The following is a 56,256-nucleotide window of genomic DNA, read 5'->3' on the forward strand; positions in this document are numbered from 1 at the left end:
CAGCGTCGGTGATCTGCTCGCCGACATCCAGGACGCTCGCTCGACGACGCACACGCGGCTCGGCCAGCCCGGCCGACCACAGGCACGCCTCGCGGACCGAACCGCCGTACGACGTCACCTCGATTTCACCGTCGAAGCCGGCACGCCGCAGGTATTCGAAATCTATTCCGGGACTGCACTTTACGATGAGGTCGCGGCCGCTGTAGGCGTCGAGCAACTGGCCCAGGCCCGGTTGATAGTCGGCCGGGCGCCAACGCCGCCGCCCGCCCACCCTGCGCGCCGGATCGACGAGCACGACGGCGTCGCGGGTGACCGGACGCAGCGCGTCGGCCCGGCACAAGGCAGCGCCGGGGCCCAGGTTGTGGCGCGCCATCGCCAGGCGCACCGGGTCGATGTCGCTGCCCACCGCGTCGGTCCCCGCCGCGCCCAGTGCGGCCACCTCGGTGCCGATCGAACAGGTCGCGTCGTGAACCAATGGGCTCCCGGCCTTTGCGAACCGCTTCGCCCGGTGCAGGGCCACCGGCGCCGCGGTCGCCTGCTGCAGGGCCTCGTCGGTGAACAGCCAAGCGGACACGTCACCGAGCTGGCCGAGCTTGTCCGCGGCGCGGCGGCGCAGCAACGTCGTCTCCACCAGAATCGGCGTCCGGGCCCCGAAGCGGGCACGCACGGAGGCGACGTCGGCGATGCGGGTGCGGTCCGTCAGCGGCAGGTCGGCGACGGCGGCAAGCGCCGCCGTGCCCGCTTCCGACCGCAGATATTCGACGTCGGCGGTGCCGAAGCGCAGGCCGCCGACGCTCAGGACGGTTTGACCCCGGTGATCATCACGTTGTAGAACCAGCCCTTCGGCACCACATGCCGCATCACGTTGGCGTCCACCCAGCTGAGGGTCTTCCAGCTGGTGAATGCGAATTTCGCCCAGCCCCAGCCCAGCCGCCCCGGCGGCACCGCGCACTCGAAGGTCCGCAGGGGCCAGCCCAGCATCGCGGCGGTGAACTCGACGGTGGAGGTCGCGACGTCGACGGCTCCGGCGCTGGTGGCCATCCGCTCCAGGTCTTCCGGCGCGAAGGTGTGCAGGTCGACGAGCGCCTCGAGCGCCGCGGCGCGCGACGACTCGTCCAGCTCGGCCTGCGGTCGCCGCCACCCGGTCAGTCCGGGCAACTTGGTGGCGTTGGTGACGATCCGCCAGGTCAGTGTCGAGAGCGCGCGCGCATAGACCTCGCCGGCATTGCTCGGTTCCCCGGCGAAGACGAACCGGCCGCCCGGGCGCAGCACCCGGACCACCTCGCGCAGCGACAGCTCGACGTCGGGAATGTGATGCAGGACGGCGTGCCCGACCACCAGATCGAAGGTGTCGTCGTCATACGGGATGCCCTCGGCGTCGGCCACCCGGCCGTCGATGTCGAGCCCCAGCGATTGTCCGTTGCGGGTGGCGACCTTGACCATGCCGGGCGAGAGATCGGTGACAGAACCGCGGCGGGCAACGCCGGACTGGATCAGGTTCAGCAGGAAAAACCCTGTCCCGCAACCCACTTCGAGGGCCCGGTCGTAGGGCAGTTCGCGCAGGACGTGCTCGGGCGCGATGGCGTCGAAGCAGTCCCGGGCGTAATCGATGCAGCGCTGGTCATACGAGATCGACCATTTCTCGTCGTACGTCTCGGCTTCCCAGTCGTGGTAGAGCACCTGCGCGAGCTTGCTGTCGTGGCGGGCGGCTTCGACCTGCTCGGCGGTGGCACGCGGGTTGGGGACGGCGTCAGTCGAACTCCTCGTCATGCAGGGCAGCCTAACCGGCGCCCGGAGCCGGGTCGAAGACGGCGTTGATGCCGGCCTTGGCGGCGGCCAGCGCGCGCGACGGCCCGTCGAGGAAGCGGCGGGCCCACCCCGCGGCGGCGTCGTAGACGTCGTCGGGAGCCACCATCTCGTCGATCAGGCCCAGCGCCAGGGCCTCCTCGGCGTCGAAGAAGCGCCCGCTGAACACCAGGTCCTTGGCCCGGCTCGCCCCGGCCACGCGGGCCAGGCGAGCCATTGCGCCGCCGCCGGGGACCAGGCCCGCCAGTATCTCCGTCGCCCCGAACTTGACGTTGTCGCCGCTGACCCGCCAGTCGGCGGCCAGGGCCAGGGTGAGGCCGGCGCCCAGCGCATATCCGGTGATCGCTGCCACGGTCGGCTTGGGGATCGCCGCGACGGCGTCGACGGCCTCCCGGCGCACCCGGGCCGCGGTGTCGGCCTCGCTCGGGCTCAGCGTCCGCAGCTCGGGCATGTCGTCGCCGGCGGAGAAGATTTCGTGGCCACCGAACAGGATGACGGCGCCGACGTCGTCGCGGCGCCCCAGCTCGTCGGCCGCGGCCGCGATCTCGCGGTAGACCTGCCGGGTCATCGCGTTCGTGGGTGGCCGCGACAGCAGCAACATGGCCAGGCCCGCATCCCGCGAGCCGTCACTGACCACCACGCTGACGAACTCGCTCAATGCCGCCACCCCATTCCCCCGGCCTCGCGCGCCTGGTGGTAGCGGTCGGAGTCGAAGAACTCGAAAATCCAGTTGTCGCCCTGGATTTCGAGATGCGGCTGCACGGGCACGATCTGCCGTTCGACCGCCAGCACGTCGGCCACCGTGTGGCCGGCGAGCGAGTCCAGCTGCGTCCACGTCGGCGGCAGCAAGAAGCAACGGCCGGCGGCGAAGTCGTCGATGGCGGCCTGCGGCGTGGTCCACCCGGCGCGGTCGGATTCGGTGTTCTCACCGTCGGCACGCTGACCCCGCGGCAGCGCGGCCACAAAGAAATAGGTGTCGTATCGGCGGGTCCGTTCGGCCTCCGGGGTGACCCAATTGGCCCACGGCCGAAGCAGGTCGGCCCGCAGCTCCAGGTTTTCCCGGCGCAGGAAGTCCGCGAAGGACAGCGTGCCGGCGGCCAGCGCGCGGCGGGCGTCGCCGTATACCGAGGCGTCGCCGACGAGACTGTCCGGTGCCGAACCGGCCTGGCCCGCCGGCCCCGCGAAAAGCACCCCCGACTCCTCGAAGGTCTCGCGGGCCGCGGCGCAAACCAGGGCCTCGGCCAGTTCGGGTTCGATGCCGAAGCGCTGCGCCCACCACTGCGGAGGCGGCCCCGCCCACGCGATGTCGGCGTTGCGGTCGCGGTCGTCGACGCCGCCGCCCGGGAACACCATCGTGCCCGCCGCGAATTCCATCCGCGAGTGCCGGCGCATCAGGAACACGCTCAGGCCGGGCCCTGCGTCGCGGATCAGCATCACGGTCGCGGCCGGCCGCGGAACCAGTGGAGCCTCGTCGTGCGGTGCGGTCATAGCAGCCTCCGGTGGGCCGCGCGGCTGCGGACGCGCCGCGCGAAATAGCGCCCGTCGACCATCTCGAGGGCGATCGACTGGCCGAACGCCGCCGACAGGTTCTCGGCGGTGAGCACGTCGGCCAGCAGCCCCGCCGCGACCACCCGACCCTCCGACAGCAGCATGCAGTGGCTGAAGCCGGGGGGAACTTCCTCGACGTGATGGGTGACCAGCACCAGCGCGGGCGCGTCGGGGTCGGCGGCCAGATCGGCCAGCCTGGCCACCAACTCCTCCCGGCCGCCCAGGTCCAGGCCGGCGGCGGGCTCGTCGAGCAGCAGCAACTCCGGGTCGGTCATCAGGGCGCGGGCGATCTGCACCCGTTTGCGTTCGCCTTCCGACAGCGTGCCGTAGCTGCGCTCCGCGAGATGCTCGGCGCCCAGGCTCTCCAGCATGTCGATCGCGCGCCGGTAGTCGATGTCTTCGTAGCGCTCCCGCCATCGGCCGAGCACCGCGTAGCCGGCCGAGACGACGAGATCGCGCACCACTTCGTCGTCGGGCACGCGCTGCGCGAGCGCCGAGGATGACAGGCCGATGCGGGCGCGCAACTCCGTGACGTCGACGCGGCCCAGCCGCTCGCCGAGCACGTGGGCGACGCCCGACGATGGGTGCTCGGCCGCCGCGGCGATCCGCAGCAGCGACGTCTTGCCGGCGCCGTTGGGGCCGACGATCACCCACCGCTCGTCGAGTTCGACCGCCCAGTCCACCGGCCCGACCAAGGTGCGCCCGCCGCGGCGCAACGACACACCCCGCAAGTCGATCAGCAGATCGGGATCGGATGCGGTGTCGCCGGTTTCGGGCACCCGATCATCGTGCCGTACCGCGCCGCCGCCTAGGCCGCCGGGTGCTTGCCCGTGGCGCCACTAATCCGAAGGGATCTCCACACGTCGTACTCCAAGATCGCCGGCGTCGGCGGCCTCGATCTCGCCGCGGGTGACGCCGAGCAGGAACAGCACGGTGTCCAGGTACGGGTGGCTCAACGACGCGTCGGCGACCTCACGCAGCGCCGGCTTGGCGTTGAACGCCACGCCCAGGCCCGCCGCGGAGAGCATGTCGATGTCGTTGGCGCCGTCGCCGACGGCGACGGTCTGCGCCATCGGCACCCCTGCCTGCTGCGCGAAGTCGCGAAGCGCCTTGGCCTTTCCGGGCCGGTCGATGATCGGGCCGACGACCCGGCCGGTCAGCGTGCCGTCGACGATCTCGAGGTCGTTGGCGGCGACGAAGTCCAGCATCAGCTCGTGCGCCAGCGGTTCGATGATCCGTCGGAAACCCCCGGAGACCACGCCGCAGTGAAAACCCAAGCGCCGCAACGTCCGCAGCGTGGTGCGGGCCCCGGGCATCAGTTCCAGCTGGGCGGCGACCTCGTCGATCACGGTCGCGGGCAGGCCCGCCAGGGTCGCCACCCGCTGCTGCAGCGACTGCGCGAAGTCCAGCTCGCCGCGCATCGCGGCCTCGGTGATCGCGGCGACGGCTCCCTCGGCGCCCGCGCGCGCGGCCAGCATCTCGATGACCTCGCCCTGCACCAGCGTCGAGTCGACGTCGAACACGATGAGCCGTTTGGTGCGCCGGGCCAGGCCGTAGTCCTCGACCGCGATGTCGACGTGCTCCTCGGAGGACACCCGGTTCAGGGCGGTCCGCAGGAGGCCGTCGGCCCCCGGCGGCACCGAGACCCGCAGCTCCAGCCCGGTCACCGGATAGTCGGAAACCCCGCGAATGACATCGAAGTTGACGCCCAGCGCCGCGGCCTCGCGGGCCACCGCGCCGAACGCGCCGGCGGTAATCGGCCGGCCCAGCACGAAGATGGTGTGGGTCGACGGTTGCCGGATGATCGGCACGTCGTCGCTGCGCTCGATGCTGACATCGAGCCCGACCCCGTGGATCGCGGTCTCGACGTCGGCGCGCAGCGATGGGCTTTCCGCGACCTCCGCCGAGCAGGACACCAGCACACCCAGCGTCAGCCGCCCCCGGATCACCACCTGTTCGACGTTGAGCAGCTCGACTCCGTGCCGCGACAGCGCGTCGAAGAGCGCCGACGTCACACCCGGATGATCCGCGCCGGTGACGGTGATCAGCACCGACACCCTGTATGGAGTGTTCACCCCTGACTTAGCCTCGCTTAGGGCCGCCGCCGCCCGTCAGCTGCGAACGCTGACGTCGTCGGCTCTGGTGACGTCGCCGCTCGCCGGCCCATGGGCTCGGCCCACGTGCGCCTCGGCGCGCAGCCGCTCGACCATGTGCGGGTAGTGCAGCTCGAATGCCGGTCGCTCCGAACGGATTCGGGGCAGCTCGGTGAAGTTGTGCCGCGGCGGTGGGCAACTGGTCGCCCACTCCAGCGAGTTGCCGTAGCCCCACGGGTCGTCGACCGTGACGACCTCGCCGTAGCGCCAGCTCTTGAAGACGTTCCAGACGAACGGGAACATCGACGCGCCCAGGATGAACGCCCCGATAGTCGAGACGATGTTCAGGGGCTGGAAGCCGTCGGTGGGCAGGTAGTCCGCGTAGCGGCGCGGCATACCCTGATCGCCCAGCCAGTGCTGCACCAGGAACGTGGTGTGAAAGCCGATGAACGTCAACCAGAAGTGCAGCTTGCCCAGCCGCTCGTCGAGCAGCCGGCCGGTCATCTTCGGGAACCAGAAGTAGATACCGGCGAAGGTGGAGAACACGATGGTGCCGAACAGGACGTAGTGGAAGTGCGCCACAACGAAATAGGTGTCGGTCACGTGGAAGTCCAGCGGCGGGCTGGCCAGCAGGATGCCGGTCAGACCGCCCAGCAGGAAGGTCACCAGGAAGCCCACCGAGAACAGCATTGGCGTCTCAAAGGTCAACTGGCCCTTCCACATTGTGAAGGTCCAGTTGAAGAACTTGATCCCGGTCGGCACCGCGATCAGATACGTCATGAACGAAAAGAACGGCAGCAGAACGGCTCCCGTGGCGAACATGTGGTGCGCCCACACCGCCACCGACAGCGCGGCGATCGACAGGGTCGCGTAGACCAGCGTGGTGTAACCGAAGACCGGCTTGCGGGAGAACACCGGGATCACCTCGGTGATGATCCCGAAGAACGGCAGCGCGATGATGTACACCTCGGGATGGCCGAAGAACCAGAACAGGTGCTGCCACAACAGAACTCCGCCGTTGGCCGCGTCGTAGACGTGGGCGCCGAGGTGCCGGTCGGCGGCCAGGCCGAACAGCGCCGCGGTGAGCAACGGGAACGCGATCAGCACCAGGATGGACGTCACCAGGATGTTCCAGGTGAAGATCGGCATCCGGAACATCGTCATCCCCGGTGCGCGCATGCAGACGACCGTGGTGATCATGTTGACCGCGCCCAGGATGGTGCCCAGACCCGCGACGATCAGACCCATGATCCACAGGTCTCCGCCCGCGCCGGGTGAGTGGATGGCGTCGGACAGCGGGGTGTAGGCCGTCCAGCCGAAGTCCGCGGCCCCGCCCGGAACGACGAAACCGGCCATACCCATGGTGGCGCCGAACAAGAACAACCAGAACGAGAAGGCGTTGAGCCGCGGGAAGGCGACGTCGGGCGCGCCGATTTGCAGCGGCAGGACCAGGTTGGCGAAACCGAACACGATCGGCGTCGCGTAGAACAGCAGCATGATCGTGCCGTGCATGGTGAACAGCTGGTTGAACTGCTCGTTCGACAGGAACTGCAGACCCGGCGCGGCCAACTCGGTGCGCATCAACAGCGCCAGCAGCCCGCCGATGAAGAAGAAGATGAAGCAGGCGACGCAGTACATGATGCCGATCAGCTTGTGATCGGTGGTCGTGATCAGTTTGTAGATGAGGTTCCCTTTGGGACCGGTTCTGGCCGGATACGGGCGGACGGCCTCGAGTTCTCCCAAGGGGGGCGCTTCAGCTGTCAACAGCTCCTCCAAACATTCTCGGACCGGGGCCCAGAACCAATGGTTCGAATCTTAGCCTTCGATCAGGTCGGTGGCGGGCCTGGTCCTACAAACTGTCGTAATCGGCTCCGAAGTCGCCGGATGTTAGCGTCGGACGCGTGCAAATCGGCGGGAGGCGATCGATTCCGGGCGCCGCCGCAGCGGTGACGGTGGCCGCAGCACTGGTCGTGGCGTGCGGCGGTTGCGGGTCCGGATCCGGCTCCAAACCGTCGGCCCGATCGCTGGTCACGCCCACCACCCAGATCGCCGGGGCCGGGGTGCTGGGAAACGACCGCCAGCCCGACGAGTCGTGCGTGCGGGACGCGGCCGCGGCCGACCCGGGGCCGCCGACGCGGCAGGCCCACAATGCCGCCGGGGTCACCCCCGACGTCGCTACCGTTCCCGCCGAGGCGCAGCGCATCGTGGCGCTCTCGGGTGATCAGCTCGACGCCCTGTGCGCGCTCGGCCTGCAATCCCGCGTCGTGGCCGCCGCCCTGCCGGACGGCTCGCCGAGTCAGCCGTCCTATCTGGGCAAGGCGGTCCACGGCTTGCCCGGCGTCGGAACGCGCAGCAATCCCGACCTGAAAGCGATCGCGGCGGCCCACCCGGATTTGATCCTGGGCTCGCAGGGGTTGACGCCGAAGTTGTACCCGCAGCTGGCGGCGATCGCCCCGACGGTGTTCACCGCGGCCCCGGGCGCCGCCTGGCAGGACAACCTGCGCGGCGTCGGCGCGGCCACGGCCCGTGGCGGCGCGGTCGACGGACTGATCGGCGGCTTCACCCAGCGGGCCACGCAGATCGGCGCCAGCCACGACGCGGCCCACTTCCAGGCGTCAGTCGTGCAGCTGACCACCACCAGCATCCGGATCTACGGGTCGAACAACTTTCCGGCCAGCGTGCTCACCGCGGTCGGCGTGGACCGGCCGGCCGCGCAGCGGTTCACCGACAAGCCCTACATCGAGGTCGCCGCCACCGATGCCGACCTCGCGAAGGTGCCGAATCTGTCCGCCGCCGATGCCGACGTGATCTACGTGTCGTGCGCCACCCCCGCCGCCGCGGACCGCGCCGCCACTGTCCTGGACAGCGACTCGTGGCGCAAGCTGTCCGCCTATCACGACAACCGGGTTTACGTGGTCAACGATGAGATATGGCAGACCGGCGAGGGCGTGATCGCCGCCCGCGGCATCGTGGACGATCTTCGCTTGCTCAACGCCCCGATCAACTAATGAACCGGCCGATTGGCCTAAAAACCTTACCTTAGCTAAGCTTTTCTAGGACGCAACGAAATCGAAGAGGGATCTGCCATGAGCACTGTTTCGGCGTATGCCGCGACATCGGCGACCGCGCCGCTGACCAAGACCACCATCACCCGCCGCGACCCCGGTCCGCACGACGTAGCGATCGACATCAAGTTCGCCGGGATCTGCCACTCCGACATCCACACCGTCAAAGCCGAATGGGGCCAACCGAATTACCCGGTGGTCCCCGGCCACGAGATCGCCGGCGTGGTGTCCGAGGTCGGTTCGGAGGTCACCAAGTACAAGGTCGGCGACCACGTCGGCGTGGGCTGCATGGTCAACTCGTGTGGCGAGTGCAGTAGCTGCAAGGCCGGACTGGAGCAGTACTGCAAACCGGGCGCGACCTTCACCTACAACTCGATCGACAAGGACGGAACGTCCACGCAGGGCGGTTACAGCGAGGCGATCGTCGTCGACGAGAACTTCGTCGTGCGCATCCCCGACTCGCTGCCGCTGGACAAGGCGGCGCCCCTGCTGTGCGCGGGCATCACGCTGTTCTCGCCGCTGCGGCACTGGAACGCCGGGGCGGACACCCGCCTGGCGATCATCGGCCTGGGCGGCCTGGGGCACATGGGCGTCAAGCTGGGCGCCGCGATGGGCGCCGAGATAACGGTGCTGTCGCAGTCGCTGAAGAAGATGGAGGACGGGCTGCGCCTGGGCGCGAGCCACTACTACGCGACGGCCGACCCCGACACCTTCAAGAAGCTGCGCAGCAACTTCGACCTGATCCTCAACACGGTGTCGGCGAACCTGAAGCTCAACGACTACCTCGGCCTGCTCGACGTCGACGGGACGCTGGTCGAGCTCGGCATTCCCGAGCATCCGATGGAGGTCGGCGCGTTCCCGCTGGCGCTGGCGCGGCGCAGCCTGTCCGGCTCGAACATCGGCGGGATCGCCGAGACCCAGGAAATGCTGGATTTCTGCGCCGAGCACGACGTGACGCCCGAAATCGAGCTCATCGAGCCGGACTACGTCAACGAAGCTTACGAGCGCGTGCTCGCCAGCGACGTGCGCTACCGCTTCGTCATCGACATCTCACGCCTGTGAGGCGCCCTCGGCCACACTGCGCCCGCACGCGATCTCTTCAGCGGCCTCGCCATCTTCGTCACCGGGGATAACCTCGCTGACGTCGATGCCGGCCAGCGGCCATCCGGCGGCGGCCAGGGTGGCGGCGACGCGGCGGACGTTCTCCGGGCCGGGGTCGCGATGCGTCAGCTCGGAGATGGTCTCGGCGATCTCGTTGCCGTCGATCACGCCGTCGGTAATCGCGGGCGATCCTTTCGCGGTCAGGTTGCTCACGACCTCCTTGAGCTGATCGGCAGTCAGCGGCGTGCTGCGCAGCAGCGCCATCAGCGGCACCCGGTCGGGACCGGGCACGCCATCGGGGTAGCCGACTTGCAGCCAGCGGATTACCGACCGCAGGAAGTGGGGGTGATTGCGCGAAGAACCGGATGTGGTCACCCCATCAGTGTCATGGCTTCGCGGTCGCCCGCGCCACCGGGGCATCGCCCCGTCCCGACAATTCATGCCCCGTTCACCGCCCGTACCGTCGGCCGGCAGAATCCCCAGCCGCTGGTCAAAAACGGTTTTGGCGCTTTCTCGTTCGCCGCGCGGAGTACAGTCGAGCCATGACCCGACCCAGCCCGAAGCTTCCCAAGCCAATCGCTTACGTGCATCTCAATAACCCGGGCGATCTGAAACCGGTCCGGGCGTTGCAGCGCGGCTTGGCGGCGCGCCTACGGGACATGGGCCTGGCCGTGCAAACCGAGAGCCTGCGGGAAATGCGCGTCCAGATGGGCCTGGACATGCAGGTCGTGTACGTCAACGTCCGCATGCCGATCCGCGACGGGGTGACGCTGCGCTTACCTGTGATGGCGACGATCGCGCCGAGGTTTTACTCGCCCACCCAGGCCCAACACCTCGACGGTGTCGACGGCCACAACTGATCGACGACCGCCGGCGCGGGTTTCAGAAGTCCCAGTCCTCGTCCTCGGTGACGACGGCCTTGCCGATCACGTACGACGAGCCGGAGCCGGAGAAGAAGTCGTGGTTCTCGTCGGCGTTGGGTGAGAGCGCGGACAGGATCGCCGGGTTCACGTCGGTCTCGTCGCGGGGGAACAACGCCTCGTAGCCGAGGTTCATCAGCGCCTTGTTGGCGTTGTAGCGCAGGAACTTCTTCACGTCCTCGGTCAGCCCGACCTCGTCGTAGAGGTCCTGGGTGTACTCCACCTCGTTGTCGTACAGCTCGAAGAGCAGTTCGTAGGTGTAGTCCTTGAGCTCACCGCGCTTGACCTCGTCGACCAATGCCAGGCCACGCTGGAACTTGTAGCCGATGTAGTAGCCGTGCACGGCCTCGTCGCGGATGATCAGCCGGATCATGTCGGCGGTATTGGTCAGCTTGGCCCGGCTCGACCAGTACATCGGCAGATAAAACCCGGAGTAGAAGAGGAAACTCTCCAGCAGCGTGGAGGCCACCTTGCGCTTGAGCGGCTCGTCGCCCTTGTAGTACTGCATGACGATCTCGGCTTTGCGCTGCAGGTTGGGGTTCTCCTCCGACCAGCGGAACGCGTCGTCGATCTCGGCGGTCGAGCACAACGTCGAGAAGATGTTGCTGTAGCTGCGGGCGTGCACCGACTCCATGAACGCGATGTTCGTGTACACCGCTTCCTCGTGCGGCGTCAGCGCGTCCGGGATCAGGCTGACGGCCCCGACCGTGCCCTGGATGGTGTCCAGCAGCGTCAGGCCAGTGAACACCCGCATGGTCATCTGCTTTTCGTGAGCCGTCAGCGTGCCCCAGGACGGGATGTCGTTGGACACCGGCACCTTCTCGGGCAGCCAGAAATTGCCGGTCAGCCGATCCCAGACCTCGGCGTCTTTTTCGTCCTGCAGCCGGTTCCAGTTGATCGCCGAGACGCGGTCAATCAGCTTCAATTTTTCGCTCACCAGAACCCCACTTCACCAGACCGTTTGCCTGCGGTACTCAGGCTTCAAACACTACCCCTGGGGTGCGACAACCCGCGGCAACACAAGACGTTGTGCTTGCGTGTCGCGAACTTCGCTTCACCGAGCGTGTACTCATTGCGAAAAACGGACCGAAATCTCGCAGTGAGTGCACGTTCGGCGCGGAGGCAGCGCGGCTTAGTCCAGTCCCACCTTGCGCAACGTGTGGGTGAGCCCATCCTCCAGTGCGCTCAGCGCCATGTCGGTCAGCCGGCCCAGGTCGTCGATGTCGTGCTCGTCTTTGGCCATCCACGCCTCCAGCGCGACGAACACCGCGGTCGCCAGGCTGTGCGCCGCGATGTCGGCGATCATGGCCCCGTCGGCGGTCGGCGCCGATCGTTCGTGGATGAAGCGCGCGATCTCGTCGGCGACCTGATCGCGCATCCGTCGAATGTGCGTGGTGATGATGTCCTGATCCAGGTCGCGAGATCGGATGGTGGCGGCCTCACGGACCATCGCGAAGTCAAAAGGGAAGGCGTCCACGGCTTTTCGCACCGACGCCGTGATGGGCTCGCCGTGCGGGCGCAGCGCCAACGCGCGGGCGAACCATTCGAAGCCGATGTCGTAGTCGGCGAATATCACCGCGTGCTTGGACGGGAAGTGCCGATAGAAGGTCCGCTCGGTCACCCCGACGTCGCCGGCGATGTCGGCGACGCTGGTTTGGTGCACGCCGTCGGCGACGAAACGCTTCATCGCCGCGTGCAGCAACGCCTGACGCGTGCGCTGCCTACGCGATTCCACGTCTGCCAGCATGCCACAAAATGTCACCATTGACGCAAATATGTCATATGTGACATTGTGCGTTTCAGACGCGCTCACACTCGAGGAGTCACCATGGCGGACTACGACGCGATCGTCATCGGGGCCGGTCACAACGGTCTGGTTGCGGCGAACGTGCTGGCTAAGGGCGGCGCGAAAGTGCTTGTGCTGGAACGGGCGCACTTCCTCGGCGGGATGGCCGCGACCCGGGAACTCTTCGACGGCTACAAGCACAGCGTCGGCGCGTGGGCGGTGCTGATCTGGCGCCAGGAGATGACCGAGCGCCTGGAGCTGACCAAGTGGGGCTTCGAGCTGATGGACCAATGGACGTCCACGTGCACCTTCGGCGATCCCGCGGACACCCCGTTCGTGATGTACAACGACCTCGAACGAATGGCCCGCCACCTGCTCGACGATCATGGCGCCGACACAGCGGCGGCGCTGGGCGGCTTGTTCGCCCACATCGGCCGATTCGCACCGTATTTCGTCGATTCGGCTTTCGGTCCCCCGCTGGACATCATCGAGGTGATCGCCGCCCAGCCCACGCCCGAGGACCGCCACGACTTCGCCCAGATGTGGTACGGCAGCACGATGGACACGGTCCGCCGCTTCCTGGCGCCGGACCAGGCCCGTTGCATCCAGGGCTCGCTGGCGGCGATGTCCATCGATGCGTTCGACGGCGGCCCCTGGACCCCGGGCTCGAACGCGTCGACGCTGTATCACTACCTGATCGGCGGCGGCAACGTCGAATACATCATGCCGCGCGGCGGCATCGGCTCACTCAGCGCGGCGCTATGCCGGCGCGCCGAATCGCTGGGCGCCGAGGTACAGCTCAAACAGCACGTCAGGCAGATCCTGGTCACCGACGGGCGGGCCACCGGTGTCGAATTGCGCGACGGCACAACGATTTCGGCCGACGTCGTGCTCTCCTCGCTCGACCCGTACACCACCTTCGTGAATCTCGCCGGCGCGCAACATTTTCCGCCCGACTACATCCGGAAGATCAAGGAAATCAACTTCAATCTCGGATACATCCAGGCGCACCTGACCATCGATCAGGCGCCCCAGTGGATCGAGCGGTTGCAGCCGTTCATGCACGACAACGGACAATGGTGTCCCACCGTCGCGTACGCGCCGTCACCGGAATACATCAGCGACGCCTGGGAGCAGTACCGCAAGGGCCAGCTTCCCGACGCCCCGCCCACCTACCTGTACATCCCCAGCATGGTCGACTCGTCGCTGGCGCCCGAAGGCAAGCACAGCGCAACGATCTTCACGCCCTACTTCCCGACCGGGCTCGACGCCGACGAAAACCGAAGCTGGAAAGAGCAATACGCCGACACCTGCGTGAGAATCTTCGACACGTTCGCGCCCGGGTTCGCCGACTCCGTCACCAACCGGGTCGTGTTCTCCAACCGCTACTTCGGCAGCACCTTCAGCGCGCACGCCGGCGACTACTCGCATGGCCTGCTGCAGCCCAACCAGCTGTGGACCGGCCGCGTCGTCGAGGGAGCCGACAAGTTCGCCGCGCCGCTCGACGGGCTCTTCCTCTGCGGCCAGTGCACCCACCCCGGTCCGGGTGTGACCGGCATCCCGGGATGGAACGGCGCCGAAGCGGCGCTCAAGCGTCTCGACGCCCGCATCGGCCAGGCCTAGGCAAAGCCCGACCCGTAGATGTACCATTTGGTACATGTTTAACGAGGACAGCATCGAGATCGACGCACCGCCGCAATTGGTATGGGAGGTCTTCAGCGACGTCGAGCACTGGCCCGACTGGACGGCATCAGTGACGTCGCTGGTCGGGCAGGACGGACCAGCGCTCGCCGTCGGCAGGCGGTTCGCGATCAAGCAGCCCGGCATGCAGAAGCTGGTCTGGCAGGTCACCGAGGTCGACCCGGGCTCGTCGTGGACCTGGGTGCAGCGCTCCCCCGGCTCGCTGGTGACCGCTCGCCACTACGTCGACGCCCAACCCGGCGGCCGCACGCTGGTGCGCCAGCAGCTCGACCAACGGGGTCCACTCGGTGCGCTCGTCGGGCGGCTGATGGTCAAGAAGACCAAGCGCTTCCTGCAACTCGAGGCCCAAGGTCTCAAGGCCCGGTCTGAACAGCTCAGCCGCGCCGATGGCCCGCACTCCTGATTCCCACCGGCGCCGCCAGCTCCTCGATGCGCTGATCGAGGAATTCGCCGCGAACGGCATCGGCGACCGGTCGCTGCGCGACGTGGCCGCCGCGGTCGGCACCAGCCATCGAATGCTGTTGCACCACTTCGGGTCTCGCGAGGATCTGCTGGTGGCGGTCGTCGAGGAGGTCGAGCGCCGGCAGATGGCTCTCGTCCCCGGGCTGCCTGTGAATCCGGCCGAAGGCTTCGCCGCGATGTGGGCCGACCTCCGCCGCCCCGAATTGCGCCAGCTGGAGCGGCTCTTCTTCGAGTGCTACTCGCGGGCGGCCCAAGGCGAAAAGCCGTTCACGCGCATGATTCCCGGCGCCGTCGACGACTGGCTGCGTGAGGTCGAGGCTTCCGCCGACGTTCCCTACGACGGCGCGATGGCGAGGCTCGGGCTCGCGGTCACTCGTGGCCTGCTGCTGGATCTGGTCGCCACGAACGACGACGCCGCGGTGGATGCGGCTGCGAAAGCCTTCTCAGAGCTACTAGGCCGCGATTAACGAGTGCTTCAGCCGGTGGTGTGGACGATCAGCACGTCGGTCTTGGACCTGCGGGAGACTTCCGATGGGACTGATCCCAGCAGCCGCCCGGCGACGCTGCTGAGCCCGACGTTGCCGACGACCAGCAGGTCGGCATCGACGTCCTCGGCGAGCTGCACGAGCGCGTTGATGGGGGCGCCGACGATCGACTTCTCCTCCACGTTCCGGGCCCCGGCTTGATGCGCGCGCTCCCTGGCGTTCTGCAGGATCGCGTAGTAGGGGGCCTCGCCCACCGTCCGGTAGTCCTGGCCGTGGTCGCTCCCGGGCGGGATGGCGTAGCGGCCCTTTTCTTCCGGGACGGGCAGATGGGCCGTCGCAACGATCAATTTCGCGCCGTTGTCCGCAGCGATCGCGGCCGCGCGCTCCACCGCTCGCAGCGACGAGTCCGAGCCATCGGTGCCAACCACGACGGTCTGATAGGCGCTCATAAGCCTCCTAGCGTAAAGCGCGGTTCCCCTACTAGGAAGCCTGAACTCGGCTTCTGCCTACCTTGCCCACGCCGAAGAACTGGTATTCCTCCGGTTTGACCGAACGGGTCGCCATCCAGTACTGCCACGTGTAGCCACCCCAGAGCACGGTGTTCTTGCCGTGCTCGTCGAGGTACCAGCTGCTGCACCCGCCGGTGTTCCAGACCGAGTCGGCGAGCTTGCGCTGCAGCTCGTCGTTGAAGCGGTCCTGCGCTTCGCGGGTCGGAGCCAGCGCCTGCGCGCCCATCTTGTCGCATTTTGCGATCGCGTCGGCGACGTAGCGGATCTGCGATTCGATCATGAACACCACGGAGTTGTGGCCCAGCCCCGTATTCGGTCCCAGCAGGAAGAACAGGTTGGGCACGTCAGCGACGGTGATGCCGCGATGCGCACCGATGCCCTCGCGGTTCCACCGATCGACCAAGTCTTCGCCGTGCTGCCCCTTGATCTGGACGTAGGTGTAGGAGTCGGTGACGTGGAAGCCGGTGGCGTACACGATCACGTCGGCCCGGTGTTCGGTGCCGTCCGCGGTGACGATCCCATCGCGCGTGATGCGGGTGATGCCGTCGGTGATCAGTTTGGTCTTCGGGTCCGCGACGGCGCCATAGTAGGTGGAGGAGTTCAGGATTCGCTTGCAACCGATGCGGTACTTAGGCGTTAGCTTGCGGCGCAGCTCACGATCTTTCACCGAGCGCCAAATGTTCCACTTGCAATACGCCTCAATGAATCTCAGCGCATTGGGGCGCTTGGTCATGCCGAAGGCCAGCGCCTCCTGCCCCCAGTAGATCGCCAGGCGCACCAGCGGACGAAGCCCGGGGACGTTTTCCATCGCCGTGCGCAGCGCCGACGGAATCTCGGGGTTGGAGCGCGGCACCACCCACGGCGGGGTGCGTTGGTAAAGCTGAAGCTCGGCGACCTGCCCGACGATCTCGGGCACGATCTGGATGGCGCTGGCTCCGGTCCCGATGATCGCCACCCGCTTGCCGGTCAGGTCGACGCTGTGATCCCACTCGGCGGAATGGAAAGCGGGACCGGCGAATTCGTCGCGACCCTCGATGTCGGGGAACGACGGGATGTGCAACGCGCCGGCCCCCGAGACCAGGAACTGGGCGACGTATTCGCGCCCGTCGACGGTGAACACGTGCCAGCGATACTCGTCGTCGTCCCAATAGGCGCGATCGACCAGCGAGTTGAATTCGATGAAGCGGCGCAGGCCGTACTTCAGGGTGACTCCCTTGAGGTAGTCCCAGATCTCGGGCTGATACGAGAACGGGTTCTTCCAGTCCGGCTTGGGCTCGAAGGAGAACGAGTACAGGTGCGAGGGGATGTCGCACGCGCAGCCGGGATAGCTGTTGTCGCGCCAGGTGCCGCCGACGTCGTCGGCCTTCTCCAGGATGACGAAGTCCACGCTCTGCTGCTGCAGCGCGATGGCCATGCCCAACCCGGAGAACCCGGTCCCGATGATGACGACGCGGGTATGGACGGGCGGTTGGTCGGACTGCGGCCGCGGATCGGCTTCGGTTACGACATCGGTCATGGTGGATCGGGCTTCCTTCAGCTGACGCAATACCCAGTACCCAGGGTATCGGATAAGGCGAGTGTTATCGACGGCCGTGGCGATGTCAACGTCGCGGCCGCTCAGCTGGCGGCCGGGTTGCTGGGCACGACGCTGTGGATCGGCTGGTCGGGGTCCATCGTGATGCCCAGCGCCTCGGCGGTGCCGACGATGACCCCCATCATGATGGTGGTCAGATGGGCCACGAATTGTTCGCGCGGCATGCGTCGCGGGCTGTCGGGGTCGGGGCCCAACCACCACTCGGTGGCCGAGGCGGCCGATCCGAAGGCGGCGTGTCCGGCGAGTTCGATCGCCGCGTGGTCGAGCTCCATCTCGCGAAGCTCGTTGTCGAACATGTCGGCCATGGCCAGAGTGATGCCCCGGCCCTCGTCGAGGATCTTTGGGCTCGCGGCGGAACGGCCCTGGATGAAGACCCGCAGGACGTTCGGGTGTTTGTCGACGAGGTTGACGTACTCCTCGACGCTGCGCTGGATCACGTCGCGGGCCGAATCGGTTTTCAGGTCGATCGACGGGAATATGGCCGCCCACAGCATGTCGCGCAGACGCTGCCCGATCGCCTCGAACAGGTCGGACTTGTCGTGGAAGTGCCGGTAGATCTTCGGCTTGGCGGTGCCGGCCTCCTCGGCGATTTCCCGCACGCTGAGCTCGGGCCCCAAGCGGTCGATGGCGCGGAAGGCGGCGTCGACGATCTCGCCGCGCACCTTCTTGCGGTGCTCGCGCCAGCGTTCGCTGCGCGCGTCGACCTTGCGCCCGGGCTTCACGCTCGGGTGCGGTGGTCGCGGAATTCTCACCACGTCATGCACCATACCGCGTCGGAGCCGCTGACCTGGGCAGACCCGGCTACAGCATGCAGGAGACGCAGCCCTCGACCTCGGTGCCTTCCAGCGCCAGCTGGCGCAGCCGGATGTAGTAGAGCGTCTTGATTCCCTTGCGCCAGGCGTAGATCTGCGCCTTGTTCACGTCGCGGGTGGTGGCGGTGTCCTTGAAGAACAGCGTCAGCGACAGCCCCTGGTCCACGTGTTGGGTTGCCGCGGCGTAGGTGTCGATGATCTTCTCGTAGCCGATCTCGTAGGCGTCCTGGTAGTACTCCAGGTTGTCGTTGGTCATGTAGGGCGCCGGGTAGTAGACCCGCCCGATCTTGCCCTCCTTGCGGATTTCGACCTTCGACACGATCGGGTGGATCGACGACGTCGAGTGGTTGATGTAGGAGATCGACCCGGTCGGCGGGACCGCCTGCAGGTTCTGGTTGTAGATGCCGTGCGCCTGAACCGATTCCTTCAGGCGCTTCCAATCGTCCTGCGTGGGAATGCGGATCTCGGCATCGGCGAACAGCTGACGCACCTTGTCGGTCGCCGGCTCCCACACCTGCTCGGTGTACTTGTCGAAGAACTCGCCCGACGCGTACTTGGACCGCTCGAAACCCTTGAAGTGCGTGCCGCGTTCGATCGCGATGCGGTTGGAGGCCCGCAGCGCGTGATACAGCACCGTGTAGAAGTAGATGTTGGTGAAGTCGACACCTTCCTCGGAACCGTAGAAGATGCCCTCGCGGGCCAGGTAGCCGTGCAGGTTCATCTGCCCGAGCCCGATCGCGTGAGAATCGTTGTTGCCCTGCTCGATCGAGGGCACCGAGGTGATATGCGTCTGGTCGCTGACCGCGGTCAGCGCGCGGATCGCGACCTCGATCGACTGGGCGAAGTCCGGCGAGTCCATCGTCTTCGCGATGTTCAGCGATCCCAGGTTGCACGAAATGTCTTTGCCCACTTTGGCATACGACAAGTCATCGTTGAACACCGACGGCGTCGACACCTGCAGGATCTCCGAGCACAGGTTGGAGTGGGTGATCTTGCCCTCGATGGGATTGGCCCGGTTCACCGTGTCCTCGAACATGATGTACGGGTAGCCCGACTCGAACTGCAGCTCGGCCAGCGTCTGGAAGAACTCCCGCGCCTTGATCTTGGTCTTGCGGATGCGCGCGTCGTCGACCATCTCGTAGTACTTCTCGGTCACCGAGATGTCGGCGAACGGCACGCCGTAGACGCGCTCCACGTCGTATGGCGAGAACAGGTACATGTCCTCGTTCTTCTTGGCCAGCTCGAAGGTGATGTCGGGGATCACCACGCCGAGGCTCAGCGTCTTGATGCGGATCTTCTCGTCGGCGTTCTCCCGCTTGGTGTCCAGGAAGCGATAGATGTCGGGGTGATGCGCCTGCAGATACACCGCGCCGGCGCCCTGGCGCGCCCCCAGCTGATTGGCGTAGGAGAAGGAGTCCTCGAGCAGCTTCATGATCGGGATGACGCCCGAGGACTGGTTCTCGATGTTCTTGATCGGCGCGCCGTGCTCGCGAATGTTGGAGAGCAGCAAGGCAACTCCCCCACCGCGCTTGGACAGCTGCAGGGCGGAGTTGATCGATCGCCCGATCGACTCCATGTTGTCCTCGATGCGCAAAAGGAAGCACGAAACCGGTTCGCCGCGCTGCTTCTTGCCCGAGTTCAAGAACGTCGGGGTGGCCGGCTGGAACCGGCCGTCGATGATCTCGTCGACCAGCTTCTCGGCCAGTCCGGTGTCGCCGGCCGCCAGCGTCAGCGCGACCATGACCACGCGGTCCTCGAAGCGCTCCAGGTAGCGCTTGCCGTCGAACGTCTTCAGCGTGTAGGAGGTGTAGTACTTGAACGCGCCCAGAAACGTCGGGAAGCGGAACTTCTTGGCGTAGGCGCGGTCCAGCAGCTCCTTGACGAAGTTGCGCGAGTACTGGTCGAGAACCTCACGCTCGTAATAGTTTTCGCGAATCAGGTAGTCGAGCTTCTCGTCCTGATTGTGGAAGAAGACCGTGTTCTGGTTGACGTGCTCCAGGAAGTACTGGCGCGCCGCCAGCACGTCCTTGTCGAACTGAATCCTGCCGTCCTTGTCGTACAGGTTCAGCATCGCGTTCAGAGCGTGGTAGTCCGTCTCCTCGGGCGACACGTGCGTGCCGGCGGCTACAGGCTCTGCAGTGACGGTTGGTGGCACGTCTGTTCCTTCCAAAAGTCGGCGAGACCGGCCCGGACGGCATCCACGTCGTCCGGGGTTCCCATCAGTTCGAAGCGGTAGAGGTACGGAACGCCGCACTTGCGGGAGACCACTTCACCCGCGTAGGCGAATTCCGCACCGAAGTTGTTGTTGCCCGCCGCGATGACGCCGCGGATCAACGACCTGTTGTGCTCGTTGTTCAAAAAGGCGATGACCTGTTTCGGGACGTAGCCACCGTCGTTGATGTCTGGCGTGGCCCGGCCGCCGCCGTACGTCGGCAGTATCAGCACGTACGGCTGATCGACCTCGATCCGGCCATGCAGCGGGATTCGGGTGGCGGGAACACCCAGCTTCTGCACGAAGCGATGGGTGTTCTCCGACACCGACGAAAAATAGACCAGGTTGCGCTGCGTGGTGTCCATGGCACCGCAACCTCCTTACTTGCTCATCTACTGCACTAGGCGCTCAGCGCGGCTCCAGCAAGCGCCTTGATGCGATCGGGCCGGAAGCCGGACCAGTGGTCGTTGCCGGCCACCACCACGGGGGCTTGCAGGTAGCCCAGCGCCATCACGTAGTCGCGGGACTCGGAGTCCAGGGTGATGTCGACCTTGTCGTAGGCGATGCCCTGTTTGTCCAGAGCCTTGAAGGTGGCGCTGCACTGCACGCATGCCGGCTTGGTGTACACGGTGACGCTCATGGATGCCGCTCCTTTGCGGAAGGGAACTTATAACGGACTGGCAACTGCTGGGGGTACTACGTCTGTGCTATGTTCAGCGGCCCGTCAAGGCCCCAGATTCCCGTTTTGCGGAGGTCAGACCGAACGGCCTGGCGGTACCGATTCCGGGAGGTGCCCCATGCCCGGCCAGCTTGGGGATCCTGGGATCTGCCGGTGCTCGAAACACTACACCTAGTGGCCGACAAGTTGTCGAGATACAAGATGTTCGGAATAACAATTTTGAAATTCCCTGGTCGTAAGGCTTGCGACCGCCACGCGCTCGGCGTGTCGCAGATCACATATCGCCCCGCGGATGCCCATGCGGACCGGTATATCACCGGCCACCGACATTGCGTGTTTTGAGCCGGTTCGGACGGCGCGTTCGCCCCGCGCTAGCAAAGCCGCCAGCGGCAACTGGCGGCTTTGGCTATTCGGTTGTCGAAACGGTGCTGGTCGCCGCGGGGCGGCTTGTCGGCTTTCCCCAAATTCAAGCCAAATCAACCGACTTCCGCGGCGAGCTTGCCCACGACGTCGCGCACATTCGCCGACAGCTCGGCGTGCTCCGCGGGAGCCCTGCCTTCCAACGTTTTGAACGGCACCGACAGCTTGATCGACTCGACCACCGACGCGCCGGCAATCCCGAACGACTTGCGGGTCTCGTCGTGCGCCCATACCCCGCCGTACTGGCCGAACGACCCCCCGATCACCGCCAGCGGCTTGCCCTTCAGCGCGCCGTTTCCGAACGGTCGCGAGAGCCAGTCGATCGCGTTCTTGACGACGGCCGGGATGCTGCCGTTGTACTCGGGGGTGACCACCAAAGCGGCGTCCGCGTCGGCCGCCGCCCCGCGCAGCGCCTCCACCGCAGCCAGCGCCGGGGCATCGGGCGTCATCGCGTCGTCGATCTCCTCGTTGTAGAACGGCACCTGTGCAAGCCCTTCGAACAGCGTGACACTGACGCCGTCGGGAGCGACCGCCGCCGCCAGCTCGGCAATCTGACGGTTGATCGACGCCGCTCGCAGGCTGCCCACCAACGCCAAGACTTTGATGTCGGACTTGTTCTCTGGCACTGTTCGGTTCCCTTCGGTTCTTGGTGTACATCTTTGCACCACCAAACCGGACCCTGGTCCGTTTTATTCCGAACGCGTTAAAGTGCAGGTATGAGCGATGGGTTGCGCGAGTTGCCGGTGTCCGCTCCCCAACAGCTCCCCCAGGAGCGAGGTGACGCGGCGCGCAATCGCGCGCTCCTGCTGGACGCCGCGCGCAACCTGGTCAAGCTGCGCGGCGCGGACGCCGTCACCATGGACGATGTCGCTGCGGCCGCCGGGGTCGGCAAGGGCACCGTCTTCCGCCGATTCGGCAACCGGGCCGGCCTGATGATGGTGCTGCTCGACGACGACGAGCGGGCGAGTCAGCAGGCATTCCTGTTCGGGCCGCCACCGCTGGGTCCCGACGCGCCCCCGATGGATCGGCTGGTGGCCTTCGGCCGGGAGCGCATGCGATTCGTCCACGCCCACCACGAGCTGCTGTCGGAAGCCCACCGCGATCCGCAGACCCGCAACAGCGCGCCCGTCTTGGTACACCGCACCCACGTCCGGGTGCTGCTCCAGGCGGCGCACACCACCGGCGACCTCGACGCTCAGGCCGACGCCCTGCTCGCACTGCTCAATGTGAACTACGTCGAGCACCAACTCAAGGACGGCGGCCACACCCTCGAGACGTTGGGCGACGCGTGGGAAAGCCTGGCGCGCAAGCTGTGCGGGCGGTGACCAACTGGGTCCTGCACGTGGACCTCGACCAGTTTCTGGCGTCGGTGGAACTGCGGCGTCACCCCGAACTGGCCGGGCTGCCGGTGATCGTCGGCGGCAGCGGCGATCCCACCGAACCGCGCAAGGTCGTCACCTGCGCCTCGTACGAGGCGCGTGAGTTCGGTGTGCACGCGGGCATGCCGTTACGTACCGCCGCTCGCCGCTGCCCGGACGCCACGTTCCTCCCGTCGGATCCCGCCGCCTACGACGCGGCGTCCGACGAGGTGATGGGATTACTGCGCGACCTGGGGCACCCCGTCGAGGTGTGGGGCTGGGACGAGGCCTACGTCGGTTTCGCCGGCGAGCACCCCATCGAAATCGCCGAAAAGATCCAGACCGTCATCTCCTCCGAGACCGGGCTGTCCTGCTCGGTGGGCATCAGCGACAACAAACAGCGGGCCAAGGTCGCCACCGGCTTCGCGAAACCGGCCGGCGTCTTCGTCCTCACCGACGCGAACTGGATGAATGTGATGGCCGACCGGCCCGTCGACGCCTTGTGGGGCGTCGGCCCCAAGACTGCGAAAAAGCTTGCGGCCCTGGGGATAACGACGGTTCGCGAACTCGCCCACGGCGACGCCGAGCTGCTGACGTCCACCTTCGGCCCGCGCACCGGCCTCTGGCTGTTGCTGCTCGCCAAGGGTGGCGGCGACGCGGAAGTCAGCGCGGAGCCGTGGGTTCCGCGCTCCCGAAGCCACGTTGTGACGTTTCCGCGCGATCTCACCGATCGCGCCGAAATGGATTCGGCGGTAACGGCATTGGCCCGCCAAGCGCTCGACGATGTCGTGGCGGGCGGGCGGATCGTCACCCGGGTCGCGGTCACCGTGCGCACCGCGACGTTCTACACCCGCACCAAGATCCGCAAGCTGGCCGCGCCCACCACCGATGCCGACGTCATCGTCGCGGCCGCGCTGCGCGTCCTGGACCTCTTCGAACTCGACCGGCCGGTCCGGCTACTCGGGGTGCGACTCGAGTTGGTCATGCCGGCGTGACGGCACCGGGGCGGGCCGTAGCGCGCGCGTGAAGATGACGTTGACCCGGCGCATCGCCACGCTGTAGGGCCACCACGCCAGCCGCTTGAACGCGTACAGCGCCCGGATGTCCTGCGAGGTGTAGATGAGGTACCGATTCTTTGCGACCCCGGACAGGATCTTGTCGGCCGCCCTCTCCGGCGAGACGGCGTGACCGCTGAAGCGGTCTATCCACCGGCGGACGTTGGGGTCCTCGCGATCGACCCCGGCGATCTCGACGGTGTTGACCAACGGGGTCTTCACCGCGCCGGGCACCACGAGCGACACCCCGATGCGGTGCCGGGCCAGGTCGAAGCGCAGCACTTCGGAAACGCCGCGCAGTCCGTACTTGCTGGCGCTGTAGGCGGCGTGCCAGGGCAGCGCGACCAGCCCGGCCGCCGACGACACGTTGACCAAGTGCCCACCCCGCCGGGCCGCCACCATTCGGGGGACGAACGTCTCGATGACGTGGATCGGACCCATCAGGTTGATCGCCACCATCTTGCTCCACTGCTCGTGGGTCAGCCGGTCGACGGTTCCCCAGGCCGACACCCCGGCAATGTTCATGACCACGTCCATGCTGGGTTGCTTGGCATGAATGGCGGCGGCGAACGCCGCCACGTCGTCATAGTCGGCGATATCCAGAGCCTGGTACTCCGGCACGCTCGCGCCCGCCGCGCGGGCGTCGGCGGCCGTCAGCTCAAGGCCTTCGGGATTGCGGTCGGTCAGATACAGTTCGGCTCCCTGCGCGGCCAGCCGTAACGCGGTGGCGCGGCCGATGCCGCTCGCCGCACCGGTGACCAGACACCGCTTCCCCGCGAAATATCCCTTCTGCGCCATGGCCGTGACGATACCGCCGGTGACGCCTTAGCTCTGACCGCCGCCCCACAGCGAATTGAGCCACAACTGCTCGAGCACCCGCACGCCGCGCTCCACGTCACGGTCGGCACCGAGGAAGGTGACGTCGCCCGACAGCATCATCGCCGTGGTCGCGCCGAGCATGCGGACGAGAGCCGGTACATCGTCACTGATCGGATGCGCTGTGCCGGCGGCGATTTCGTCGTCGACGATGCTGACAATCTGGTCGATCACGACGTCGATCTGGCCGTCCAGGATTTCCCGGATCTTCGCGTCCGTGTTCCGCGCGTCGTTGCACGCGGTCATGATCGGGTCGTTGTGGGCGAACACCGTGGCGGCGCTGCCGACCATCCGCCGCGCAAACGCCGCCGGCGTCTCGCCGGGCGCGCGCGGCGCGAAGTACTGCGTGAGCTCCTCGAGTTCGTGCGTTGCCTCGGCCAGGATCACGGCAAGCACGTCGTACTTGGAGTCGAAGTAGAAGTAAAAGCCCGACCGTGCGATCCGGGCCCGCTCGCTGATGGTGGCGACGGACAGGTCCGCGAACGAACCCTCTTGCAGCAGCTGCCGCACCGCGCTGATGATCGCCTCCCGCTGAAGGTCGCCGCGGCTACGCCGGGCGGTGGGCGTCGGGTCGGCTGCCATGGTCTGACCTTGTCATCCCGTCCAGAAAAGACCAAAACTTGACAGGCGTCAAGTTCGGACTTCAGGATGGGCTGAAGTGCTAGCGCGCACGTGTCCCGGGATCGCAAAGGAGCGTCCATGGCCGCCACCATCAGCACCCCGCACTACCTGCTCGACCAGGCGCGGCGCCGATTTACCCCGTCGATCAACAACTTTCCCGGCATGGGACTGGTCGAACGAAGGCTGCTGAACACCCAATTCCCGGAGCACAAGCTCGCCGATCCGCCGCCCGGCAGCGGGCTCAAGCCGGTCCTGGGTGACGCGGGACTGCCGGTCATCGGGCACATCATCGAGATGCTGCGCGGCGGGCCGGACTATCTGATGTTCCTCTACCAGACCAAGGGGCCGGTCGTGTTCGGGGACTCGCCCGTCCTGCCGGGGGTCGCGGCGCTGGGCCCGGACGCCGCGCAGGTCATCTACTCCAACCGCAACAAGGACTACTCGCAGCAGGGCTGGGTCCCGGTGATCGGGCCGTTCTTCCACCGCGGGCTGATGCTGCTCGACTTCGACGAGCACATGTTCCACCGCCGGATCATGCAGGAGGCGTTCGTCCGCTCCCGGCTGGTCAGCTACGTCGAGCAGATGGACAAGGTCGTGTCGCAGGTGGTCGCCGACGACTGGGTGATCAACGACGCGCGCTTCCTGCTTTACCCGGCGATGAAGGAGCTGACCCTCGACATCGCGTCGATGGTGTTCATGGGCCACGAGCCCGGCACCGACCACGAGTTGGTCACCAAGATCAACAGGGCGTTCACCGTCACCACCCGCGCGGGCAACGCGATCATCCGCACCAGCGTGCCGCCGTTCACCTGGTGGCGCGGCCTCAAAGCGCGCGAGCTGCTGGAGAACTACTTCCGCGAACGGGTCAAGGAACAACGCGGAAAGAACGGCACCGATCTGCTGTCGGTGTTGTGCGAGTCCGAGGACGAGGACGGCAACAAGTTCTCCGACGAGGACATCGTCAACCACATGATCTTCTTGATGATGGCCGCCCACGACACGTCGACATCGACCGCGACGACGATGGTTTATCACCTGGCGGCCAATCCGGAATGGCAGCAGCGCTGCCGCGACGAATCCGACCGCCTAGGCGACGGCCCGCTCGACATCGAGTCGCTGGAGAAGCTGGAGTCACTCGACCTGGTGATGGACGAGTCGATTCGGATCGTGACCCCGGTGCAGTGGGCGATGCGGCAGACGGTGCGCGACACCGACCTGCTTGGCTACTACATTCCCAAGGGCACCAACGTCATTGCGTACCCCGGGATGAATCATCGCCTGCCGGAACTCTGGACGGATCCGTTGAAGTTCGACCCGGAGCGGTTCTGCGAGCCGCGCAGCGAGCACAAGCGTCACCGCTACGCGTTCACGCCATTCGGTGGCGGTGCGCACAAGTGCATCGGGATGACCTTCGGGCGGTTGGAGGTCAAGACGATCCTGCACCGGCTGCTGCGCCGCTACCGACTGGAACTGCCCCGGCCCGGCTACCAGCCGAGCTGGGACTACGGCGGCATGCCGATTCCGAAGGACGGCATGCCGATCGTGCTGCGCCCGCTCTGACGCGGCCGGCCTAGGCGGCTGCGAGCAGCCGGTTGGCGCAGGCGATGACCGCGCGCAGCGCCGACTGCGTCGGATCCTCCGACCAGCCCATCGCCCACTCGGAGCGGATCCCGTTGCTGCCGCAGATGAAGGTGGCGGTGAATTCGCCCGATCGCAGCTGATGGAACCTCAGTGTCTCGACGGTGATGCCGCGCTCGTGCAGCATCTCGGTGAGTGCGGCGATCGGTCCGGTGGCAGAGGCGGTGGAGACGCTGATGCGGTCGCCGACGGCGATCATCGCCCGAAAGTTGCGGGCTTGCGGACCCAGTCGCGCCGCGGGCCGATCGGCGTCCGTGCACGCCCAGTGCCCGAGTCGCAGCGGGCCGGCCGTGGGGCCGTAGGTCGCGACGAAGTTCTCCCACGTCATCGCCTCGGCTCGCTCCCGCAGACCGCGCGGCAACGTGGGAAGAGGCTGCGAAACTGGCTTCGAAAGGGGCATGGTGTCGGGCTTCTCTGATCAGCAGGAGCGACCGACGACGTAGCTTCCGACCCACAGCGGGGGGTCGGTCTGGATCAGACCCCGCTGCGGGTACTGGCTACTACGGCACGCTTGAGAAGACGCACGAGCGCCGAGGCTAGCCGTCGGCGGCGGGCAACGCAACTGCCTTTACGGCGGTTTCACTACGAACGCCCGCAGCGAAACGAAATGCCAAGTCGCCCAATGCTAGACAGGTACCTTCGCCCCAACCGGCGCGACGACCGCTCTTCGGCGTGCTTTTCGCCCGAAAAACTTACTTGTGCGTCAAAAAAGGCATAGCATCTGCTTGGTGGTTCTAGGCGCGATCGTGGTCACTACAGGCACGTGAAAGGCAAGCCAATGAATGCGAAGCGCAAAAAGGTTCTGAAAGCCGTGGCACTGGGCGCGGGACTTGTCGGGCTATTGCTGCTACCGACGGGATGTCTGATGACGTCGTCGCCGGTCGAGATTCCCGCGGGATCTCTGGGAGCGCCGGTCACGGTCGTGGCGCCGCCGCCCACGGTGGAGTAAAAGGTTCAACAGGGCACCCACGCGGGCACGTCGTCGTCGGGCTTTTCGGCCGGCACAACGACGGCGGTCACCGCAGTTTGAGTACGAACGCCCCCAGCGAGACCGCCGCCAGCACCGCGGAAAACGCCACATTGAGACGCGTCGGCAGGGCGGTGCTCGCGGCGTCCGCGCGCAGCAATTCCAGACCGAGCCGGCCAGTCCCGTACGCCGCGGCCGAACCCAGAAATAACAATCCGGGACGTGCGGACGGCTCGTACAACCACACTCCCACACCCAAAATCGTTGCCGACCAACCCGCTTCGAAGAGCTGTGTCGGGTACCGGCGCTTCCATTCGCCGCGCTCGTCGGGCAGCCATAACCCGAAGGGCCCCTGCGTTTCTCGTCCAGAGCAGCAGCCATTGATCAGGCAGCCGATGCGCGTCACGGCCATCCCGACGAGCATGATGATGCCCACGCCGTCCCAGGCTCGCCAGAACTCCAGCCCCATGAGGTGCAGCACCGGCCACGAGACCGCGAAGCTGAGCACCAAGCCGCCGTAGAGCGCGGCGCCGGCGTCCTGCACGCGCACGGCACCGTCGGCAAGCGATTGTGGGTGGCCAATGAAGTACCAGATGCGCGCGCCGATCAGGGCGAACACCAGCAGGATTAGCGCGGCCGGCGCGAAACGCGAGTAACCCAAGCCGGTTTCGTGCCCACCGAATGCCACACCGAGCGCAAAGCCGAAGTAGAGGAGTCCCGCGAAGGTCGGGATGCCATGTCGCCCAATGTGGAACAGGTACCGTCGCCCCAACCACCGCGACGTCCGGGTAGTCGGCGTGCTTTTCACCCGCAGTATCTTACTTGTGTCTAATAAAAGGCATAGCATCTGCTTGGTGGTGTCAGGCGCAATTCGTGGCCACGCACCGGCAAGTGAAAGGGCAAGTCGATGGATGCGAAGAACAAGAGGCCCCTGAAAGCCGCGGCATTGGGCGCGGGCCTTGTTGCGGTCGTCCTCCCGACGGGGTGTGCGGCACAAACAGGAGAGCCGGCGCCGATCCCGGCCCCGGCTGCGGGGCCACCTTCCTCGGTAATGGCGCCGCCGCCCACCGTCGCGTAAAAGGTTCAACCAAGCACCCACCCGGGGCGCGTCGTCCCGCGGCCGATCGGCCGCGGGCCCGTTGACCTGCGGGATGTCGGCCGAAACCTCTTGGTTTACATGTGTTGAATAGTGGTTATCCCCTGTCGTTGGTGGTGTTAGCTCCCTACGCCTAGCACCCGCGCATGAAAGGCAGGATTCATGAACAACACGAGGAAGACCCTGAAAATCGCCACGATGTCCGCCGGGCTCGTCGCGGTCTTGCTACCGACGGGGTGTTCGACCACCACAGGATCGGGCAACGGGATCGACGTCGGGGTCAACCTCATGCCTGCTCCGGGAGCGGCCCATACGGTCGACGCGCCGCCCGTCCCGAGCTAGTCGATACAACGGGCGCGACTCGCTGGGACCGCGGCGCGGGGGCCGGTTCCAGCGGGTCGCCTTCTTCTATCCAACCGGCCGCGGTGAGGGATCAAGCCGCAGATAGGCCTGGATGGTCGTGCCCGCCGGCGTGCAGTGGGTGCGCACCAAATCCGATATGGCGTTCACCAGAAATAGTCCCCGGCTGGCGGGTCCGCTCGGGCCCGGATTCAGCCGTCCAACCAACGGGTCGTCGAGGCGTCCGCTGTCGCGCGCCTCGCAGACCAAGTGCTCGTCGTCTCGCCAAAACGCCAATCGGCACGCGCCGTCGGTGTACATCAAGCTGTTGCTGGCCAGCTCGGTGGCGATCAACTGCAGATCCTCGATGCAGTCCTGCGACAGTCCGACCCAGTCGGCATAGTTCACGGCGAAAGCCCGCGCCAGGCGCAAATCCGCGGACTTGCGAACCATGCACGTGACGGCCCCGGGATTGATCGGCAAGGGTTCGTTGCAGCGCGCCATCACGGCGTCGGGCGCGTAATCGGCGCTGGGATGCAGCGAACCGCTGCTCCACAGCATCGGGTGGGTGGCACGGACGTCCGCCAGCACGTCCTCATCCAGACGGCTGGCATCGTAGAGGCACAACCCCGTCACCGCGTGACCGTCAAATGCCTCGTTCACCAGCGCCTCACGCTCTACGCAGGCCCAAAGCTCATCGTCGGTACGGCCCGGCCAGAAGACTTCGCTGACGATTCGCACCCGCCGGTTGGGGTGTTCCTCGACGAAGGAACCCTCCATGGCCATGAATCGATTCGGATTGCGGGCGACCTCGGTGGTGTCGGCCATCCGCAGGCCGTCCGGCGCCCCGCCCGCGCCGGACAGCTCGTCATGTACGAGCGCCATCATGTCGCCGGGCACGGCGACGAGCACCGGTTCGTCCATCGCAAGCCCGTCAATGACGAAGCCCGCCACGAAATCCAGGTACTCCCGCTGAGAGTGATAGAGGAGCGCGGTGTGAACGAAGCCCTGATGTTCCCTTTCCGTGCCCCAGCTCACTTTTTCGGCGCTCCCGCTTTCGATCACAATGCCAACCCCCTGCTGGACCGGCGCCCTGCCTACGCGTTACCTACCCCAGTACCCCGTGCGCGCGTGGGCTATGCAGGTTATGGGTCACAAAGCGGGCTCGCCCCAACTGCGGCTCGATCACAGCCACCAGGAGGCCGCGGCGTCCAGATGACGACGGATGCGGTAACGCGCGAGGCTGTCGTCCCCGGCGGCCATCGCCTCGAGAATCCGACGGTGCGCGTGTTCGACGGCGACGACGTCGGCCGCGGTCGGCAGCGCCCCGCCGGTGCTGAACCCGTGCCGGCGGAACAGCTCGACGATGATCCTGAGGAACAGGTCCAGCAACGCGTTGCCGGCCAGTCGCGCCAGTCCGACGTGGAACCGGAATTCTTCGACGGTGGCCGTGCGCACTTCGTCTGCGGTTTGGTGGTTCTCGCCGAATGCGGGCCCATGCGTCTCGAGGAAGGCAGCCACGTCGGGTTCGCTGCGCCGCTTGACGACTTTGGCGACGTTGTCGATCTCGATCGCGTCCCGGACGCAGCGTAAGTCTTCGCGGCTCGGCTTGCGGTACTGCAGATAGAGCGCGATGGTGTCGATGCTGGCTTGCGCCTGAGGTTGGGTGACGACGAGCCCGCCGCCGGGTCCGCGCCGCATCCGAGCCACCGAGTGATATTCGAGCAGCCGCACCGCTTCGCGCAGCACCGCGCGGCTGACCCGGTAGCGCGCCAGCAGCTCCGTCTCGGTCCCGAAGACCGACCCGACCCGCCAGCCGGCGCCCGCGATGTCGTCGCCGATGTTGGCCGCCAGCACCTCGGCCAGCTTGGCCCGCGGCGCCTCGGGGTTGAGTCGCCGCTGGCGTGCCCTGCTACGGCGCCCGTCGCCATGCTGCTGCAGCCAGGCGGTGACCGCTTCCACGTGGCGCTCGGACAGCGTCTTGGCTCGCGCCGAATCACCGGCGGTGACGGCGGCGACGATTTCGGAATGGTCGTTGTGCATGTAGTCGATCGCCTCGATGGCCTCGCTTGCCGATTCGGTTCGCGACTGCAGCGCGTATCGCTTGGTGAGCCGCATCAAGATTTCGATAAACAATTGCAGGACGGGGTTTTTGGATCGCTCGGCCAGCGCGATGTGGAATTCGTCTCGCGGCACCGGCAGACCCGGCCTCCAGTGTTCCTCCGCGCGCAGCACCGCTCGCAGCCGACCGATGCCGGCTTCGTCGATTCGCTCGGCGGCAAGGGAGGCCGCCAGCGGCTCGAGGACCAGGCGCGCGTTGAGCAGGTCGGCCGGCGTCGTGCCAAGGTACTCGAGATAGATGACGATGGCGCGGGTCGCCGGGCCAGCGTCCGGCTCGCAGATGAGCAGTCCACCGTTGGGTCCGCGGCGCATCCGGGCGACCTGATGATGCTCCACCAGCCGAACGGCTTCCCGCAGCACGGATCGGCTCACGCAAAAGCGTTGTTGCAGAGCGTGTTCGGAACCCAGCGACTCGCCGACAGGCCAGCCGCGGCGAACGATGTCCGCCTCGATCTCGCGGGCGATCGTCGAAGCCAATTTGTTCGCTGGGCTGGCCTGCGGAGTGGTACTCATCGTTTCAACAGGTGAGCAACATGCATCCCGCGACGGGGCCACCGCCCACCGAAACCACGCCGACCTCCGGGCGCCGCGACACCTGCCGCTCCCCCGCTTCGCCGCGCAACTGCAGACACCCTTCGTGCAACGCCCAGTACCCGTGCATGCGCCCGGCCGAGAGTTGGCCGCCATAGGTGTTCAGCGGCAGCACGCCGTCGCGGGCTATCCGGGCACCGCCCTCGACGAACGGGCCGGCCTCGCCGTCACCGCATACGCCCAGCGCCTCCAGCCAGGCCAGCGTGAGAAACGTGAAGCCGTCGTACAACTCGGCGAGTTCGAGGTCCGCGGGCTTCAATTCGGTGCGCGACCACATCTGTGTCGTAGCGTCCGACATCGCCATCTTGGGGTAGTCGTCGCGGTGGAACCAACCACCGGCGCCGTCGGACCCGCCGATCGCTTCGACCCGCACGGCGCGGTGTGGGCAGTCGCGGGCGTAGTCCGCGTGCGAGACCACCACGGCGATCGATCCGTCGATGGGGACATCGCAGTCCAGCAGGCCGAACGGTGTCGACACCGGCCGCGCGGCCAGGTAGTCGGCCATCGTCATCGGTTCGCGGTACACCGCAAGGGGATTCAGCGCGGCATTGCGTCTGCCGTTGAGCGCCAGCCAGCCCAGCTGCTCCTTCGTGGTTCCGTACAACTCCATGTGCCGACGGCAGTTCAACGCCAGCCAGTTCGCGGCGGAATACGCCTGTGCCGCAACCAGATCGTTGACGTCGTCCATCGCGCCGACGGCGGGACGCTCGGCGCCTTCGGGTGTCTCGAACATGCGCGCGAGCGCCGGCGCCGGCGCATTCTCTTCCTGCTTTAGGACCGTGCCGCCCAGCATCTGGATGGTTCGGTAGACCACCACGTGGTGGGCGCGGCGCTCGGCGACCGCCCGGCACGCCGACATCACCGGGCTCAGCAGGCCGCCGGTGCCGAATCCGGAGCCGCAGTCGGCCGCCTCGATCCGCAGGGCGGCGTTGACCTCCGCGGCCGGGGTGTCGCCCAGGGTCGCGATGCCGTCGATGTCGGCGGCCCCCAGACCCGCGTCGGCGATGGCGGATCGCACCGCCTCCATGGTCAGTTCGAATCCCGGGATGCCGGTGCGACGGCCTATTCGCGAGATCCCGATGCCCGACAAGATCGCGTCTTTTTCGAAATACGTCATATGCACCGCCCGAAGGACCAAACCCCACCGCACACACTGGACCAATAGAGTGTACTGTATTGGCCGTGCCAGCCGAGTCGCCGTCCCACCTGCTCATCGAGCATTGCGACCATTGCGGCCGCTGGGTTCATCCGGCTTCCGGCGAATGTCGCGTATGCGGCGGCCCGCTGGTGGCGCGACCGGTCTCCGGACGCGGCACGGTGTTCACCTACACGGTCAACCACCACCCGTACAACCCCGAGATACCGGTCCCCTACGTGATCGCGATCGTCGAGCTCGCCGAACAAAGCGGCCTACGCGTGGCCGCCAATATCGTTGACTGCGAACCGGATTCGGTCAAGTGCGGGATGACCGTCGAGGCACGGCCCGAGAAGGGCGCCGGCGGCGCCCCATTGTTCGCGCCCGCCTAACCTCCGAATTCTCTTCCGCGGCACAGCGCCGCGCAGTATGCTGCGGGTCCTTAACGACTGCGAATGATCCTTCTGCGAAAGGTTCGAAAAGCTTTGTTGGGATCGGTAGCGAACCGATCCCGGTGTAATTGCGAAAGCGGCGCCGAGGTAGGCGGCGCACGGGACAAAGGACCCCGCATGAACCTCAGTCGAAAAATCTCGCGAACCATTGCCGGTGCACTGCTGTCCGGCGGCGTTGCCGTCGTCGGCGTAGGGCTGGTCCCAGGTATCGCTCACGCCAACAAGGGACCATTTACCTGGTGCCCAGGGCAGTCGATGGAGTGGCCGAGTGGCCCGAACTCGTCTCGTGGCGTCGCACAGAACTACGCGTGGGATATGAGCGTGTGCCATACCTGGTACATCGTCGCCGACGGATGGGGCAACGTTCCCCGAATTGCGCTCAACGGGCAGCCGACGCTGCAGAGTTTCGCATACTTGGGACGGAGACAATCCCCCGCCCGATAATCCCTCGGGTGTCAATTGCGGGCCGGGCTGGTGTCCCGTCCCGCCGCACTACGACCCGGGGTTCCACGGATAGCCATCGACGGCAGCGGAAAGAAAAGAGGCGGCATGAGCATTAGCGACCAATCGGCCACATCGCGTCAGTTCGCAGCGTCCTCTGGGGCCTTCTCGCCCAACTGGATTCGATACTGGAAGGTCGGCTATTCGGCGATTTTTGCGGTGGCCGTCTTGTTTGGCGGGCTGCAGGTCTTGCGAGTGTTAAAGGTCATTCGCCTGCCCTCCCCACATATCGGCGCCCCGGTCATCTACGGCGTCGTGGTCGGGCTGCTGGTTGTCGGGGTGGGTTTTGCCGCCCGCATCTTTTGGCGATCGCGCCGCAAGTACCTCATCACCGTGAACAGCGACGGGCTCGCCATCGATCGGCGGCGCGGTGATGTCTATCCACTCGTTGATGCGCAGCTGGGCCTCTGGTTAGACAACGGGGTCGCGCTCCATCTGCGATGTGGCCGTCGCGATTTTGTTCTGGGCGGACGCGATCGTCGCATCGCTCCGACGACACGACTCGACGCGCCGCCGGTGTGGGTCGTCGACGCCTGGCTGGCGGAGTCAGGCTTCGATGAGCTGCTGCTCCTGGGTGGCCGGTCCGCTGCGCGCGGGCCCGCACCAGGAGAACCGACCCGGTGCCTGCTGTTTCCCAACCCGCTGCTGATCCAGGAAATGCGGCCATTCGCGCTCGTAAAGAAACACCGACTGACGCAATCGCTCTCCCAACCCCAACTGTTCATTGACGTCGACAACGACACGATCCAAGTGATCGACCCAAAAACCAACGCGCCCAATGCCCGAGCCTCGGCTTCGCAGGTGACCGCTACACCGGCTACCTACCAGCTCTCGGCAGGCCATGCGTTCCCGTCGGCCCAAAATGTCGCCTCAGATGCTGCGGGCCAGTACTTTTCGACGACGCCCGCCATGTCCGTCTGCGTTCCGGGCATGCAACCGCTGACCATCGGATGCCGCAATTTCGAAGGGCTCAAGCGGCGATTTTCGTGGTCCGCCAACGCGCCCGTAACGAATGAACCCCCTGCCTATACGGTCTCGGCGGCCGACTGGCTGACACTGACCGAAAACCTCGGCTTGGCGCCGTATCTAGAAGACACGTCGACCTAGCGCGGACGACAGAACAGGCCTTCCGTCGTTAGTTGATCAGCGGGTCGCGCGGCATGCCGAGAATACGCTCGGCGATCTGGTTTCGGGTCACCTCCGAGGTGCCGCCCGCGATCGCCATGCCGCGGGCGCCCATCATCATGCGGCCCGCGATCGCGCCGGGCCCGTCGAGCAGTGCGACCTCGGGCCCCAGCAACGCCGCTGAGATCGCGCCGCCCTCGATCATGTGCTCGGCCAGCTTGAGTTTGGTGACGTTGCCTTCCGGACCCGGTCCCGCGCCCTCCACGCTGCGCGCGGCGCGGCGCAGGTTCAGCAGCCGCAGCGCGTGATCGTCGGCGAGGAAGTTTCCGACCCGGATTCGCGCTCCCGCCAACCGATCTGACGCCTGAGCAAGCTGCACTAGTTTCGACGCCAGGCCCTCGTAGAACGATCCGCTGCCGCCGATGCTGACTCGCTCGTTGCCCAGCGTCGCCCGCGCTACCGTCCACCCCGAATTGGGCGCGCCGACGACATCTTCGTCGGGGACGAACAGGTCGTTGAAGAACACCTCGTTGAACTCCGAGCCGCCGGTGATCTGCCGCAGCGGCCGCACCTCGACCTCGGGCGCGTTCATGTCGACGATCACGGTGGTGATGCCGGCGTGCTTGGGGGCGTCGGGGTCGGTGCGCACGGTGGCCAGGCCACGCGCGCAGTACTGCGCCCCGCTGGTCCACACCTTCTGCCCGTTGATCTTCCAGCCGCCGTCCACCCGGGTGGCGCGAGTCTTCACCGACGCCGCGTCCGATCCGGCTTCGGGCTCGGAGAACAGCTGGCACCAGATCTCGTCCTGACGCAGCGCCTTCTCCACGAATCTTTCGATCTGCCAAGGAGTTCCGTGCTGGATCAGGGTCAGGATCACCCAACCGGTGATCGAGTAATCGGGGCGCTTGATGCCCGCCGCGCGGAACTCCTCTTCGATCACCAACTGTTCCACGGCGTCGGCTGCGCGACCCCACGGCTTGGGCCAGTGCGGCATCACATAGCCCGTCTCGATCAGCTTGTCGCGCTGGGCCTTCTTGTCCAGCGCGGCGATCTCGGCGGCGTCGGCGTGGATCCGCTTGCGCAGTTCTTCGGCCTCGGGCGGCAGGTCCAGGCTGTTCTCCCGGACGGCGCCGGCCGCGGTGCGATCGAAGACGTCGCCGGCCGGCGCGTCGCCGCCGAACAGCGCCGAACTCACCAGCGCCCGGCGCAGGTGCAGATGCGCATCGTGTTCCCAGGTGAAGCCGATGCCGCCATGCACCTGGATGTTGAGTTCGGCGTTGCGCGCATAGGCCGGGAATGCCAGCGCCGCAGCCACTGCGGCGATGAGGCGGAACTGCTCCTCATCCTCCGCCGCGGCACGCGAGGCGTCCCATACCGCGGCGATGGCCGATTCGACGGCCACCAACATGTTCGCGCAATGATGCTTCACCGCTTGGAAAGTGGCGATGGTGCGGCCGAACTGCTGGCGCACCTTCGCATAGTCGACGGCGGCGTCGACACAGTCCGACGCCCCGCCCACCGCCTCCGCGGCCAGCAAGGTCCGCGCCCGCGCCAACGCCGATTCCCGGGCCCCCGGCAGGATGTCCTCGGCGGCGATGCTCAAATTCTCCAGGCGCACCCGCCCGGAACGCCGGGTCGGATCGAAGTTGTCGGGCACGTCCACCGACATACCGGCGCGGCCGCGGTCCAGCACCAGCACGTCGTCGCCGGCCGCGATCAGCACCAGCTCGGCAAGCCCGGCGCCCAACACGATCCCGGCCTCACCGTCTGCGGTGCCGTCCTTGACCCGCACCTGGCCGTGCAGGCCGATGCCAGCGGTGAGCGTCCCGTCGATCAGGCCGGGCAGCAGCCGTGACTTCTGCTCGGCGCTACCGTCTTTGGCGATCACCGCCGACGCGATCACCGTCGGCACAAACGGTCCCGGCGCCACCGCGCGGCCGAGTTCTTCGGTCACCACCACGAGTTCGGGCAGCCCGTAGCCCGAGCCGCCGTGTTCTTCGTCGACGTGCAGGCCGAGCCAGCCGAGTTCCACCAGGTTCTGCCAGAACGGGGGCCGGGGTTCGTCCGGCGAATCGAGCAGCGAGCGCGCCGCCCAGCGCGCCTTCTGCGAGGTGAGGAACGCGCGGGCTACCTCGGCGAGTTCGCGATGGTCGTCGGTCAGTGCGATACCCATCGGGCCTCCTCGCTACCGGGCTGACTGCCTGCCCCGCTCCGAGGGGGAGCGGGGCGGCTGCCTAAAGAGGATACTGTATTGCCGCGAGGCCGCCGGCCCGGGGGCCGCGGGGTTGTTTACTTGGGCGCGAACCGTTGTCCCGCATCCAGCCGCAGGCATTGGCCGTTGAGCATCGGGTTGTCCACGATGGCGGCGACCAGCTTGGCGTACTCCTCGGGCCGGCCCAGACGCTTGGGGAAGGCCGCGTCCTTGGTCAGCGCCGAGGCGAATTCCTCCGGAATGCCCTTGGTCAGACCCGTGGCGAACAGGCTGGGCGCGATCGCCAGCACCCGGATGCCCAGCGACCCGAGGTCGCGCGCCATGGTCAGGCACATGCCGGCGATGCCCGCCTTGGCGGCGGTGTAGGCGACCTGCCCGATCTGGCCCTCGAAGGCCGCGATGGACGCGGTGTTGATGATGACGCCCCGCTCCTCGTCCTCGGGCTCGTTCTTACTCATGTGTGCCGCGGCCAGCCGGCTGATGTTGAAGCTGGCGATGAGGTTGAGATCGACGACGGACTGGAAGGACTCCAGGTCGTGGGGGCCGGTCTTGGTCATGGTCCGCTTGGCGATGCCGCCGCCCGCGGTGGTCACCACGACGTGCAGCCCACCCAGGTCGTCGACCGCGGCCTGCAACGTTTCCTCGGTGCCGCCGAAGTCGGTGACGTCGACGGGGTAGAACTTGCCGCCAACGCCTTCTGCGACCTCCTTGCCGTCGGAGCCCTCACGGTCGAGCACCGCGACCTGCGCGCCGCGCTCGTGCAGAAGTTCGGCGCTGGCACGCCCCATGCCCGAAGCGCCGCCGATGACGACGACCTTCTTCCCGTTGATCTCCATCCGGACCTCCCTTTTTTGGCTTGTCAGATTCCACGCAATCTGTAACGTTATCTAGGCACGCTAGCGTGTCGGCTCCGAAGGCTTGTCACCGAGCCATGCCAAGCTGGCGACCGTGCTCCTCCTCGACGTGGCGACGACGTCTGCGGACGTCGGCGGCACCGCGTCGCGCCTGACCAAGGTCGCCCACATCGCCGGGCTGCTCCGCCGCGCGGCGCCGGATCCCGAGCTCATCTCGATCATCGTGTCGTGGCTCTCGGGTGAGCTGCGGCAACGCCAGATCGGCGTGGGATGGGCGTCGCTGCGGTCGCGTCCGCCCGCGGCGTCGCATCCGACCCTGACCGTCAGCGGTGTCGACGCCGCGTTCTCCGAGATCGGTGCCGTCTCGGGCAAAGGGTCCCAGGCGCGGCGCGCCGAACTCGTGGCGGGCCTGTTCTCCGCCGCGACAGAAACCGAACAGACCTTTCTGCTGCGACTCATGAGCGGCGAACTGCGCCAGGGCGCGCTGGCCGGGATCATGGCCGACGCCGTGGCCCGCGCCGCCGGAATTCCTGCCGCCGCGGTGCAGCGCGCCGCGATGCTGGGCGGGGATCTACCCGCCGTAGCGGCGGCCGGTCTTACCGGCGGGGCCGCCGCCCTAGAGGAGTTCACGCTGCGGGTGGGCCGCCCCGGCGGCCCGATGCTGGCCCAGACCGCGACCAGCGTCGCCGATGCGCTCGAACGCCATGGCGGCGCAACGATTTTCGAGGCAAAGCTGGACGGTGCGCGCGTGCAGATCCACCGCGCCGGTGACCAGGTCACGGTCTACACCCGAAGCCTCGACGACGTCACCGCCCGGCTGCCCGAGGTGGTCGAGGCGACGCTGGCACTACCGGTGAGCGAGTTCATCGCCGACGGCGAAGCGATCGCGCTGCGCCCAGACAACCGGCCACACCGCTTCCAGGTCACCGCATCACGCTTCGGCCGTTCCGTCGACGTGGCCGCAGCCCAACTGGCGCAGCCACTTTCGGTGTTCTTCTTCGACATCTTGCACCGCGACGGCGTCGACCTGCTCGATGCCCCGACCACCGACCGGCTGGCCGCCCTGGACGCGCTGGTGCCACCCGCGCAGCGGGTCGACCGGCTCGTCACGTCCGACCCCGCGGCCGCCACCGACTTCCTGGACGCGACACTGGCCGCTGGGCATGAAGGCGTCATGGCGAAAGCGCCGGCGGCGCCATATCAAGCGGGCCGTCGCGGAGCCGGCTGGCTCAAGGTCAAGCCGGTGCACACGCTCGATCTGGTGGTGCTCGCCGTGGAGTGGGGCTCGGGGCGCCGACGCGGAAAACTCTCCAATATCCATCTGGGCGCGCGTGATCCGGCCACCGGCGGCTTCGTCATGCTGGGCAAGACCTTCAAGGGAATGACCGACGCCATGCTGGACTGGCAGACCGTCCGGTTCACCGAGCTCGCCGTCGGCGGCACCGACGGGCACGTCGTCGTGGTGCGGCCCGAGCAGGTCGTCGAGATCGCGTTCGACGGGCTACAAAAGTCGTCGCGCTACCCGGGCGGGCTGGCGCTGCGGTTCGCCCGCGTCGTGCGCTACCGCGACGACAAGAGCCCGGCCGAAGCTGACACCATCGACACCGTGCGAGCGCTGTACTGATTCTCCCCGGGCGGCAGACCCCCGGCCGTCGTAGGGTTTTGAGCGTGACGGAGCGCATCGCAGCACGCGAAAGCGATAACAGCCAGGTCAGCTACATCCGCACCGACGAGGACTTACCGGCCGTCGCGATCATCGACCGCTCACCGATAACCGTCCGGCACAAGATCGTCTTCGCGGTGATCGCCGTGCTCGGTGCCATTGCCTGGGCGATCATCGCGTTCGCCCGCGGGGAGACGGTGAACGCGGTCTGGTTCGTGGTCGCGGCGATCTGCACGTACATCATCGGGTTCCGGTTCTATGCCCGGCTGATCGAAATGAAGATCGTCCGCCCGCGGGACGACCACGCCACGCCGGCCGAGGTCCTCGACGACGGCACCGATTACGTGCCCACCGACCGGCGCGTGTTGTTCGGCCATCATTTCGCCGCCATCGCCGGAGCCGGACCGCTCGTCGGTCCGGTGCTCGCAACCCAGATGGGCTACCTGCCGTGCAGCATCTGGATCATCGTCGGCGCCGTCTTCGCCGGCGCGGTGCAGGACTACTTGGTGTTGTGGATCTCCACCCGGCGCCGGGGCCGTTCGCTGGGCCAGATGGCCCGCGACGAGCTCGGCGCGACCGGCGGTGCCGCCGCCCTGGTCGGGGCGTTCGCGATCATGGTGATCATCATCGCGGTGCTGGCGCTCGTGGTGGTGCGGGGGCTGGCGCAGAGTCCCTGGGGCGTTTTCTCCATCGCCATGACCATCCCGATCGCCGTTTTCATGGGCTGCTACCTGCGGTTCCTGCGGCCCGGGCGGGTGGCGGAGGTGTCGATCATCGGCTTCGTGCTGCTGATGCTCGCCGTGGCGGCCGGCGACTGGGTCGCCGAAACCCCTTGGGGCGCATCGTGGTTGAACCTGTCACCGGTGATGGTGTCGTGGTTGATCGTCATCTACGGCTTCGTCGCGTCGGTGCTGCCGGTGTGGTTGCTGCTTGCGCCGCGGGATTACCTGTCGACCTTCATGAAGGTCGGCGCCGTCGCCTTGCTGGCGGTCGGCATCTGCATCGCGCAGCCGATCATGCGGGCGCCCGCCATCTCGGGATTCGCCACACGCGGCGACGGACCGGTGTTCCCCGGCTCGCTGTTCCCGTTCCTGTTCATCACCATCGCGTGCGGCGCACTGTCCGGGTTTCACGCGCTGATCTCGTCGGGGACGACGCCGAAGATGCTGGAGAAGGAAAGCCAGATGCGCCTAATCGGCTACGGCGGGATGCTCACCGAATCGTTCGTCGCCGTGATGGCGCTGATCAGCGCGGCGATCCTCGACCAGCACCTGTACTTCACCCTCAACGCCCCGGCCGCGCAGACCGGCGGCACCGCGGCCAGCGCCGCCCACTATGTCAACGGGCTGGGGTTGTCGGGCGCGCCCGCGACCGCCGACCAGCTCAACCAGGCCGCCGCGAGCGTCGGCGAAAAGTCGATCGTGTCGCGCACCGGCGGCGCCCCCACGCTGGCGGTAGGCATGTCCGAGGTACTGAATCGGGCGTTCGGCGGCGCCGGGCTCAAGGCGTTCTGGTACCACTTCGCGATCATGTTCGAGGCGCTGTTCATCCTGACCGCCGTCGACGCGGGAACCCGGGTCGCTCGTTTCATGCTCTCCGACACGCTGGGCAACTTGGGTGGCCCGCTGGCCAAGCTGCGTAATCCGAGCTGGCGCCCGGGCGTATGGGTCTGCAGCCTGGTGGTGGCCGCGGCGTGGGGCAGCATCCTGTTGATGGGCGTGACCGATCCGCTGGGCGGCATCAACACGCTGTTTCCGCTGTTCGGGATCGCCAACCAGCTGCTCGCGGCGATCGCGCTCACGGTGATCACGGCGATCGTCGTCAAGAAGGGCCTACTGAGATGGGCGTGGATCCCGGGGGTTCCGCTCGTGTGGGATCTGGCGGTCACGCTCACCGCGTCGTGGCAGAAAATCTTTTCCGGGGATCCCGCGGTCGGTTACTGGACTCAGCACGCCCAGTATTCGGCGGCGAAAAACGCGGGCAAGACGGCGTTCGGTTCGGCGAAGAACGCCCACCAGCTCGACGACGTCATCAGGAACACCTTCATCCAGTGCACCCTGTCGATTCTGTTCGCACTGGTTGTCGTCGTCGTGGTCATCGCCGGAATCATCATCGCGCTCAAGGCAATTCGCGGTAGCGGCAGGCCGTTGACCGAGGACGACCCGGTGCCGTCGAAGCTGTTCGCGCCGTCGGGCCTGGTGCCCACGCCCAGCGAACGCAAGGTGAAGCGGCAGTGGGACGCCCTATGATTACGCGCCGAACGTCGACTTGTCGCGACGGGATGGGGCGAAATAGCGCAACAAGTCGACGCTCGACCCACTAGGTACGGAGGCGTTCTCATGTCCACCTGGCTCATCACCGGCTGCTCGACGGGACTCGGCCGCGCGCTCGCCGAAGCCGTCATCGCCGCCGGCCACAACGCCGTCGTCACCGCCCGCGACGTCGCGAAGGTCGCCGACCTGGAAGATCCCGAGACGCAGCGCGTGCTCCCGGTCGCGCTCGACGTCACCAAGCCCGATCAGGTCGCCTCCGCCGTTGCGCAGGCCGACGAGAGGTTCGGTGCCGTCGACGTTCTGGTTAACAACGCCGGCTACGGCTATCGCGCCGCGGTCGAGGAAGGCGACGACGCCGAAGTCCGCGCCCTGTTCGAGACGCACTTCTTCGGCACCGTCGCGATGATCAAGGCCGTGCTACCCGGCATGCGGGCCCGCCGGAGCGGCGCGATCGTCAACATCTCCTCCATCGGCGCCACCGTGAATCCGGTGGGGTCCGGCTACTACTCGGCCGCCAAGGCCGCCATCGAGGGCATGAGCGGCTCGCTTCGGGGCGAACTCGCTCCCCTGGGCATTTCGGTGACCGTCGTTGAGCCCGGGGCCTTCCGGACCGACTTCGCGGGACGCTCGCTCGTGCAGTCGGCCACCATCATCGATGACTACGCCGGGACCGCGGGGCAGCGCCGCAAGGAAAACGACACGATGGACGGCAACCAGGCCGGCGACCCCGCCAAGGCCGCCTCGGCGATCATCGCCGCAGTCGACTCGGACGAGCCCCCGGGGTTCCTGCTGCTGGGGCCCGACGCCCTGGGCCTGTACCGCTATGTCACCGACGCCCGCGCGGACGAGATCGCGAAATGGGAAGCCCTGACCGCCGGCACGAACTTCGACACCTGAACCCGCCCCGGCCCCAGTCATTTTCGGATTGCGCCCGCTGCGTCTTCCGTTGGGTGAGCAAAGCGCGCACGATTGGAGGGGTCGGCACGTCTCACAACCCCGAGAGAAGGGAGCGGGCGATGAAGGCCAGGGTCGGCGACTTCCTCGTTGTCAAGGGCACGACAACGGAACGGCATGATCAGCATGCGGAGATCATCGGGGTGCGCGCTGCAGACGGCTCGCCGCCGTACGTGGTGCGATGGCTGGTGACGGGCCACGAGGCGACGGTCTATCCCGGATCCGACGCGGTGGTGGTGACCGCGGCGGAGCACACCGAGGCCGCCCGGCGGGCCGCCGCGCGGGCCGGCCACCCGCGGACATAGCGACGCTTCCGGACGGCGACCCCAACGGAGAATAGCTTCGCCGTCTAGGAGAGGGATATTCTCCTCAGCCGAGAGACACATTACGATCGGTGATGATCGAAGGGGATCTCTGCTGACCGACACGCTGGAACTCGAACGTCCGCGCGACGGTGTCGCCGTCGTGCGTCTGAACCGACCCGACCGCCTCAACGCGATCAACGAGGCCATGCAGTCCGAGTTGCGTCGGGCGCTGGCCGATGCCTCAATCGACAACGCGGTACGCGCAGTGGTTTTGACCGGCGCCGGTCGCGGCTTCTGCGCGGGCATCGACATGCGTGACTTCGGGCCCAACGTGCCGGAGGCCGGCGCGCCGGCGGCGGACCGTTTGCGGTTCCAGGAGGACATGGCCGGATTGGCCGAAGCTATCCGTCAATTGCCGCAGCCCGTCATCGCCGCGGTCAACGGCCCCTGTGTCGGTGCGGGATTCGCGTTGTGTCTCGCCTGCGACATCCGGATCTGTTCGGCCGCGGCATCATTCGGCAACGGGGCCATCCTGCTCGGGTTGTCGGGGGCAGAGATGGGCATGAGCTATCACCTGCCCCGCATCGTCGGGACCAGCGTCGCGGCCGATTGGATGCTCACCGGCCGCACCGTTTCGGCCGCCGAGGCCGATCGGCGCGCTCTGGTCAGCGAAGTCGTCGAGCCGGATCGGTTGGCCGACCGCGCGCTGGAGCTGGCGTCGCTGATCGCGGATCTTGCCCCGCTCGGTGTGCAACTGACAAAGCGCGCGCTGCAAGTGAACACCGACGCGGCCGGTCTCTCGTCGGCGCTCGAACTGGAAAACCGCAACCAGGTGATCGCACATGCCACCGACGAGGCGGCGCAGCGCCGCGAAAAGTGGTCTCGCTGAGCCGCAACGCAGAGAGGACGACACATGGCGTGGGACTTCTCCACCGACTCCCAGTGGGCGCAACAACTCGAATGGGTCGAGGACTTCGTGCGCAGCGAATGCGAGCCGATCGACTTGATCGTCAAGGAGTCTCACGACCTAGGCGATCCGGTGCGTCAGGCGCTGATCCCGCCGCTGCAGCAGATCGTCAAGCAGCGCGGCCTGTGGGCCACCCACCTGGGGCCGCATCTAGGCGGTCCCGGCTACGGTCAGGTGAATTTGGCTCTGCTCAACGAGATTCTGGGCCGGTCGGAATGCGCGCCGATAGTCTTCGGGTCGCAGGCACCCGATTCCGGCAACAGTGAGATCCTTGCGCACTACGGCACTCCCGAGCTCAAAGCGCGCTACCTCGAGCCGCTGCTGGACAACCGCATCGTGTCGTGCTTCTCGATGACCGAACCGCAGGGCGGCGCGGACCCGAAGGTGTTCCGCACCACCGCGGTGCCCGATGGTGATCACTGGATCATCAACGGAGAGAAGTGGTTTTCGTCGTTCGCGTCGATGGCGTCGTTCATCATCGTGATGGCGATGACCGACCCCGAGGCGCCACCGTATCAGCGCTACTCGATGTTCGTCGTGCCCGGCGACACGCCCGGCATCAACGTGATGCGCGACGTCGGACTGGGGTATCAGCCGCCGGGCGGTGGGCGCGAAGGCTACGTGCGTTACGAAAACGTGCGGGTGCCGGCCGACCACATGCTCGGCCCGCGCGGCGGGGCCTTCGTCGTCGCACAAACCCGGTTGGGCGGCGGACGCATTCACCACGCGATGCGCACGGTGGGGCTGGTCCGGCGCATCTTCGACATGATCTGTGAGCGGGCGGTGTCGCGCTACACCCAGGGCGAGGTGTTGGCGAACAAGCAACTGGTCCAGGAGATGGTCGCCGACTCGTGGATGGAGATCGAGGCCTTTCGGCTGCTCACGCTCCAAACCGCTTGGAAGATCGACCAATTCAACGACTACAAGGCGGTACGCGCCGACATCTCGGCGGTCAAGGCGATGATGCAGAAGGTGCTGCACGACGTGTCGTCGCGGGCGCTTCAGCTACACGGATCGTTGGGCACCACTCACGAGATGCCGTTTGTGCAATACCTGGTGGAGTCGTTCGTGCTCGGCCTTGCCGACGGTCCGACCGAAGTGCACAAGGTGACGCTGGCCCGCCAATTGCTGAAGGACCGCGCGCCGGCTCCCGATCTGTTCCCCTCCGAGCACCTGCTGCGGCTGCGCGAGGCCGCCGAGGCAAAGTTCGCAGACAAGCTGGCCGGGATCGCGCGCGGCTAGGCGGCTTTCAAACGGCTTTCGTGACGCCGACGTAGGACAGCACCACGTCGGATTCATCGGTCACTCGAGTCAGGGTCGCGTAGGAGCGGATGAACGACTGACCCACGCATCCGTCGATCTTGACGTGGAAGTTGCTGATCATGACCCAGGGATCGGAACCCTTGAACTGTTTCTTGACCACCGGAACCACGATGATGACGCCGGGCTTGAGCCCCACGCTGAGCACGCCGTTCATCGGCGTGGTCACCAACGGCACGACACCGGGCACACCGGTGAATATTCCTGTAAAGGCGAGGCCCGGGCTGACGCCGGCGCTACCCGCCATCGTGACGCCGTTGGACGTGCTCATGTCGATTCCGCAGCCGATCTCGTAACCCACCTCGAGGACGCCTCGAGGCGGTTCCGGTCCTTTCAGCGAAGCAACGAATGTCCCGCTGGCGAGGTATTCGCGAGACGAGACCGCCGTCGTCAACGGCGCGACGGGAACTTGCGACTCGTCCCTCGCCCCGAGGGTCAACGTCCAGCCATCGGGAGTGTCCAGGGCTGCCGGATCGGCCGAGGGTACCTGCCCGTCGGCCGGTGGGGCCGCCTCGGCGGCGGCGGGCTCAACTTCAGGATCCGCAGTTCCCGGGGGCGCCATGGCCACCGATATGACGAAGCAGACGGCGACAACCGCAACGCGGTGCATAACCACAGCGATCGGCCTCACGCGCGACACCGTACGCAGCGCGAGATGCGAGTTGCGAAATTTGCTGGCCAGCCAATCAAAGCTGTTGCACGTTCGTAATTGACCTGCGATCTTGCCACGCAAGAACGCGGGAAATTCTGTATCCTCCTCATTCGCCGGGCGGTAGAATCGGCGGCATGAAATTTCGCGCGTGCGCGGCCGGACTGTTTGCCGGCGCGGTATGTGCCGCGAACTTCTTCGGCGCCACTGGTCTGGCCAACGCGGACCCACAAACTGATGGGTCGGGCGGCGCCAACATCGTCATCAACCAATTGATATCGGGGGCGGTCCCCGCACTGCGAGCGCCTACGCAAGACGAAGGCGATTCGGAACAGAACTGGGGTGGCGTCGGAATGTACTGTGAAAACCCGTTCGTGCGGTGCCATTAGTCCAGCATCAACCGCGCGCGCTCGAGTAACCGTGGGACGGTCGCGGCCATGGCCTCCAATTCGGCTCGCGGAGAGCGCCTTCGGCGGTTGTGCTTGACAATGAGCGACCATGTCGCCACTGACTTGAAGCACGCCAACGCGATGAACCAATCCAAGTCGCTGACCTCGCAACCCGGCTCGCGTTGATAGATGTCGGCAAGCTCAGCGACGGGCGGTGCCATTCCAGCCGAGGCCGAGACGCGCCCATAGGTATCAGGATCGCTGTTGATCAGGAACCAGCCCACGTCGGCGCGCGGGTCGCCGATCGACCAGATCTCCCAGTCGATCACCGCATTGACGCGCGCTCCGACGGACACCAGGTTGCCCAGCCGGAAGTCACCGTGCACCACGCTCGGCGTCAAACCCATTGGCGCGCAACCTAACAACGCGTCACGCACGCCCTGCCAGCCTGGCACCAGTGCGGCGTCGACGGTGCGCAACGTGTCGCACCAGCGCCGGACTTCCGATACCGGATCGATGACCGGTTCACTGCCCAACCCCAAGTCGCTCGGCGACAGGCTGTGTAAGGCGGCCATCGCCCGGCATGCATTGCGGTACCGCTCGGCGAGGTCAGGGGTCGATGGGCAACCGTCGAACAACGGCTCCACACAGTCGCCTTCCACATGGGACATGACGAACAGGGGCGGTTTTCCGGCGTCCTCCCACAGGACCTCGGGAACCGGAACCCGCGTCGCGGCAAGCGCTTTGATGATGCGGGCCTGGCGCAACACGTCGCGGTGCGCGACCGGCTCGACGCCGGGCGGAGCGACCTTGATCACCACCGCCCGGCCATCGCGCACGCCCCGAAAGGTGAGGCTGGACGCTCCCCCGGCCAGTGACTCGACTCCGGTGACACCCGCGCCGGCCAGTCGCCGCCGCAGGTCGTCGACGTCGAGTTCGGCGGCCATGCTCATCCGGTCAGCCAGCCGATTCCAGCCAGCCGACTTCGGCCAGAAACGGCTGGGTGTGCGCGATGCGACCGGTCATGGTCTTCGGATCGCCCGTGCACAACCGGAAGACGGTCTCGGTGATCAGCTCGATCCCCTCGGTGTCGGTCTTGGCCAGGTCGAGGGCGCCGGCCCCGGGGGTCGCCACGGGATTCGACGGAGCGGCCGCGTTGACGGCGATGCCATCGTCATAGAGTTCGGCGGCAAGGCTTTTGGTGAGCCGATTGAGCGCGGCCTTGGCGGTGCCGTATATCCCGAAGCCGGCGGCGCGGTCGAAATCGGAGAACGGTGGCCCGGGCGGCAGGTCGCCGCCCACCGACGTCACGTTCAGAATCCAGCCCCGCCCGCGCTCGCGCATCGCGGGAATTGCCAACTGGCACAGATGCAACGGGCCGAGGACGTGCATCTCCATCATCAGCCGGGCCCGTCGCTCGGGAAACCCGTCGAGTGGCCGCAGGAAGGTCACCGCGGCGTTGTTGACCAGGATGTCGGGTGCGCCGACGGCTTGCACCACCTCGGCGAAGAGCCGTTCACGCTCCTCGGATTGGGATAGGTCCGCTTGCACCGCGATGGCCCGACCCCCTGCGGCCGCGATCTCGTCGCGGGTTTGGGCCAGCGACCCTTGGTATTTGGGATCGGGATCCATCGTGCGCGCGGTCAGCGCCACCGTCGCACCCTCGGCCGCAAGCCGCGCGGCGATGGCCTTGCCCAGCCCGCGGCTGCTTCCGGTTACCAGGGCGACCTTCCCGTCGCACCGTTGGTCTGCGCCCATCGTCAATCTCCTCCGGAACCGGCATGCGGAAATGGCTTCTCCGAACTAGAGAATGTCATTATCACCGTCCGATCGGAAGCACGCCCCGGCGCCCCAAACGCATGGCCTAAATCGTGGGAAGCATGGCGTTGCAGCCACTCACCACGTCACACGCGCCGGCCTAACGTAATGCCCATGCAGCAAGTTCCGGATCTGATCGACACCGCCGTCGCGCAGGCCGCGATGCGGCTGGCCCAGTCCACCGAGTCGCCGTCGGTGTTCAACCACAGCGTGCGCAGCTACCTGTTCGGGGAGCTGCTCGCGGCCCGCGAGGGGATGCGGCCGGGCGCCGACTATGACAGTGAGGCCTTGTTTTTGGGGTGCGTCCTGCACGACCTCGGCGTGGGGACCGCGGCGCCCGGCAAGCAGCGGTTTGAGGTCGAGGGAGCGGATCTCGCGGCGGCTTTCCTAACCGAACAGGGCTGCGAGCGCGCGGTCGTGGATGGCGTCTGGGAAGCCATCGCCCTACATACCTCGATTGGCATCGCCAATCGGCGCGGGGCGCTCTGCTTGCTGACGCAGTCAGGCATCGGTGCGGATTTCGGCCGCAACGCCGAGGCCATAGACGCGCAGACGGCCGCGGCAATCCATGACCGGTACCCGCGGCTATCCATGGCGCGCACACTGGTGGACGCGATCGTCGCGCACGCGCAACGCAGCCCCGAGGCGGCGCCACCCTATTCGATGCCGGGCGACCTACTGCGTGAACGCCAGTCCGGAAGCCCCGCTCTGGTGGAGGTCATGGCGTCGCACGGCCGCTGGGGCGAGTGAGATCAGCGCCGCGGGTTGCCGCGTCGAGCATCGATTGAATGGCTCCCCCCGCCCATGAAGAGCAGCAGGAAGAAACCGAAGCAGAAGAGAATCGCCAACGTTCCACCATTGCCCGCCGGGGGATCTCCGATCGGCCAGAGCGTCCGCGGCTGATGCATCCAGAAATACGCGACCGCCATTTCGCCCGAGGCAATGAACGCCGCGGCGCGGGTGAACAATCCGGCCGCGATCAGCAACCCCGCCACGAGTTCGATCAAGCCGGCATACCAGGCGGGCCAGGCTCCCACCTCGACCGGCCACGCCGGACGGACGGGCCAACCGAACAGGATCATCGAACCGTATCCGGCGAAAAGAAGACCGTAGACCAACCGAAACAGGCTAAGCACGGCCGGCGCATGGCGGGCGAGGCGATAGTTCAGATTTCTCGTCATACGACAGACGGTACGGTCGCGCCCAGTCGAGCTACCGGGCCAGCGGCTTGTAGCAGACCAACCCGTTGGACTACGCCGCGTCGCGCGTGCTGGCAGGGCGTCTGGTGCAGGGCTGCTGGCACGCGTGGTTGATTCCCGGCAGCACCTGTCGTGTGATGTCGGCGCCGGTGCGGATGGTCAGGAACGAGATCATGGCGCCGACGACGCAGACGGCCGCGGTGATGGCCATCGCGAGCGCGAAGCCGGCGCCGAGCGGCTGCCCGGGGCCCGCTCGGATTCCGGCCGCGACCGGCAGGACGGCGACCGCGATCAGTCCGGCGACGCGCGCAATGGCGTTGTTGACGCCCGACGCGGTCCCGGCATAGCCGTCGGGTACGGCCGAAAGAACGGCCGCGGTAAGCGGCGCAACGGTGATGGCCAGGCCTACACCGAACACGACCGCAGCAGGCAGTACCACGGCCAGATACGTTGCCCCGGGCACGATTCGCGTCATCAACGCCAGGCCGGCCGCGGCGATCAGCGGACCGACCGTCATGGGCAGCCGTGGCCCGGTGCGCTGCGCGAGCGCGCCGGCCCACGGGGAGCCGATCAGCATGATGATCGTCAAGGGCAACATCGACAGGCCGGCGGCAAGCGCGGAGTAACGCAGGCTCTGTTGCAGCTGCAGGGCTACGAGGAACAAGGCTCCGCCGACCGCCGTGTAGACGGCCAGGGTCGTGAGGTTGGCTCCGGTGAATTGCCGGGAGCGAAACAGGTTCAGGGGCAACAGCGGCGACTGCGCACGGTGTTCGATCAGCGGGAACGCAACCAACGCCGACGCACCGACGGCGGCGGCGGTCACCGTCGCCAATGTCCAACCGCGAGAAGGAAATTCGATGAGCACGTAGATCACCCCGGCCAGGCCCACCGTGATTGCGGCGGTCCCCAGGATGTCGGGGCGGCCGCGCAGCGTTGGATCGCGGGATTCGCTGACGTGACGGGCCGCGATCCACACCACAGCCACGGCGAGCGGGACGTTCAAAAAGAACACCCAGCGCCATGACGCCGTATCCACCAACCAGCCGCCGATGAACGGACCCAGCGCCGTTGTCACTCCGGACATCCCCGCCCAGATTCCCACCGCACGGCCCCGATCCTCATCGGAGATGCCGGCATCGATCAACGCAAGGCTCCCGGGAACCAGCGCCGCCGCACCGACGCCCTGAACCAGCCGGGCGCCGATCAGCCACCCGATGGTCGGTGCGAGACCGCAACCGAGTGAGGCGGCGGTGAAAACGACCAGTCCCGCAACGAAGATTCGGCGGCGGCCGTAACGATCTCCGGCAGCGCCACCCGCAAGCAGCAACGCACTCAACGTCAGCAGGTAGCCGTCGAGGACCCACTGTTGACCGGTCAAGCCCGCACCCATCTCACGGCCGATGGCCGGCAGCGCGACGTTGACAACGGTGGCGTCCAACAGCGCGATTCCCGAACCGAGGACGGCCGCGGCGATCAGCCAGCGCGCGCCCGCCGCCGCCAATGGCAGCTGACGTGGCGCGCTCGCGGGCCGGTCCACGATGCCGATTCTGCGCCATTGGGCAGCCGGAGCAATTAGCGGGATCAAGGGTCTACCATCTCGGCATGCCGATTCTCGGAGGCGCAACCGCTGTCGCCGCGCGAGTGACCAGGTCGACGTCCAATGCACTGCGGGTTCAGCTCACGACTCCCGACGGCGCCGAATTGGGGCAAGCAAAGCAAAAAGGCGGCCCCGCCGTCCTGCTCGGATTCAAGAACGGGGGCAAGAGCGAGTACACGCTGTCCAGCCCCGCGGGCGAGGAATTCCGGATCGCGGTGGCGGGAACCACCACAATCACCAAGGACAACACGCCGGTGGGAAGGATCGTGCCGACCGACGGTGCGGCGCGGTTCGAGGACGGTGGCGGCACCGTCCTAGCGGTGGTACAGCCGCACACCGGATTCAAGGCCGACACCGCCTGGCATCACCGGTTGCTGTCGCCCTCCGGACAGGAACTCGGTGTCCTTACCCTGATGACGGTTCGCACCGGTTGGAAAGACATCGAAGAAACGGCCTATCAATTGCTGCTCGACTACAACGTCACCAGCCTGAAAGCGCCGTCCGCCGGTGCAATGCTCCAACTCAGCGCGCCGGTGGCACCAGAGGTGGGCGACGTGTTGGCCGCGGCGTGCGTCGATTTCTCGGTGCTGCCCCGCGGGTACATCGCCAGTCAGTGATAACCGGGCAGATCCGGCACCCCATCGGCGGTCAGCCAACCGCCGCCGTCGACGACTAGGGTTGCGCCCGTTACGTAAGACGCGCCATCACTGGCCAGGAATAGCACGGCTTCGGCGACCTCGGTGGTCGACCCCGGTCGTCGCAGCGGGCTTCGTGCGGTGCGCTGGCGATCGTCGCCGGCGATTCGCTTGACTCCCTCGGTCCCCGACATCGCCCCGGGCGCAACGATATTCACCCTGACCCCGTCGGGACCCCATTCGATGGCGCACGTGCGGGTCAGCGCGTCGACGCCCGCCTTGGCCGAAACGACGTGCGCCTGCAGCGCCATGCCTCGGTATTGGATTGCCGCGCTGATGTTCACCACGGCGCCGCCGTGATCGCGCAGCCACAGGTCGTACGCCACCTTCGATACGTTGAACGTCCCCAGCAGGTCGATGTCGACGACGGCCTTGAATCCGTTGGGACTCAGGTCGCTGATCGGGACGGGGAAGTTTCCGGCGGCATTGTTGACGACGATGTCGAGTTGACCGAACGTCTGCAGCACTTCCTCGACGACCGCCGTGACCTCGTCGTGGCGGCGCACGTCGCAGACGCCGTACACCGCGTCGATCCCCTCTTGCCGCAGCGCCGCGACGGCCTCTTGAAGGTTCGGTTCCTTGCGACTGCAGATTGCGACGCGGGCGCCGTGGCCGCCCAGCACGCGCGCGACTTCCAGGCCGAGACCGGTGGCGCCGCCGGTGACCAGTGCCACCTTCCCCTGCAGCAGGTCGTCCCGGAACGGGCTCCGGCGATCGGTTGCGGTCACCGGCGTCGCGGCGAGATTGCCGCCATGGTCGTGATCCATACCCCGATCACAGCCCTCACGGCAATCTCGGCGCAGAGGTCATCCCCGCATATCCGTCGGCGAGGCCGCGTAGTTGTGCGGCGCCGTCGCCGGCGAAGGAGGCGCCGTGCATCAGCGCCAGGGTCGTGGGCCGCAACTGCGCGAGCTGCTCGAGCGTGGGTCCCAGGTTGGGGGTCAGCGCGGTGGCGCGGAAGGCCGCCTCAGCCTCTAAAGCCGGTGCGATGCAGTCGGATTCGGTGAGCGCGGGGCACTGACCGGTGTGGGTGAGCAGATCTCCGGCCAGCAGCGTGGAGGTTGTCTCGTCGAACCAAAGCCCGCTTTCCCAATTGTGCGGCACGTGTGGGGTGGGGATGAATCGCAGTCGATGACCGCCGATATCGTGCACGTCACCGGCGACTACCGGGGGCCGGTCGCACATGTCGTTGAGCGAGAGCATGCATGCCAGCGGCCCGTGAATGACCTCGGCCTGCGGCGCCGCGGCCAGCAGCGCGTTCATCGCCCCACACTCGTCGGCCTCGATATGGGCGAACGAAATCCAGCGCAGGCGTTCCAGTGGTATCACCTTGGCGATGGCCGCGGACACCAGCGGGAAGAGCTGCCGCATCCCGCAGTGGAACAGAAACGGCTGCTCCCCGGTCAGCAGGAACTGGTTGAACGTGAAGCCGTGTTCGGTGATGCCCGGTACCCACGTGGAAAACCGGAAGATACCGTCGGCGATTTCATCGACGGTGGTTTGGAGCTCACTACTCATCACAGCAGGCTACGCCCGCCGTGCTAGCCGGCGCCCTTGCCGTTGTCGACCCGGTAGACGGCGCCGTGGATGGCGACCGCGGCGTCGCTGGCCAGGAAGCCGATCACGTTCGCGACGTCGAGGGGCTGCATCATCCCGCGCGGCGACGCGGTGCGCATGATCAGGTCGTAGTTCGGGTTGTCCGGCGCGCTGAACTGCTCGAGTTGCGGTGTGAGCATGCCGCCGGGGCACACGGCGTTGACCCGCAGGCGATCGGCGGTGTACTCCACTGCCAACGCGCGCGTGAGCCCGATCAGCCCATGCTTGGCGGCGCAGTAGCCGGCCGAATACGCCTGGCCTTCGACGCCGGCGATGGAGCTGACGTTGACGATGTTGCCGCCCCGCTCCAGCAGATGGGGCAGCGCGGCCCTGCACAGGTAATACGGCCCGTTCAGGTTGACGCCGAGATCTTGTGCCCAGTCGTCGTCGGTCATCGACTCGGTTCTGCGCATCTGGTGCTTGCCGGCGATGTTGACCAGGACGTCCAGCCCGCCGAACTCGCGGACGCATTGATCGACCGCGTCCCTACATGCCTGCGCCACGCCAACATCCACCGATGCGTACGAACCCCGCTCCACATCGGCGAACACCTCGGCCAAGCGTTCGGTATCCCGACCGATGCCGAAAACCGTTGCGCCCTGGCGGGAAAACAGCCGGGCCGTTTCGGCGCCCAGGCCCGACGACGCGCCGGTCACCAGTGCGACCTTGTCCCGCAGTGCCGACATGTCAGGCTCGCATCCGCGCGGCGCTGATCCGGATGCGGCGTGCTGTCATTAACACGAGCAGACTGATCGCCATCCTCCCCAGCGCCATCCGGCTCGTCCGCCTCTTCCAGCTCGGTCGCCGCGAGCCCACGCGCCGGCCGAAATAGTAGCCGACGCATGCTGCCATCGCGAGAGCGGCGATTGCCGCGAGCACCGTCATCATGACGAGCGTGCTTCGTCACCGTCGCGGCGAGGTCACGCGCGAGGCACAGCTCAGCCGCTCTATCGGTTGAGCAACGAGTCGACGTTGGCGTGAAAGAGACCGGGCATTTCCGGCCCGTCGCAGCCCATCCGCCGATAGTCGTCGAGCGGCGTCGCTGTCCCCTCGGAGTGCGGGTAGTCGCTGCAGAACATGAACACGTCCCCGGCCATTTGGGCCAGCTGCTTGGGGTTCTCGTATGAGAAGGAGGACACCCGGACGTGGTCGAGAAAGTACTCGCTGGGTCGCCGAGACAGGTTGGCCACCGGCTTGCCGTTGAGCTGGGCTGTGAACGCGGACGCACCGTCCAACAGCATCAGAAATTGCGGAACCCAGGCGGAGCTGAGCTCGACCACGCCGAACCGCAGGCGTGGATGACGGTCGAAAACGCCGTGCAGGATCAGGTCGGACAACGCCAGCGCCGGTGGCACCCATAGGAATACGGCCTCGGTGGCGGGCACCAGATCCTGCACCGGATCGTCTTGATACCAGCAATCGTCGAAGACCCGAACCTGATCGGCGACGTGGAAGACCGGCGTGACACCGTGGTCGACGAATGCCGACCACATCCCGTCGTGGTCGGGGTGCGACAACTCGCGCCCGTCCACCGGTCCTGCGCCGATCATGGCGAGCGTGATACCGGCGGCCGCCAGTGTCTCCAGCTCGGCCTCGAGCCACTCCGGGTCGCGCAACGTCAGGTGCGCGACGGGATGCAGTCGCCCGCCACCTTCGGCCTGAACGACGGCGCACCACCGGTTCCATGCCGCCATGTTGGCGGTCATCGCCGGAAGCGTCGGCGACAGGCGGCGCTCCCAGAGCAAGCCGAAATTGGGGAACAGGACCGCCTCGTCGAGGCCCGCGGCATCGAGCCAGCGAAGCCGGGCCGCGGGCTGCCAGTAGGAGGCGGGTAGCGCGTCGTCGTACCGATAGGAGGGTGGCTTCCCGGCCCGTTGACGGTTGCGGTGCTCCCCACAGGATGCGGTGTTGCCGGGAAGGTGGACGTCGGCGAGGGCGAGGTGAGCGCCGCGCCAGTCGAGCCAGGTGTAACCGAGTTCGTCGTCGACCAGGCTCAAGGCGTCGTCGCGCGCATCCGGGTCGATATGGTCGGCCCACAGCGACCGACTCTCGTAGAGATGCTGGTCCGAGTCGACGATGCGAGTCACACCGCCAGTTCTTCCACCGCCGCCCTGCCGCGTCAAGGCCGTGGTCGGCAAGCCCGCGCGGCGCCCGGTCGGCGACCATGGCGACTACGCCGGGTCTGGGGCGTCCCATCGGACGACGGCCGACGTCCAGTGCGTGATCCGCTCTTCCTGGTCGTTGCGGTGCAGATGGCGCGGCGGTTGAGCGAACGTCGAGTAGGGCCGACAGCGGACGACGACTCGGTCCTCGTTGGCGGCCATTTCCTCGACGTACGGGCGGGCTTCTTCGCCCAGCGACTCGCCCGACATGCGTCCGGCGACCGCCATCATCACGTCGACCACGAGGTCGCGGTCACGCTCGACCGTCGCGTCGGCGTACACCTGTAGGTAGGCAAAAGGCCAGCGCTCGTCCAGCACGCAGAGGCTTACTTTTCCGTCGCGTTCGACAATGCGCGCCTTGCCGCGTCCCGCCATCGTCGAGATGAGCAGTTCGTCGTCGTCGGTCGGTATGTAGTACACGATCGACATGGCCGGACCGTCGTGCCGGCGCCGGTATCCGAAGACGCAGGTGCGGTGGGTGCGCACGAACGTACGCCGCTCCGACGGGAGCATGTCTCGGTCTGTGGGAGCCACA

The 56,256-nt window shown here is 66.8% G+C and carries 58 protein-coding genes and 1 pseudogene (1 of these 59 only partly in view); 22 read left to right on the plus strand and 37 right to left on the minus strand.

Annotation, left to right across the window (positions count from 1 at the left end):
- From A5747_RS01040 to ctaD, 7 genes and pseudogenes are all read right to left on the minus strand, one after another.
- Nucleotides 1-799: class I SAM-dependent methyltransferase (locus A5747_RS01040; protein ID WP_198938107.1), on the minus strand; the 799-nt coding region annotated here is incomplete at its 3' end.
- Nucleotides 796-1,770, minus strand: a complete 975-nt coding sequence (locus tag A5747_RS01045) for a class I SAM-dependent methyltransferase (protein WP_076121652.1) — start codon at nucleotides 1,768-1,770, stop codon at nucleotides 796-798. The genes A5747_RS01040 and A5747_RS01045, both read right to left, overlap by 4 nt.
- Nucleotides 1,771-1,792: 22 nt before the next feature.
- Nucleotides 1,793-2,464: pseudogene (locus tag A5747_RS01050) on the minus strand (enoyl-CoA hydratase); the annotation flags it as partial.
- Nucleotides 2,461-3,294, minus strand: a complete 834-nt coding sequence (locus tag A5747_RS01055; RefSeq protein WP_076121654.1) for an NUDIX hydrolase — start codon at nucleotides 3,292-3,294, stop codon at nucleotides 2,461-2,463. The pseudogene A5747_RS01050 and the gene A5747_RS01055, both read right to left, overlap by 4 nt.
- Nucleotides 3,291-4,133, minus strand: coding sequence for an ABC transporter ATP-binding protein (locus A5747_RS01060; RefSeq protein WP_076121657.1), 843 nt, complete (start codon nucleotides 4,131-4,133; stop codon nucleotides 3,291-3,293). Before A5747_RS01060 ends, A5747_RS01055 begins: the two co-directional genes overlap by 4 nt.
- A gap of 60 nt (nucleotides 4,134-4,193) precedes the next feature.
- Nucleotides 4,194-5,429 (minus strand): phosphoserine phosphatase SerB, encoded by a 1,236-nt coding sequence (gene serB / locus A5747_RS01065; protein ID WP_076121660.1) that lies wholly within the window; start codon nucleotides 5,427-5,429, stop codon nucleotides 4,194-4,196.
- Nucleotides 5,430-5,465: 36 nt separating this feature from the next.
- On the minus strand, nucleotides 5,466-7,211 hold the full coding sequence (ctaD, locus tag A5747_RS01070; protein WP_076121886.1) for a cytochrome c oxidase subunit I: 1,746 nt from the start codon (nucleotides 7,209-7,211) through the stop codon (nucleotides 5,466-5,468).
- Between the two features lie 137 nt (nucleotides 7,212-7,348).
- On the opposite strand from ctaD, the gene A5747_RS01075 reads away from it, so the two are divergent.
- Nucleotides 7,349-8,455 (plus strand): iron-siderophore ABC transporter substrate-binding protein, encoded by a 1,107-nt coding sequence (locus A5747_RS01075; RefSeq protein WP_369804965.1) that lies wholly within the window; start codon nucleotides 7,349-7,351, stop codon nucleotides 8,453-8,455.
- A 78-nt stretch (nucleotides 8,456-8,533) separates the two neighbouring features.
- Complete coding sequence (locus tag A5747_RS01080) at nucleotides 8,534-9,574, plus strand: NAD(P)-dependent alcohol dehydrogenase (RefSeq protein WP_076121662.1); 1,041 nt, start codon at nucleotides 8,534-8,536, stop codon at nucleotides 9,572-9,574.
- On the opposite strand, the gene A5747_RS01085 is transcribed toward A5747_RS01080, so the two are convergent.
- A complete protein-coding gene (locus A5747_RS01085; RefSeq protein ID WP_076063312.1) occupies nucleotides 9,563-9,988 on the minus strand; it encodes a DUF3349 domain-containing protein in 426 nt (141 codons plus the stop codon). The genes A5747_RS01080 and A5747_RS01085 overlap by 12 nt on opposite strands.
- Nucleotides 9,989-10,155: 167 nt before the next feature.
- Here A5747_RS01085 and A5747_RS01090 point away from each other — a divergent pair, with 167 nt between their 5' ends.
- Nucleotides 10,156-10,473 (plus strand): hypothetical protein, encoded by a 318-nt coding sequence (locus A5747_RS01090; RefSeq protein ID WP_076121664.1) that lies wholly within the window; start codon nucleotides 10,156-10,158, stop codon nucleotides 10,471-10,473.
- A gap of 22 nt (nucleotides 10,474-10,495) precedes the next feature.
- Here the strand turns inward: A5747_RS01090 and nrdF are convergent, their stop codons facing one another.
- Together nrdF and A5747_RS01100 are read right to left on the minus strand one after the other, a co-directional pair.
- A complete protein-coding gene (gene nrdF / locus A5747_RS01095; protein ID WP_139329721.1) occupies nucleotides 10,496-11,470 on the minus strand; it encodes a class 1b ribonucleoside-diphosphate reductase subunit beta in 975 nt (324 codons plus the stop codon).
- 195 nt (nucleotides 11,471-11,665) lie between these two features.
- Nucleotides 11,666-12,280 (minus strand): TetR/AcrR family transcriptional regulator, encoded by a 615-nt coding sequence (locus tag A5747_RS01100; RefSeq protein WP_076121667.1) that lies wholly within the window; start codon nucleotides 12,278-12,280, stop codon nucleotides 11,666-11,668.
- Between the two features lie 81 nt (nucleotides 12,281-12,361).
- Between A5747_RS01100 and A5747_RS01105 the strand changes: the two genes are divergently transcribed.
- Genes A5747_RS01105 through A5747_RS01115 form a run of 3 tightly spaced genes read left to right on the plus strand, consistent with a single transcriptional unit; the run spans nucleotide 12,362 to nucleotide 14,949 of the window.
- The gene (locus A5747_RS01105) at nucleotides 12,362-13,942 is read left to right on the plus strand and encodes an NAD(P)/FAD-dependent oxidoreductase (RefSeq protein ID WP_076121670.1); all 1,581 of its coding nucleotides are present in this window, start codon (nucleotides 12,362-12,364) and stop codon (nucleotides 13,940-13,942) included.
- 34 nt (nucleotides 13,943-13,976) lie between these two features.
- Entirely contained in the window at nucleotides 13,977-14,423 is a 447-nt protein-coding gene (locus A5747_RS01110) for an SRPBCC family protein (protein WP_076121673.1), read from the plus strand.
- Nucleotides 14,407-14,949: a TetR/AcrR family transcriptional regulator gene (locus A5747_RS01115; protein ID WP_076121675.1), complete on the plus strand. Its 543-nt coding sequence runs from the start codon at nucleotides 14,407-14,409 to the stop codon at nucleotides 14,947-14,949. Before A5747_RS01110 ends, A5747_RS01115 begins: the two co-directional genes overlap by 17 nt.
- 8 nt (nucleotides 14,950-14,957) lie before the next feature.
- On the opposite strand, the gene A5747_RS01120 is transcribed toward A5747_RS01115, so the two are convergent.
- The 7 genes from A5747_RS01120 to A5747_RS01155 all read right to left on the minus strand — a co-directional run bounded on the left by A5747_RS01120 (nucleotide 14,958) and on the right by A5747_RS01155 (nucleotide 21,819).
- Nucleotides 14,958-15,416, minus strand: coding sequence for a universal stress protein (locus tag A5747_RS01120; protein WP_076121678.1), 459 nt, complete (start codon nucleotides 15,414-15,416; stop codon nucleotides 14,958-14,960).
- Between the two features lie 31 nt (nucleotides 15,417-15,447).
- Nucleotides 15,448-16,992 carry an NAD(P)/FAD-dependent oxidoreductase gene (locus A5747_RS01125; RefSeq protein WP_076121680.1) on the minus strand — a complete coding sequence of 515 codons (1,545 nt, stop codon included), beginning with the start codon at nucleotides 16,990-16,992 and terminating at the stop codon, nucleotides 15,448-15,450.
- Nucleotides 16,993-17,093: 101 nt separating this feature from the next.
- The gene (locus A5747_RS01130) at nucleotides 17,094-17,825 is read right to left on the minus strand and encodes a TetR/AcrR family transcriptional regulator (RefSeq protein WP_139333467.1); all 732 of its coding nucleotides are present in this window, start codon (nucleotides 17,823-17,825) and stop codon (nucleotides 17,094-17,096) included.
- Between the two features lie 46 nt (nucleotides 17,826-17,871).
- Nucleotides 17,872-20,037, minus strand: a complete 2,166-nt coding sequence (gene nrdE, locus A5747_RS01135) for a class 1b ribonucleoside-diphosphate reductase subunit alpha (protein WP_076121683.1) — start codon at nucleotides 20,035-20,037, stop codon at nucleotides 17,872-17,874.
- Nucleotides 20,007-20,459 (minus strand): class Ib ribonucleoside-diphosphate reductase assembly flavoprotein NrdI, encoded by a 453-nt coding sequence (nrdI, locus tag A5747_RS01140; protein WP_076121685.1) that lies wholly within the window; start codon nucleotides 20,457-20,459, stop codon nucleotides 20,007-20,009. Before nrdI ends, nrdE begins: the two co-directional genes overlap by 31 nt.
- Nucleotides 20,460-20,494: 35 nt before the next feature.
- Nucleotides 20,495-20,734, minus strand: a complete 240-nt coding sequence (locus A5747_RS01145; protein WP_076063331.1) for a redoxin NrdH — start codon at nucleotides 20,732-20,734, stop codon at nucleotides 20,495-20,497.
- A 515-nt stretch (nucleotides 20,735-21,249) separates the two neighbouring features.
- A complete protein-coding gene (locus A5747_RS01155; protein ID WP_139333466.1) occupies nucleotides 21,250-21,819 on the minus strand; it encodes an NAD(P)H-dependent oxidoreductase in 570 nt (189 codons plus the stop codon).
- A 90-nt stretch (nucleotides 21,820-21,909) separates the two neighbouring features.
- Between A5747_RS01155 and A5747_RS01160 the strand changes: the two genes are divergently transcribed.
- Both A5747_RS01160 and A5747_RS01165 read left to right on the plus strand, forming a co-directional pair.
- Nucleotides 21,910-22,518 carry a TetR/AcrR family transcriptional regulator gene (locus tag A5747_RS01160; RefSeq protein ID WP_076121688.1) on the plus strand — a complete coding sequence of 203 codons (609 nt, stop codon included), beginning with the start codon at nucleotides 21,910-21,912 and terminating at the stop codon, nucleotides 22,516-22,518.
- Nucleotides 22,506-23,546, plus strand: a complete 1,041-nt coding sequence (locus A5747_RS01165) for a DNA polymerase IV (protein ID WP_198938108.1) — start codon at nucleotides 22,506-22,508, stop codon at nucleotides 23,544-23,546. The genes A5747_RS01160 and A5747_RS01165 overlap by 13 nt, the downstream gene beginning before the upstream one ends.
- Here A5747_RS01165 and A5747_RS01170 read toward each other — a convergent pair.
- Together A5747_RS01170 and A5747_RS01175 are read right to left on the minus strand one after the other, a co-directional pair.
- Nucleotides 23,508-24,404, minus strand: a complete 897-nt coding sequence (locus A5747_RS01170) for an SDR family oxidoreductase (protein WP_076121690.1) — start codon at nucleotides 24,402-24,404, stop codon at nucleotides 23,508-23,510. The two genes, A5747_RS01165 and A5747_RS01170, sit on opposite strands and share 39 nt — an antisense overlap.
- 27 nt (nucleotides 24,405-24,431) lie before the next feature.
- The gene (locus A5747_RS01175) at nucleotides 24,432-25,064 is read right to left on the minus strand and encodes a TetR/AcrR family transcriptional regulator (RefSeq protein ID WP_076121692.1); all 633 of its coding nucleotides are present in this window, start codon (nucleotides 25,062-25,064) and stop codon (nucleotides 24,432-24,434) included.
- A gap of 117 nt (nucleotides 25,065-25,181) precedes the next feature.
- On the opposite strand from A5747_RS01175, the gene A5747_RS01180 reads away from it, so the two are divergent.
- Nucleotides 25,182-26,663, plus strand: a complete 1,482-nt coding sequence (locus A5747_RS01180; RefSeq protein WP_076121694.1) for a cytochrome P450 — start codon at nucleotides 25,182-25,184, stop codon at nucleotides 26,661-26,663.
- Nucleotides 26,664-26,673: 10 nt separating this feature from the next.
- Here the strand turns inward: A5747_RS01180 and A5747_RS01185 are convergent, their stop codons facing one another.
- On the minus strand, nucleotides 26,674-27,141 hold the full coding sequence (locus A5747_RS01185) for a homocitrate synthase (RefSeq protein WP_076121696.1): 468 nt from the start codon (nucleotides 27,139-27,141) through the stop codon (nucleotides 26,674-26,676).
- 378 nt (nucleotides 27,142-27,519) lie between these two features.
- Between A5747_RS01185 and A5747_RS25005 the strand changes: the two genes are divergently transcribed.
- Complete coding sequence (locus A5747_RS25005) at nucleotides 27,520-27,690, plus strand: hypothetical protein (RefSeq protein ID WP_158070244.1); 171 nt, start codon at nucleotides 27,520-27,522, stop codon at nucleotides 27,688-27,690.
- Between the two features lie 67 nt (nucleotides 27,691-27,757).
- On the opposite strand, the gene A5747_RS01190 is transcribed toward A5747_RS25005, so the two are convergent.
- Entirely contained in the window at nucleotides 27,758-28,516 is a 759-nt protein-coding gene (locus A5747_RS01190) for a prolipoprotein diacylglyceryl transferase (protein WP_158070245.1), read from the minus strand.
- A 450-nt stretch (nucleotides 28,517-28,966) separates the two neighbouring features.
- On the opposite strand from A5747_RS01190, the gene A5747_RS24715 reads away from it, so the two are divergent.
- Nucleotides 28,967-29,146: a hypothetical protein gene (locus tag A5747_RS24715; protein WP_142245417.1), complete on the plus strand. Its 180-nt coding sequence runs from the start codon at nucleotides 28,967-28,969 to the stop codon at nucleotides 29,144-29,146.
- A gap of 66 nt (nucleotides 29,147-29,212) precedes the next feature.
- On the opposite strand, the gene A5747_RS01195 is transcribed toward A5747_RS24715, so the two are convergent.
- From A5747_RS01195 to A5747_RS01205, 3 genes are all read right to left on the minus strand, one after another.
- Nucleotides 29,213-30,208, minus strand: coding sequence for a sensor histidine kinase (locus tag A5747_RS01195; protein ID WP_076121700.1), 996 nt, complete (start codon nucleotides 30,206-30,208; stop codon nucleotides 29,213-29,215).
- Between the two features lie 120 nt (nucleotides 30,209-30,328).
- Nucleotides 30,329-31,777, minus strand: a complete 1,449-nt coding sequence (locus A5747_RS01200; RefSeq protein WP_076121702.1) for a FadR/GntR family transcriptional regulator — start codon at nucleotides 31,775-31,777, stop codon at nucleotides 30,329-30,331.
- A gap of 4 nt (nucleotides 31,778-31,781) precedes the next feature.
- Nucleotides 31,782-32,972, minus strand: coding sequence for a thiolase family protein (locus tag A5747_RS01205; RefSeq protein ID WP_076121704.1), 1,191 nt, complete (start codon nucleotides 32,970-32,972; stop codon nucleotides 31,782-31,784).
- Nucleotides 32,973-33,031: 59 nt separating this feature from the next.
- Here A5747_RS01205 and A5747_RS01210 point away from each other — a divergent pair, with 59 nt between their 5' ends.
- Together A5747_RS01210 and A5747_RS01220 are read left to right on the plus strand one after the other, a co-directional pair.
- Nucleotides 33,032-33,382 (plus strand): Zn-ribbon domain-containing OB-fold protein, encoded by a 351-nt coding sequence (locus A5747_RS01210; RefSeq protein ID WP_076121706.1) that lies wholly within the window; start codon nucleotides 33,032-33,034, stop codon nucleotides 33,380-33,382.
- A 609-nt stretch (nucleotides 33,383-33,991) separates the two neighbouring features.
- Entirely contained in the window at nucleotides 33,992-35,050 is a 1,059-nt protein-coding gene (locus tag A5747_RS01220) for a hypothetical protein (RefSeq protein WP_076121708.1), read from the plus strand.
- A 28-nt stretch (nucleotides 35,051-35,078) separates the two neighbouring features.
- On the opposite strand, the gene A5747_RS01225 is transcribed toward A5747_RS01220, so the two are convergent.
- A complete protein-coding gene (locus tag A5747_RS01225) occupies nucleotides 35,079-37,241 on the minus strand; it encodes an acyl-CoA dehydrogenase (RefSeq protein ID WP_076121710.1) in 2,163 nt (720 codons plus the stop codon).
- A gap of 116 nt (nucleotides 37,242-37,357) precedes the next feature.
- A complete protein-coding gene (locus tag A5747_RS01230) occupies nucleotides 37,358-38,116 on the minus strand; it encodes an SDR family NAD(P)-dependent oxidoreductase (RefSeq protein ID WP_076121712.1) in 759 nt (252 codons plus the stop codon).
- A 112-nt stretch (nucleotides 38,117-38,228) separates the two neighbouring features.
- Between A5747_RS01230 and A5747_RS01235 the strand changes: the two genes are divergently transcribed.
- From A5747_RS01235 to A5747_RS01260, 6 genes are all read left to right on the plus strand, one after another.
- On the plus strand, nucleotides 38,229-39,758 hold the full coding sequence (locus A5747_RS01235; protein ID WP_076121898.1) for an ATP-dependent DNA ligase: 1,530 nt from the start codon (nucleotides 38,229-38,231) through the stop codon (nucleotides 39,756-39,758).
- 44 nt (nucleotides 39,759-39,802) lie between these two features.
- Complete coding sequence (locus tag A5747_RS01240) at nucleotides 39,803-42,046, plus strand: carbon starvation CstA family protein (RefSeq protein WP_233147910.1); 2,244 nt, start codon at nucleotides 39,803-39,805, stop codon at nucleotides 42,044-42,046.
- A gap of 90 nt (nucleotides 42,047-42,136) precedes the next feature.
- A complete protein-coding gene (locus tag A5747_RS01245; protein WP_076121716.1) occupies nucleotides 42,137-42,967 on the plus strand; it encodes an oxidoreductase in 831 nt (276 codons plus the stop codon).
- A 119-nt stretch (nucleotides 42,968-43,086) separates the two neighbouring features.
- On the plus strand, nucleotides 43,087-43,329 hold the full coding sequence (locus tag A5747_RS01250; protein ID WP_076121718.1) for a DUF1918 domain-containing protein: 243 nt from the start codon (nucleotides 43,087-43,089) through the stop codon (nucleotides 43,327-43,329).
- A 112-nt stretch (nucleotides 43,330-43,441) separates the two neighbouring features.
- A complete protein-coding gene (locus A5747_RS01255; protein WP_076121720.1) occupies nucleotides 43,442-44,218 on the plus strand; it encodes an enoyl-CoA hydratase/isomerase family protein in 777 nt (258 codons plus the stop codon).
- A gap of 24 nt (nucleotides 44,219-44,242) precedes the next feature.
- The gene (locus tag A5747_RS01260) at nucleotides 44,243-45,538 is read left to right on the plus strand and encodes an acyl-CoA dehydrogenase family protein (RefSeq protein WP_076121722.1); all 1,296 of its coding nucleotides are present in this window, start codon (nucleotides 44,243-44,245) and stop codon (nucleotides 45,536-45,538) included.
- 7 nt (nucleotides 45,539-45,545) lie between these two features.
- Here A5747_RS01260 and A5747_RS01265 read toward each other — a convergent pair whose 3' ends face one another.
- Entirely contained in the window at nucleotides 45,546-46,232 is a 687-nt protein-coding gene (locus A5747_RS01265; RefSeq protein ID WP_198938109.1) for an MspA family porin, read from the minus strand.
- Between the two features lie 170 nt (nucleotides 46,233-46,402).
- Here A5747_RS01265 and A5747_RS01270 point away from each other — a divergent pair, with 170 nt between their 5' ends.
- Entirely contained in the window at nucleotides 46,403-46,654 is a 252-nt protein-coding gene (locus A5747_RS01270) for a hypothetical protein (protein ID WP_076121726.1), read from the plus strand.
- Here the strand turns inward: A5747_RS01270 and A5747_RS01275 are convergent.
- Entirely contained in the window at nucleotides 46,651-47,601 is a 951-nt protein-coding gene (locus tag A5747_RS01275) for a phosphotransferase family protein (protein ID WP_076121900.1), read from the minus strand. The genes A5747_RS01270 and A5747_RS01275 overlap by 4 nt on opposite strands.
- A gap of 10 nt (nucleotides 47,602-47,611) precedes the next feature.
- Entirely contained in the window at nucleotides 47,612-48,412 is an 801-nt protein-coding gene (locus A5747_RS01280) for an SDR family NAD(P)-dependent oxidoreductase (protein WP_076121728.1), read from the minus strand.
- A 174-nt stretch (nucleotides 48,413-48,586) separates the two neighbouring features.
- On the opposite strand from A5747_RS01280, the gene A5747_RS01285 reads away from it, so the two are divergent.
- On the plus strand, nucleotides 48,587-49,222 hold the full coding sequence (locus A5747_RS01285) for an HD domain-containing protein (RefSeq protein ID WP_076121730.1): 636 nt from the start codon (nucleotides 48,587-48,589) through the stop codon (nucleotides 49,220-49,222).
- A 2-nt stretch (nucleotides 49,223-49,224) separates the two neighbouring features.
- On the opposite strand, the gene A5747_RS01290 is transcribed toward A5747_RS01285, so the two are convergent.
- The gene (locus A5747_RS01290) at nucleotides 49,225-49,653 is read right to left on the minus strand and encodes a DoxX family protein (RefSeq protein WP_076121733.1); all 429 of its coding nucleotides are present in this window, start codon (nucleotides 49,651-49,653) and stop codon (nucleotides 49,225-49,227) included.
- Between the two features lie 70 nt (nucleotides 49,654-49,723).
- The gene (locus tag A5747_RS01295; RefSeq protein WP_076121734.1) at nucleotides 49,724-51,208 is read right to left on the minus strand and encodes an MFS transporter; all 1,485 of its coding nucleotides are present in this window, start codon (nucleotides 51,206-51,208) and stop codon (nucleotides 49,724-49,726) included.
- A gap of 65 nt (nucleotides 51,209-51,273) precedes the next feature.
- Between A5747_RS01295 and A5747_RS01300 the strand changes: the two genes are divergently transcribed.
- Nucleotides 51,274-51,885 (plus strand): hypothetical protein, encoded by a 612-nt coding sequence (locus A5747_RS01300; protein ID WP_142245418.1) that lies wholly within the window; start codon nucleotides 51,274-51,276, stop codon nucleotides 51,883-51,885.
- On the opposite strand, the gene A5747_RS01305 is transcribed toward A5747_RS01300, so the two are convergent.
- From A5747_RS01305 to A5747_RS01330, 6 genes are all read right to left on the minus strand, one after another.
- A complete protein-coding gene (locus A5747_RS01305; protein ID WP_083700008.1) occupies nucleotides 51,879-52,730 on the minus strand; it encodes an SDR family oxidoreductase in 852 nt (283 codons plus the stop codon). The two genes, A5747_RS01300 and A5747_RS01305, sit on opposite strands and share 7 nt — an antisense overlap.
- A gap of 16 nt (nucleotides 52,731-52,746) precedes the next feature.
- Entirely contained in the window at nucleotides 52,747-53,481 is a 735-nt protein-coding gene (locus tag A5747_RS01310) for an MBL fold metallo-hydrolase (RefSeq protein ID WP_076121738.1), read from the minus strand.
- Nucleotides 53,482-53,504: 23 nt separating this feature from the next.
- Entirely contained in the window at nucleotides 53,505-54,245 is a 741-nt protein-coding gene (locus tag A5747_RS01315; RefSeq protein WP_076121741.1) for an SDR family NAD(P)-dependent oxidoreductase, read from the minus strand.
- Nucleotide 54,246: 1 nt separating this feature from the next.
- Nucleotides 54,247-54,444, minus strand: a complete 198-nt coding sequence (locus tag A5747_RS01320) for a hypothetical protein (RefSeq protein WP_076121905.1) — start codon at nucleotides 54,442-54,444, stop codon at nucleotides 54,247-54,249.
- 62 nt (nucleotides 54,445-54,506) lie between these two features.
- Nucleotides 54,507-55,646 (minus strand): amidohydrolase family protein, encoded by a 1,140-nt coding sequence (locus A5747_RS01325; protein ID WP_076121743.1) that lies wholly within the window; start codon nucleotides 55,644-55,646, stop codon nucleotides 54,507-54,509.
- A gap of 84 nt (nucleotides 55,647-55,730) precedes the next feature.
- Nucleotides 55,731-56,256 carry the 3' portion of a pyridoxamine 5'-phosphate oxidase family protein gene (locus tag A5747_RS01330; protein ID WP_076121745.1) on the minus strand. 29 nt of this gene lie beyond the right edge of the window, so 526 of the gene's 555 nt are visible here — the last part of the coding sequence; the start codon falls outside the window, past its right edge; the stop codon is at nucleotides 55,731-55,733.

This window comes from Mycobacterium sp. IS-836, from assembly GCF_001954275.1.
GTDB lineage: Bacteria > Actinomycetota > Actinomycetes > Mycobacteriales > Mycobacteriaceae > Mycobacterium.

Coding starts and splice junctions, on each gene's coding strand:
- A5747_RS01045 (WP_076121652.1), bottom strand. CDS start 1,770: ATGACGAGGAGTTCGACTGACGCCGTCCCCAACCCGCGTGCCACCGCC.
- A5747_RS01055 (WP_076121654.1), bottom strand. CDS start 3,294: ATGACCGCACCGCACGACGAGGCTCCACTGGTTCCGCGGCCGGCCGCG.
- A5747_RS01080 (WP_076121662.1), top strand. CDS start 8,534: ATGAGCACTGTTTCGGCGTATGCCGCGACATCGGCGACCGCGCCGCTG.
- A5747_RS01090 (WP_076121664.1), top strand. CDS start 10,156: ATGACCCGACCCAGCCCGAAGCTTCCCAAGCCAATCGCTTACGTGCAT.
- A5747_RS01100 (WP_076121667.1), bottom strand. CDS start 12,280: ATGCTGGCAGACGTGGAATCGCGTAGGCAGCGCACGCGTCAGGCGTTG.
- A5747_RS01105 (WP_076121670.1), top strand. CDS start 12,362: ATGGCGGACTACGACGCGATCGTCATCGGGGCCGGTCACAACGGTCTG.
- A5747_RS01110 (WP_076121673.1), top strand. CDS start 13,977: ATGTTTAACGAGGACAGCATCGAGATCGACGCACCGCCGCAATTGGTA.
- A5747_RS01115 (WP_076121675.1), top strand. CDS start 14,407: ATGGCCCGCACTCCTGATTCCCACCGGCGCCGCCAGCTCCTCGATGCG.
- A5747_RS01120 (WP_076121678.1), bottom strand. CDS start 15,416: ATGAGCGCCTATCAGACCGTCGTGGTTGGCACCGATGGCTCGGACTCG.
- A5747_RS01125 (WP_076121680.1), bottom strand. CDS start 16,992: ATGACCGATGTCGTAACCGAAGCCGATCCGCGGCCGCAGTCCGACCAA.
- nrdI (WP_076121685.1), bottom strand. CDS start 20,459: ATGGACACCACGCAGCGCAACCTGGTCTATTTTTCGTCGGTGTCGGAG.
- A5747_RS01145 (WP_076063331.1), bottom strand. CDS start 20,734: ATGAGCGTCACCGTGTACACCAAGCCGGCATGCGTGCAGTGCAGCGCC.
- A5747_RS01160 (WP_076121688.1), top strand. CDS start 21,910: ATGAGCGATGGGTTGCGCGAGTTGCCGGTGTCCGCTCCCCAACAGCTC.
- A5747_RS01170 (WP_076121690.1), bottom strand. CDS start 24,404: ATGGCGCAGAAGGGATATTTCGCGGGGAAGCGGTGTCTGGTCACCGGT.
- A5747_RS01175 (WP_076121692.1), bottom strand. CDS start 25,064: ATGGCAGCCGACCCGACGCCCACCGCCCGGCGTAGCCGCGGCGACCTT.
- A5747_RS01180 (WP_076121694.1), top strand. CDS start 25,182: ATGGCCGCCACCATCAGCACCCCGCACTACCTGCTCGACCAGGCGCGG.
- A5747_RS01185 (WP_076121696.1), bottom strand. CDS start 27,141: ATGCCCCTTTCGAAGCCAGTTTCGCAGCCTCTTCCCACGTTGCCGCGC.
- A5747_RS25005 (WP_158070244.1), top strand. CDS start 27,520: ATGAATGCGAAGCGCAAAAAGGTTCTGAAAGCCGTGGCACTGGGCGCG.
- A5747_RS24715 (WP_142245417.1), top strand. CDS start 28,967: ATGAACAACACGAGGAAGACCCTGAAAATCGCCACGATGTCCGCCGGG.
- A5747_RS01200 (WP_076121702.1), bottom strand. CDS start 31,777: ATGAGTACCACTCCGCAGGCCAGCCCAGCGAACAAATTGGCTTCGACG.
- A5747_RS01205 (WP_076121704.1), bottom strand. CDS start 32,972: ATGACGTATTTCGAAAAAGACGCGATCTTGTCGGGCATCGGGATCTCG.
- A5747_RS01220 (WP_076121708.1), top strand. CDS start 33,992: ATGAGCATTAGCGACCAATCGGCCACATCGCGTCAGTTCGCAGCGTCC.
- A5747_RS01225 (WP_076121710.1), bottom strand. CDS start 37,241: ATGGGTATCGCACTGACCGACGACCATCGCGAACTCGCCGAGGTAGCC.
- A5747_RS01230 (WP_076121712.1), bottom strand. CDS start 38,116: ATGGAGATCAACGGGAAGAAGGTCGTCGTCATCGGCGGCGCTTCGGGC.
- A5747_RS01245 (WP_076121716.1), top strand. CDS start 42,137: ATGTCCACCTGGCTCATCACCGGCTGCTCGACGGGACTCGGCCGCGCG.
- A5747_RS01250 (WP_076121718.1), top strand. CDS start 43,087: ATGAAGGCCAGGGTCGGCGACTTCCTCGTTGTCAAGGGCACGACAACG.
- A5747_RS01260 (WP_076121722.1), top strand. CDS start 44,243: ATGGCGTGGGACTTCTCCACCGACTCCCAGTGGGCGCAACAACTCGAA.
- A5747_RS01270 (WP_076121726.1), top strand. CDS start 46,403: ATGAAATTTCGCGCGTGCGCGGCCGGACTGTTTGCCGGCGCGGTATGT.
- A5747_RS01275 (WP_076121900.1), bottom strand. CDS start 47,601: ATGGCCGCCGAACTCGACGTCGACGACCTGCGGCGGCGACTGGCCGGC.
- A5747_RS01280 (WP_076121728.1), bottom strand. CDS start 48,412: ATGGGCGCAGACCAACGGTGCGACGGGAAGGTCGCCCTGGTAACCGGA.
- A5747_RS01285 (WP_076121730.1), top strand. CDS start 48,587: ATGCAGCAAGTTCCGGATCTGATCGACACCGCCGTCGCGCAGGCCGCG.
- A5747_RS01290 (WP_076121733.1), bottom strand. CDS start 49,653: ATGACGAGAAATCTGAACTATCGCCTCGCCCGCCATGCGCCGGCCGTG.
- A5747_RS01300 (WP_142245418.1), top strand. CDS start 51,274: ATGCCGATTCTCGGAGGCGCAACCGCTGTCGCCGCGCGAGTGACCAGG.
- A5747_RS01305 (WP_083700008.1), bottom strand. CDS start 52,730: ATGGATCACGACCATGGCGGCAATCTCGCCGCGACGCCGGTGACCGCA.
- A5747_RS01310 (WP_076121738.1), bottom strand. CDS start 53,481: ATGAGTAGTGAGCTCCAAACCACCGTCGATGAAATCGCCGACGGTATC.
- A5747_RS01315 (WP_076121741.1), bottom strand. CDS start 54,245: ATGTCGGCACTGCGGGACAAGGTCGCACTGGTGACCGGCGCGTCGTCG.
- A5747_RS01320 (WP_076121905.1), bottom strand. CDS start 54,444: ATGACGGTGCTCGCGGCAATCGCCGCTCTCGCGATGGCAGCATGCGTC.